Origin of the sequence: Candidatus Blastococcus massiliensis AP3 (assembly GCF_000582785.1) — a bacterium.
GTDB classification, from domain to species: Bacteria; Actinomycetota; Actinomycetes; order Mycobacteriales; family Geodermatophilaceae; genus Blastococcus; species Blastococcus massiliensis.
Map to the genome: position 1 here is coordinate 359,602 of NZ_HG931173.1, position 55,226 is coordinate 414,827.

Annotated in this window: 62 protein-coding genes and 1 other RNA gene; 24 read left to right on the forward strand and 39 right to left on the reverse strand. The window is 73.5% G+C overall.

Going from position 1 to position 55,226, the window contains the following annotated elements; all coding sequences use genetic code 11:
• From BN344_RS18770 to BN344_RS01740, 3 genes are all read left to right on the forward strand, one after another.
• Nucleotides 1-858: hypothetical protein (locus BN344_RS18770; protein ID WP_197022209.1), on the forward strand; the 858-nt coding region annotated here is incomplete at its 5' end.
• A 97-nt stretch (nt 859-955) separates the two neighbouring features.
• Nucleotides 956-1,930, forward strand: a complete 975-nt coding sequence (lipA, locus tag BN344_RS01735) for a lipoyl synthase (RefSeq protein WP_051515660.1) — start codon at nt 956-958, stop codon at nt 1,928-1,930.
• A gap of 81 nt (nt 1,931-2,011) precedes the next feature.
• Nucleotides 2,012-2,779, forward strand: a complete 768-nt coding sequence (locus tag BN344_RS01740; protein ID WP_051515417.1) for a DUF4191 domain-containing protein — start codon at nt 2,012-2,014, stop codon at nt 2,777-2,779.
• A 21-nt stretch (nt 2,780-2,800) separates the two neighbouring features.
• On the opposite strand, the gene BN344_RS01745 is transcribed toward BN344_RS01740, so the two are convergent.
• The 3 genes from BN344_RS01745 to BN344_RS01755 all read right to left on the reverse strand — a co-directional run bounded on the left by BN344_RS01745 (nt 2,801) and on the right by BN344_RS01755 (nt 5,444).
• Nucleotides 2,801-3,337 (reverse strand): GNAT family N-acetyltransferase, encoded by a 537-nt coding sequence (locus BN344_RS01745; protein ID WP_040337774.1) that lies wholly within the window; start codon nt 3,335-3,337, stop codon nt 2,801-2,803.
• Between the two features lie 98 nt (nt 3,338-3,435).
• Nucleotides 3,436-4,932, reverse strand: coding sequence for an HNH endonuclease signature motif containing protein (locus BN344_RS01750; RefSeq protein ID WP_051515419.1), 1,497 nt, complete (start codon nt 4,930-4,932; stop codon nt 3,436-3,438).
• 92 nt (nt 4,933-5,024) lie between these two features.
• The gene (locus BN344_RS01755; protein ID WP_040336781.1) at nt 5,025-5,444 is read right to left on the reverse strand and encodes an RDD family protein; all 420 of its coding nucleotides are present in this window, start codon (nt 5,442-5,444) and stop codon (nt 5,025-5,027) included.
• Nucleotides 5,445-5,607: 163 nt separating this feature from the next.
• On the opposite strand from BN344_RS01755, the gene glnA reads away from it, so the two are divergent.
• Entirely contained in the window at nt 5,608-7,044 is a 1,437-nt protein-coding gene (glnA, locus tag BN344_RS01760) for a type I glutamate--ammonia ligase (RefSeq protein WP_040336782.1), read from the forward strand.
• On the opposite strand, the gene BN344_RS01765 is transcribed toward glnA, so the two are convergent.
• The gene (locus BN344_RS01765; RefSeq protein ID WP_051515421.1) at nt 7,032-8,150 is read right to left on the reverse strand and encodes a site-specific integrase; all 1,119 of its coding nucleotides are present in this window, start codon (nt 8,148-8,150) and stop codon (nt 7,032-7,034) included. The genes glnA and BN344_RS01765 overlap by 13 nt on opposite strands.
• Entirely contained in the window at nt 8,150-8,740 is a 591-nt protein-coding gene (locus tag BN344_RS18775) for a hypothetical protein (RefSeq protein ID WP_051515423.1), read from the reverse strand. The genes BN344_RS01765 and BN344_RS18775 overlap by 1 nt, the downstream gene beginning before the upstream one ends.
• A 117-nt stretch (nt 8,741-8,857) precedes the next feature.
• Between BN344_RS18775 and BN344_RS01775 the strand changes: the two genes are divergently transcribed.
• The 10 genes from BN344_RS01775 (at nt 8,858) to BN344_RS01820 (ending at nt 13,983) form a co-directional block, all read left to right on the forward strand.
• Nucleotides 8,858-9,058, forward strand: coding sequence for a helix-turn-helix domain-containing protein (locus BN344_RS01775; protein WP_040336784.1), 201 nt, complete (start codon nt 8,858-8,860; stop codon nt 9,056-9,058).
• Nucleotides 9,059-9,062: 4 nt separating this feature from the next.
• Nucleotides 9,063-9,611: a hypothetical protein gene (locus BN344_RS18780; protein ID WP_051515424.1), complete on the forward strand. Its 549-nt coding sequence runs from the start codon at nt 9,063-9,065 to the stop codon at nt 9,609-9,611.
• Nucleotides 9,612-9,829: 218 nt separating this feature from the next.
• On the forward strand, nt 9,830-9,994 hold the full coding sequence (locus tag BN344_RS19775) for a hypothetical protein (protein WP_155858705.1): 165 nt from the start codon (nt 9,830-9,832) through the stop codon (nt 9,992-9,994).
• A complete protein-coding gene (locus BN344_RS01790; RefSeq protein WP_040336785.1) occupies nt 9,994-10,854 on the forward strand; it encodes a hypothetical protein in 861 nt (286 codons plus the stop codon). Before BN344_RS19775 ends, BN344_RS01790 begins: the two co-directional genes overlap by 1 nt.
• The gene (locus BN344_RS19325; RefSeq protein ID WP_155858706.1) at nt 10,854-11,387 is read left to right on the forward strand and encodes a phage terminase small subunit; all 534 of its coding nucleotides are present in this window, start codon (nt 10,854-10,856) and stop codon (nt 11,385-11,387) included. The genes BN344_RS01790 and BN344_RS19325 overlap by 1 nt, the downstream gene beginning before the upstream one ends.
• Nucleotides 11,384-11,704 (forward strand): hypothetical protein, encoded by a 321-nt coding sequence (locus BN344_RS01800; RefSeq protein WP_040336786.1) that lies wholly within the window; start codon nt 11,384-11,386, stop codon nt 11,702-11,704. The genes BN344_RS19325 and BN344_RS01800 overlap by 4 nt, the downstream gene beginning before the upstream one ends.
• Entirely contained in the window at nt 11,701-12,027 is a 327-nt protein-coding gene (locus BN344_RS01805; RefSeq protein WP_040336787.1) for a hypothetical protein, read from the forward strand. The genes BN344_RS01800 and BN344_RS01805 overlap by 4 nt, the downstream gene beginning before the upstream one ends.
• A complete protein-coding gene (locus BN344_RS18790; protein ID WP_051515429.1) occupies nt 12,024-12,563 on the forward strand; it encodes a hypothetical protein in 540 nt (179 codons plus the stop codon). Before BN344_RS01805 ends, BN344_RS18790 begins: the two co-directional genes overlap by 4 nt.
• Nucleotides 12,564-12,591: 28 nt before the next feature.
• The gene (locus tag BN344_RS18795) at nt 12,592-12,963 is read left to right on the forward strand and encodes a hypothetical protein (RefSeq protein ID WP_051515430.1); all 372 of its coding nucleotides are present in this window, start codon (nt 12,592-12,594) and stop codon (nt 12,961-12,963) included.
• Between the two features lie 171 nt (nt 12,964-13,134).
• Entirely contained in the window at nt 13,135-13,983 is an 849-nt protein-coding gene (locus BN344_RS01820; RefSeq protein WP_040336789.1) for a phage major capsid protein, read from the forward strand.
• A gap of 86 nt (nt 13,984-14,069) precedes the next feature.
• Here the strand turns inward: BN344_RS01820 and BN344_RS01825 are convergent, their stop codons facing one another.
• The 8 genes from BN344_RS01825 to BN344_RS01860 all read right to left on the reverse strand — a co-directional run bounded on the left by BN344_RS01825 (nt 14,070) and on the right by BN344_RS01860 (nt 21,681).
• Nucleotides 14,070-14,360, reverse strand: a complete 291-nt coding sequence (locus BN344_RS01825) for a hypothetical protein (RefSeq protein ID WP_051515432.1) — start codon at nt 14,358-14,360, stop codon at nt 14,070-14,072.
• Complete coding sequence (locus BN344_RS21135; RefSeq protein WP_197022210.1) at nt 14,357-15,208, reverse strand: tyrosine-type recombinase/integrase; 852 nt, start codon at nt 15,206-15,208, stop codon at nt 14,357-14,359. The genes BN344_RS01825 and BN344_RS21135 overlap by 4 nt, the downstream gene beginning before the upstream one ends.
• Nucleotides 15,209-15,519: 311 nt before the next feature.
• The gene (locus BN344_RS01835) at nt 15,520-15,888 is read right to left on the reverse strand and encodes a DUF6907 domain-containing protein (protein ID WP_040336790.1); all 369 of its coding nucleotides are present in this window, start codon (nt 15,886-15,888) and stop codon (nt 15,520-15,522) included.
• A gap of 366 nt (nt 15,889-16,254) precedes the next feature.
• The gene (locus tag BN344_RS01840; RefSeq protein WP_040336791.1) at nt 16,255-16,599 is read right to left on the reverse strand and encodes a hypothetical protein; all 345 of its coding nucleotides are present in this window, start codon (nt 16,597-16,599) and stop codon (nt 16,255-16,257) included.
• A gap of 51 nt (nt 16,600-16,650) precedes the next feature.
• Nucleotides 16,651-18,798 (reverse strand): iron ABC transporter permease, encoded by a 2,148-nt coding sequence (locus tag BN344_RS01845; protein ID WP_231486419.1) that lies wholly within the window; start codon nt 18,796-18,798, stop codon nt 16,651-16,653.
• A 7-nt stretch (nt 18,799-18,805) separates the two neighbouring features.
• Nucleotides 18,806-19,843, reverse strand: a complete 1,038-nt coding sequence (locus tag BN344_RS01850; RefSeq protein ID WP_051515434.1) for an ABC transporter substrate-binding protein — start codon at nt 19,841-19,843, stop codon at nt 18,806-18,808.
• A gap of 71 nt (nt 19,844-19,914) precedes the next feature.
• The gene (locus BN344_RS01855) at nt 19,915-20,760 is read right to left on the reverse strand and encodes an ABC transporter ATP-binding protein (protein ID WP_040336792.1); all 846 of its coding nucleotides are present in this window, start codon (nt 20,758-20,760) and stop codon (nt 19,915-19,917) included.
• A 75-nt stretch (nt 20,761-20,835) separates the two neighbouring features.
• A complete protein-coding gene (locus BN344_RS01860; RefSeq protein WP_040336793.1) occupies nt 20,836-21,681 on the reverse strand; it encodes an SDR family oxidoreductase in 846 nt (281 codons plus the stop codon).
• Nucleotides 21,682-21,744: 63 nt separating this feature from the next.
• Here BN344_RS01860 and BN344_RS01865 point away from each other — a divergent pair, with 63 nt between their 5' ends.
• Nucleotides 21,745-22,770: an iron-containing redox enzyme family protein gene (locus tag BN344_RS01865; protein WP_040336794.1), complete on the forward strand. Its 1,026-nt coding sequence runs from the start codon at nt 21,745-21,747 to the stop codon at nt 22,768-22,770.
• Between the two features lie 7 nt (nt 22,771-22,777).
• Here the strand turns inward: BN344_RS01865 and BN344_RS01870 are convergent, their stop codons facing one another.
• The 5 genes from BN344_RS01870 to BN344_RS01890 form a co-directional block, all read right to left on the reverse strand.
• On the reverse strand, nt 22,778-23,113 hold the full coding sequence (locus BN344_RS01870) for a CDGSH iron-sulfur domain-containing protein (protein ID WP_081788304.1): 336 nt from the start codon (nt 23,111-23,113) through the stop codon (nt 22,778-22,780).
• Nucleotides 23,114-23,184: 71 nt separating this feature from the next.
• Nucleotides 23,185-24,252: an AMIN-like domain-containing (lipo)protein gene (locus tag BN344_RS18800; protein ID WP_051515436.1), complete on the reverse strand. Its 1,068-nt coding sequence runs from the start codon at nt 24,250-24,252 to the stop codon at nt 23,185-23,187.
• A 123-nt stretch (nt 24,253-24,375) separates the two neighbouring features.
• On the reverse strand, nt 24,376-27,474 hold the full coding sequence (locus BN344_RS01880) for a bifunctional [glutamine synthetase] adenylyltransferase/[glutamine synthetase]-adenylyl-L-tyrosine phosphorylase (RefSeq protein ID WP_155858708.1): 3,099 nt from the start codon (nt 27,472-27,474) through the stop codon (nt 24,376-24,378).
• A 4-nt stretch (nt 27,475-27,478) separates the two neighbouring features.
• On the reverse strand, nt 27,479-28,222 hold the full coding sequence (locus tag BN344_RS01885) for a type 1 glutamine amidotransferase (protein WP_040336795.1): 744 nt from the start codon (nt 28,220-28,222) through the stop codon (nt 27,479-27,481).
• A 48-nt stretch (nt 28,223-28,270) separates the two neighbouring features.
• On the reverse strand, nt 28,271-30,070 hold the full coding sequence (locus BN344_RS01890) for a hypothetical protein (protein ID WP_040336796.1): 1,800 nt from the start codon (nt 30,068-30,070) through the stop codon (nt 28,271-28,273).
• Between the two features lie 95 nt (nt 30,071-30,165).
• Between BN344_RS01890 and BN344_RS01895 the strand changes: the two genes are divergently transcribed.
• Nucleotides 30,166-32,028, forward strand: a complete 1,863-nt coding sequence (locus tag BN344_RS01895) for a hypothetical protein (RefSeq protein WP_051515437.1) — start codon at nt 30,166-30,168, stop codon at nt 32,026-32,028.
• Nucleotides 32,029-32,040: 12 nt separating this feature from the next.
• On the opposite strand, the gene BN344_RS01900 is transcribed toward BN344_RS01895, so the two are convergent.
• Nucleotides 32,041-33,381, reverse strand: a complete 1,341-nt coding sequence (locus tag BN344_RS01900; protein WP_040337789.1) for a glutamine synthetase family protein — start codon at nt 33,379-33,381, stop codon at nt 32,041-32,043.
• A gap of 90 nt (nt 33,382-33,471) precedes the next feature.
• Nucleotides 33,472-33,879: a hypothetical protein gene (locus BN344_RS01905; RefSeq protein WP_051515439.1), complete on the reverse strand. Its 408-nt coding sequence runs from the start codon at nt 33,877-33,879 to the stop codon at nt 33,472-33,474.
• 134 nt (nt 33,880-34,013) lie between these two features.
• Between BN344_RS01905 and BN344_RS01910 the strand changes: the two genes are divergently transcribed.
• Both BN344_RS01910 and panB read left to right on the forward strand, forming a co-directional pair.
• Nucleotides 34,014-35,846, forward strand: coding sequence for an NAD+ synthase (locus tag BN344_RS01910; protein WP_231486420.1), 1,833 nt, complete (start codon nt 34,014-34,016; stop codon nt 35,844-35,846).
• Between the two features lie 31 nt (nt 35,847-35,877).
• Nucleotides 35,878-36,708, forward strand: coding sequence for a 3-methyl-2-oxobutanoate hydroxymethyltransferase (gene panB / locus BN344_RS01915; RefSeq protein WP_040336797.1), 831 nt, complete (start codon nt 35,878-35,880; stop codon nt 36,706-36,708).
• A gap of 12 nt (nt 36,709-36,720) precedes the next feature.
• Here panB and BN344_RS20950 read toward each other — a convergent pair whose 3' ends face one another.
• From BN344_RS20950 to BN344_RS01935, 3 genes are all read right to left on the reverse strand, one after another.
• Nucleotides 36,721-37,290 (reverse strand): DivIVA domain-containing protein, encoded by a 570-nt coding sequence (locus tag BN344_RS20950; protein WP_051515441.1) that lies wholly within the window; start codon nt 37,288-37,290, stop codon nt 36,721-36,723.
• The gene (gene npdG / locus BN344_RS01930; RefSeq protein ID WP_040336798.1) at nt 37,290-37,985 is read right to left on the reverse strand and encodes an NADPH-dependent F420 reductase; all 696 of its coding nucleotides are present in this window, start codon (nt 37,983-37,985) and stop codon (nt 37,290-37,292) included. The genes BN344_RS20950 and npdG overlap by 1 nt, the downstream gene beginning before the upstream one ends.
• Before the next feature lie 71 nt (nt 37,986-38,056).
• A complete protein-coding gene (locus tag BN344_RS01935) occupies nt 38,057-38,239 on the reverse strand; it encodes a hypothetical protein (RefSeq protein ID WP_040336799.1) in 183 nt (60 codons plus the stop codon).
• A gap of 121 nt (nt 38,240-38,360) precedes the next feature.
• On the opposite strand from BN344_RS01935, the gene BN344_RS01940 reads away from it, so the two are divergent.
• Nucleotides 38,361-39,491, forward strand: coding sequence for a GGDEF domain-containing protein (locus BN344_RS01940; protein WP_231486421.1), 1,131 nt, complete (start codon nt 38,361-38,363; stop codon nt 39,489-39,491).
• Nucleotides 39,492-39,542: 51 nt separating this feature from the next.
• A complete protein-coding gene (locus BN344_RS01945) occupies nt 39,543-40,841 on the forward strand; it encodes a M24 family metallopeptidase (RefSeq protein ID WP_040336800.1) in 1,299 nt (432 codons plus the stop codon).
• Between the two features lie 12 nt (nt 40,842-40,853).
• On the opposite strand, the gene BN344_RS01950 is transcribed toward BN344_RS01945, so the two are convergent.
• The 4 genes from BN344_RS01950 to BN344_RS01965 form a co-directional block, all read right to left on the reverse strand.
• Nucleotides 40,854-41,291, reverse strand: coding sequence for a ChaB family protein (locus tag BN344_RS01950; protein ID WP_040336801.1), 438 nt, complete (start codon nt 41,289-41,291; stop codon nt 40,854-40,856).
• Between the two features lie 124 nt (nt 41,292-41,415).
• Nucleotides 41,416-41,646, reverse strand: coding sequence for a hypothetical protein (locus tag BN344_RS01955; protein WP_040336802.1), 231 nt, complete (start codon nt 41,644-41,646; stop codon nt 41,416-41,418).
• Nucleotides 41,646-41,903: a DUF2795 domain-containing protein gene (locus BN344_RS01960; protein WP_040337795.1), complete on the reverse strand. Its 258-nt coding sequence runs from the start codon at nt 41,901-41,903 to the stop codon at nt 41,646-41,648. Before BN344_RS01960 ends, BN344_RS01955 begins: the two co-directional genes overlap by 1 nt.
• 29 nt (nt 41,904-41,932) lie before the next feature.
• Nucleotides 41,933-43,057, reverse strand: a complete 1,125-nt coding sequence (locus BN344_RS01965; protein WP_040336803.1) for a baeRF2 domain-containing protein — start codon at nt 43,055-43,057, stop codon at nt 41,933-41,935.
• Nucleotides 43,058-43,196: 139 nt separating this feature from the next.
• On the opposite strand from BN344_RS01965, the gene BN344_RS01970 reads away from it, so the two are divergent.
• The gene (locus tag BN344_RS01970; protein ID WP_040336804.1) at nt 43,197-43,532 is read left to right on the forward strand and encodes a hypothetical protein; all 336 of its coding nucleotides are present in this window, start codon (nt 43,197-43,199) and stop codon (nt 43,530-43,532) included.
• Between the two features lie 165 nt (nt 43,533-43,697).
• Here BN344_RS01970 and BN344_RS01975 read toward each other — a convergent pair whose 3' ends face one another.
• The 9 genes from BN344_RS01975 to BN344_RS02015 form a co-directional block, all read right to left on the reverse strand.
• Nucleotides 43,698-44,582: a type II secretion system F family protein gene (locus BN344_RS01975; RefSeq protein WP_040336805.1), complete on the reverse strand. Its 885-nt coding sequence runs from the start codon at nt 44,580-44,582 to the stop codon at nt 43,698-43,700.
• Entirely contained in the window at nt 44,582-45,520 is a 939-nt protein-coding gene (locus BN344_RS01980; RefSeq protein WP_040336806.1) for a type II secretion system F family protein, read from the reverse strand. Before BN344_RS01980 ends, BN344_RS01975 begins: the two co-directional genes overlap by 1 nt.
• Nucleotides 45,520-47,004, reverse strand: a complete 1,485-nt coding sequence (locus BN344_RS01985) for a CpaF family protein (protein WP_040336807.1) — start codon at nt 47,002-47,004, stop codon at nt 45,520-45,522. Before BN344_RS01985 ends, BN344_RS01980 begins: the two co-directional genes overlap by 1 nt.
• A complete protein-coding gene (locus BN344_RS01990; RefSeq protein WP_040336808.1) occupies nt 47,001-48,194 on the reverse strand; it encodes an AAA family ATPase in 1,194 nt (397 codons plus the stop codon). The genes BN344_RS01985 and BN344_RS01990 overlap by 4 nt, the downstream gene beginning before the upstream one ends.
• Nucleotide 48,195: 1 nt before the next feature.
• A complete protein-coding gene (locus BN344_RS01995; protein ID WP_155858709.1) occupies nt 48,196-48,852 on the reverse strand; it encodes an RcpC/CpaB family pilus assembly protein in 657 nt (218 codons plus the stop codon).
• Between the two features lie 5 nt (nt 48,853-48,857).
• A complete protein-coding gene (locus BN344_RS18810; protein WP_051515445.1) occupies nt 48,858-49,874 on the reverse strand; it encodes a pilus assembly protein TadG-related protein in 1,017 nt (338 codons plus the stop codon).
• Nucleotides 49,862-50,299, reverse strand: coding sequence for a TadE/TadG family type IV pilus assembly protein (locus BN344_RS02005; RefSeq protein ID WP_081788306.1), 438 nt, complete (start codon nt 50,297-50,299; stop codon nt 49,862-49,864). The genes BN344_RS18810 and BN344_RS02005 overlap by 13 nt, the downstream gene beginning before the upstream one ends.
• Before the next feature lie 141 nt (nt 50,300-50,440).
• Complete coding sequence (locus BN344_RS02010) at nt 50,441-50,671, reverse strand: Flp family type IVb pilin (RefSeq protein WP_040336809.1); 231 nt, start codon at nt 50,669-50,671, stop codon at nt 50,441-50,443.
• A 229-nt stretch (nt 50,672-50,900) separates the two neighbouring features.
• Entirely contained in the window at nt 50,901-51,569 is a 669-nt protein-coding gene (locus BN344_RS02015; protein WP_231486422.1) for a prepilin peptidase, read from the reverse strand.
• A gap of 215 nt (nt 51,570-51,784) precedes the next feature.
• On the opposite strand from BN344_RS02015, the gene BN344_RS19330 reads away from it, so the two are divergent.
• A complete protein-coding gene (locus tag BN344_RS19330; RefSeq protein WP_081788307.1) occupies nt 51,785-51,955 on the forward strand; it encodes a DUF1059 domain-containing protein in 171 nt (56 codons plus the stop codon).
• Here BN344_RS19330 and BN344_RS02020 read toward each other — a convergent pair.
• From BN344_RS02020 to BN344_RS02025, 3 genes are all read right to left on the reverse strand, one after another.
• Nucleotides 51,952-52,188, reverse strand: coding sequence for a hypothetical protein (locus BN344_RS02020; RefSeq protein WP_040336811.1), 237 nt, complete (start codon nt 52,186-52,188; stop codon nt 51,952-51,954). The genes BN344_RS19330 and BN344_RS02020 overlap by 4 nt on opposite strands.
• 135 nt (nt 52,189-52,323) lie before the next feature.
• Nucleotides 52,324-52,737: RNase P RNA component class A (gene rnpB, locus BN344_RS18990), an RNA gene on the reverse strand.
• A 29-nt stretch (nt 52,738-52,766) separates the two neighbouring features.
• On the reverse strand, nt 52,767-53,486 hold the full coding sequence (locus BN344_RS02025) for a PIG-L deacetylase family protein (protein ID WP_040336812.1): 720 nt from the start codon (nt 53,484-53,486) through the stop codon (nt 52,767-52,769).
• Nucleotides 53,487-53,513: 27 nt separating this feature from the next.
• Between BN344_RS02025 and BN344_RS02030 the strand changes: the two genes are divergently transcribed.
• Nucleotides 53,514-53,990, forward strand: a complete 477-nt coding sequence (locus tag BN344_RS02030; protein WP_040336813.1) for a nucleoside deaminase — start codon at nt 53,514-53,516, stop codon at nt 53,988-53,990.
• A gap of 28 nt (nt 53,991-54,018) precedes the next feature.
• Nucleotides 54,019-54,774 (forward strand): sulfite exporter TauE/SafE family protein, encoded by a 756-nt coding sequence (locus BN344_RS02035; protein ID WP_040336814.1) that lies wholly within the window; start codon nt 54,019-54,021, stop codon nt 54,772-54,774.
• The last annotated feature ends 452 nt before the right edge of the window (nt 54,775-55,226 follow it).

Here is a 55,226-nt window from a genome sequence, read left to right on the forward strand (position 1 = left end):
GTGGAGGCCGCCCGCGACGCGATCACCCCGCGGGTGGAGGCCGCTCGCGACGCCGCCGGGCCGAAGGTCGCCGCCGCGGTCCTCGCGGCGCAGACGGCGGCCACCAAGGCCGCCACCGACTTCGGGCCGCGCGTCGAGGTCGCCCGCGATGCGGCCCAGAAGGCGCTGAAGGACGACGTCGTCCCCCGGCTCGAGGCCGCCCAGGTGGCCGCACTGGCGTACGCCACCCCCAAGGTGGCCGCCGCCCGCGGCGCCGTCACCCCTGCACTGGAGAGCGCCCGCGGGACCCTGGCCGCCGGCGTCGACAGCGCGCTCAGCGAAATCGACGCCCGCCGGGCCGAGTTCGCCGCGACGGCGGAGAAGTCGACGCGCAAGGCCCGCAAGGGCGCGAAGAAGGCGCGCAAGACGGCCGTGAAGAAGCGGCGGGAGTTCGAGAAGGCCGCCGTCGCCACGGCCAAGGTCGTGAAGCGGAAGGCCGGCGTGGAGCCGGAGCCCCGCCGGTGGCCGTGGGTGTTCGCCGCGCTGGCCCTGGGTACTGCCGTGTTCGTCCTCGTGCGCCGCTCGAAGGACGACACCTGGACCCCGGCCCCCGCCGGTGACGGTCCGGTGCCCAGCTACCGAGAGGACCCCGTGCCCAGCTCCGACAGCACCTTCGGCAAGACCCCGTCCACCGCGGACACCACCGGGGACTCCGCCCCGGCCGAGTCCGACATGGGCGTGCGGGACGCGCAGCTCGCCGACGGCGACGGCCCCGACACCACGTCGGTCAACGGCAGCGACGCCCCTGAGCCCTTCACCTCGGGCAACGGTGGTTCGGATGCAGGCCCGACCGCCGGACCGGACGACCGACAGGTCTGAGCACCGGGTTCCGCCTCCGACGCCCCCGTCGCCTCGTGCGACGGGGGCGTCGGTCGTCCCAGGGGACGCGGTGCGTTCCGGGGGTACCGTGGAGATCATGAGCGACCCCGCCCTTCCGACGTCCTCCGCGGGATCGACGATCGAGCCGGCCGGCCGCAAGCTGCTCCGCCTCGAGGTCCGCAACAGCCAGGTGCCGATCGAGCGCAAGCCCGAGTGGATCAAGACCCGGCTGAAGACCGGCCCCGAGTACACGGAGCTGAAGTCGCTGGTGCGCCGCGAGGGCCTGCACACCGTCTGCGAAGAGGCCGGCTGCCCCAACATCTACGAGTGCTGGGAAGACCGCGAGGCCACCTTCCTCATCGGTGGCGACCAGTGCACGCGCCGCTGTGACTTCTGCCAGATCGACACCGGCAAGCCCGCCGACTTCGACGCCGACGAGCCGCGCCGGGTGGCCGAGAGCGTCGCCACGATGGGGCTGAGGTACGCGACGATCACCGGTGTCGCCCGCGACGACCTGCCCGACGGCGGCGCCTGGCTGTACGCCGAGACCGTGCGGCAGATCCACGCCCAGCTCCCCGGCTGCGGTGTCGAGCTGCTCATCCCCGACTTCAACGCCGACCCCGCCCAGCTGGCCGAGGTGTTCTCCTCCCGTCCCGAGGTGCTCGCGCACAACGTCGAGACGGTGCCGCGCATCTTCAAGCGCATCCGCCCGGGCTTCCGGTTCGACCGCTCGCTCGCCGTCATCACCGCTGCCCGCGAAGCAGGCCTGGTGACCAAGTCCAACCTGATCCTCGGGATGGGCGAGGAGCCCGAGGAGGTCGTGGAGACGATGCAGGCGCTCCACGACGCGGGTTGCGATCTGCTGACGATCACCCAGTACCTGCGGCCGTCGCCCCGGCACCACCCCGTGGTCCGGTGGGTCAAGCCCGAGGAGTTCGTGCAGTTCCAGCAGGACGCCGAGGAGATCGGCTTCCCCGGAGTGCTGGCCGGCCCCCTGGTGCGCAGCTCCTACCGTGCCGGCCGCCTCTACCAGCAGGCCATCGCAGCCCGCGGTCTCACGCCCACGATCTGAGCCCCGTCGATCCCGGCCCGCCGCAGGGGCCCGGCGGGAGCGTGCAGGGGCGGGGGGCGGTGGGTCCCTAGACTGGCTGCCATGGCACGCAGCAAGCCCACCTCCGGCTCCTCCCCCGCTTCCGGCTCGACGCCGAAGCTGGACAAGAAGGGCCGCCCCAAGGTCGGGCGGATGAAGAAGCTCGGCAACAACGCCCGCATGATCAAGCAGGCGTACACGCTGACGAGCAAGCACGACCCGAAGCTGCCGTGGATCCTGCTGATCACGTTCGTGCTGGTCGCGACCGCGGTCGAGCTCCTGGGCATCCTCTTCTCGATGCCTTTCCTGTTCATCCCGCTCGCGATCCTCTTCGGGCTGCTGGCCACCCTGATCGTCTTCGGGCGGCGCGCGCAGGGATCGGCCTACCGGCAGGTCGAGGGGCAGCCGGGTGCGGCCGCGTGGGTGCTCGAGGGTCTGCGGGGCGACTGGCGGGTCAGCGCCGGCGTGGCGGGGACGACGCAGCTCGACGCCGTGCACCGCGTGCTGGGCCGGCCCGGCGTCATCCTGGTGGCCGAGGGCGTCCCGTCGCGGGTGCGCGGCCTGCTGGCCCAGGAGAAGAAGAAGGTCGCCCGGGTCGTCGGCGACACCCCGATCTACGACATCCTCGTCGGTGACGACGAGGGCCAGGTGCCGCTGAACAAGCTCAGCACCCACGTCATGAAGCTGCCCCGCAACCTGACCGCCGCCGAGCTCAACGCCCTCGGCCGCAGGATGAGCGCGCTGGGCGGCCCGAAGATGCCGGTGCCCGGCGGTCCGCTCCCCGGCGGGCGGCAGATGAGCGTCAGCCAGCGCCAGGTCCGCCGTCGCTGACCGGAGTGCGACGGCCCGCTCTCACAGGCGGGCGAACGGCTCCGCGTAGCGGAAGGTCCCGGGGGCCGGTACCGGCCCGGTGAGCAGGCGGGCCTGGAAGTGCTCCCCCCATCGCGGGTCGGGCGCGGTGATGCCGAGGTCCGCGGAGGCCCGGAAGCCGAAGCGCCCGTAGTAGGCGGGATCCCCGAGCAGCGCGACGAGCGGCTCGTCGCAGGCCTCGGCCACCGCCAGCAGCGCATGCACCAGGACGGTGCCCACGCCCTGTCGTTGGACGGCGGGCAGGACGCCGAGCGGTCCCAGGCCCAGCGCCGGCGATCCGTGCGGCTCGATCCACCCCCGCGTGGCGATCACGTGACCGACGATCGCGTCGTCCGATACCGCCACCAGCGACAGGTGCGGCAGGAAGCCCGGGTCCTCACGGAGCTCGTCGACCAGCGGCGCCTCGACGACGTCCGCCGGCGCCCGTTTCCGCCCGGTCGCCGGATCGCGGGCGAACGCCGCCTGGTGCAGGGCGCGCACGGCACCGGAGTCGGCGGGGCGTTCTCGTCGGACGATCACCGGCCGAGTGTCGGCTCCCGCGCTGCTGCGGTCCACCGCATTGCGGCGACGTGCCGGAGCCGTCGGCCAGGGTCGAGCCCGGAGAAAGGTGGCGCCGGCTAGAACGGAGGTGGGTCGGCGTCGGTCTCGGCCGGCGGGGTGCCCGATGCCGGCGGCTCGGACGGTGACATCTCGTGCACAGGTCTCCGAAGGCCCGGTGGCCTGGTCGTCCGGCTGATGCCGCTCGGCGTCGTGACGTGCAGGGTGCCGTCGGGGTCCATGCGGACGTCCCAACCGCGGGCGAAGGTCTTCAGTCGGTGGTGCGAACGGCACAGGCAGCAGAGATTCGTGCAGGTCGTGGCGCCGTCGCAGGAGTGCGGGATGACGTGGTCGAGGTCGGTCCAGCCCACGCGCTGCCCGCAGTTGGGCATCCGGCAGGTGCGGTCGCGGGTGGTGACGAAGCGTTCCTGGCGTGCGGTGTGGGCGTAGGCCTCGGTGGCCGGCGGGGCGCTCAGGACCGGGCAGCCGCAGTCACCTTCGGGGTGCTGGGTGCAGCCGGTCTTCGCGAGGCGGAGCAGTTCGGCGACCGTGGTCGTCGCGAGCAGCCGCCCGTCGGTGTCGGTGAGCGCGAACGTCAGGCTGCCGTTCGGTGGGGGCTGCAGGCCCAGGGCGGCGATGCGCGCCAGCAGGGAACGGACGTGCGCGGCGGTGATCACCAGCCCGTTCACCGTCCCCGCGGCCGCGGTGCTGCCCTCGAGGGCGTCGAGCGAGGCGGTGATGGTCAGGTGCGCGGTGACGTCGGGCTGGCCGTGGCCGCCGGGGCGACGCAGCAGCAGGGAGAACAGCTCGGTGCGGATCCGGGCGACGGGCCGGTGATCGCCGTCGGCCTTGGCCATCCTGGCCAGGGTGTCGATGACGGCGTAGCCCTCGGTGGCCTCGTCGGCCGGTAGGTCCGCGCCCAGGGTGGCCATGCCGTCGGCGCCGGGCTGCAGGAACACGTCGGCGGACTGCTGCGCCTCCTCGCGTCGGGCCTCGGCGCCCGCGGCGTCCAGCTCCAGCAGCAGTTCGCGAGCCCGCTCCTTCAACGTGGTCACCGACAGGTCGACCGCCTCGGGCAACAGCCGACCCTCGATCACGGCGGCCAGGCCGGCGTCGACGGAGCCGAGCACGTCGGCCAGCGCGGCCGCCCGCGACTCGTCCAGCTCACCGCCCGACAGGGCGGCATAGGTGGCGGGCAGGTTCTCCCGCCACGCCAGCGCCCGCGCGTACCGGTGCGTGGCGGTGCCGCGGCCACGGTTGAGCACCATCGCCAACTCCCCGGCGAAGAACTCACTCACCCCACCCGGCTCGGGGGCCGCTCCCCACCCGGCGGTACGGGCACCCGGGCTGCCCGGTGGCGGGTCGTGCTCGTCGCAGCTCAGCTCGGCCATCCGCAGGATCAACGCCGCCTCGTACGCGGCGTCCATCGCCCGTCGGCGCTCCCGCCGCTGGAGCTCCGCGGCGACCTGCTTCCGGGACAGCAGTCCCACCGGCAGCCCCCGACCGCTCACCGGCTGGTCCAGCGACCAGTCGATCAGCACACCCTCCACGCGAGAGGAGCCGGAGATCCGAGGCACACCCCCACGCTAGGGCGGGGGTACGACAGTTTCGTGGCCCTGACCAGGGAGGTCGTCGTCAGGGCGACGTCATGGACGCGCGGGGAGGGCCCTCAGTCGCGGACGACGGCGGTGCCGGTCAGCCGGTCGTGCAGGCCGCGACCGTCGGCGTCGACCAGGAGGGCAGGCACGAGCAGGACGAGCAGCCCGGTGCGGACGACGGCCCGCCACACGGCCAGCCGCTCGCCCGGCCGCGGGTGGGCCAGTCGCAGGCCGAGCAACCGCATTCCCGGTGTCTGACCTGCGGCCACCAGCGACACCACGGTGACGATCGAGAACGACAGCAGGCTCCAGTTGCCGGGCAGGTCCGGAGCGGTGAAGAGCCCGGCAACCAGGGCCGAGGCGAACGCGTCGATCAGGAAGGCGCCGGCGCGGGTGCTGAACGCGGCCAGCGAGCCGGCGCCGTCGGCGGGCAGCCCCAGGGAGGCGCCGCGCGGGCGCTCCTGAGAGGGTTGCGGTACGTCCCTGACCATGACAGCAGCGTAGTGAGAGGACCTGCCGCCCCCGTCTGCCGAGGCCCGACGTGACGAGCGACACGTCCGGCGCGTTGTTACGACGCCGAAACAATCGGGACACGCCGGGGCAACTCCCCACTCGTAGCTTCCGTTCAGCCGTCCGCCCCACCCCGGAGGATCGATGTTCACCAGTCCCGACGAGGTCGCCGCCTACATCCGCGACAACGACGTCCAGTTCGTCGACGTGCGTTTCTGCGACCTGCCCGGCGTCATGCAGCACTTCACCATCCCGGCGTCGACGTTCGGCGAGGACACCTTCAGCGACGGTCTGGGCTTCGACGGCTCGTCCATCCGTGGGTTCCAGACCATCAACGAGTCGGACATGCTGCTGCTGCCCGACGCCAACAGCGCCTTCGTGGACCCGTTCCGCAAGCACAAGACGCTCAACATCAACTTCTTCATCCACGACCCGATCACGCGCGAGGCCTACAGCCGTGACCCGCGCAACGTCGCGAAGAAGGCCGAGGCGTACCTCGCCGCCAGCGGCATCGCCGACACCGCGTTCTTCGGCCCCGAGGCGGAGTTCTACGTCTTCGACTCGATCCGGCACGACACCGGCATCAACGAGGGCTACTACCACATCGACGCCGTCGAGGGCTCCTGGAACAGCGGCTCGCGGACCGGCGAGAACGGCGTCGGCCCGAACCTGGGATACAAGACCCGCCAGAAGGGCGGCTACTTCCCGGTCGAGCCGGTCGACCACCAGAGCGACCTGCGCGCCGACATGATGATGAACCTGACCCAGGTCGGCCTGGAGCTGGAGCGCGGCCACCACGAGGTGGGCACCGGCGGTCAGGCGGAGATCAACTACAAGTTCGACACGCTGCTGCGCTCGGCCGACAGCCTGATGCTCTTCAAGTACATCATCAAGAACACCGCGTGGGCCCACGGCAAGACCGCCACCTTCATGCCCAAGCCGCTGTTCGGCGACAACGGCTCGGGCATGCACTGTCACCAGAGCCTCTGGAAGGATGGGCAGCCGCTCTTCCACGCGGAGACCGGCTACGCGGGCCTGTCCGACATGGCCCGGCACTACATCGGCGGGCTGCTCAAGCACGCGCCGTCGCTGCTGGCCTTCACCAACCCGACGGTCAACAGCTACCACCGCCTGGTGCCCGGCTACGAGGCCCCGATCAACCTGGTCTACTCGGCCCGCAACCGGTCGGCGTGCACGCGCATCCCGATCTCGGGCGACAACCCGAAGGCCAAGCGCATCGAGTTCCGGGTGCCCGACCCGTCGGCCAACCCCTACCTCGCCTTCTCGGCGATGCTGATGGCCGGTCTGGACGGCGTGAAGAACAAGATCGAGCCGCCGGCGCCGATCGACAAGGACCTCTACGAGCTGCCGCCCGAGGAGGCCCTGGGCATCGACAAGGTGCCCGCGTCCCTGGACGCCGTCCTCGACCGGCTCGAGGTCGACCACGAGTACCTCATCGACGGCGGGGTCTTCACGCCCGACCTGATCGAGACGTGGATCGAGTACAAGCGCGAGAACGAGATCGACCCGATCCGTCTCCGCCCGCACCCGCACGAGTTCGCGATGTATTACGACATCTGAACCTCGCTCTCCCCTGACCTGCGGTTTCGTCCGCGGGCAGGTCCCGTAGTCCGCACAGAGTCCGCACGAGCCGCCAGAACCAGACCGACGGCGGCTCGTGCGGACTCGTCGCTGTCGGGCCACAGGTGGCCGTAGGTGTCCAGCGTCGTCTTCGCCGAGCCGTGCCGGAGTCGGTGCTGAACGACCTTCACGTCCAGGCCGCTGCCGATCAGCAGCGACGCCAGGTAGTGCCTCAGGTCGTGGAACCGGAACTCCTCGGGCAGGCCGGGCACCTTCGGCCGGGCGGCCCGCACGGCCCGCTCGATCGCCCAGGTGGACGTCTGGCGGCCGAGCCCGTCGGTGACGACGTACTCGCCGCCCCAGCGCTTGACCGCGGCGGCCAGCTCGAGCGCGAGCTCCTGTGGGATCGGCAGCGGGGTCTTCGACGTCTCGGTCTTGAGCTCCTCCCCCGCGCCCTGCACCGTCGGGTGCACCACGCCGCGCATGAAGTCGACGTCGACCAGGCGCAGCCCCACGGCCTCGGCGGTGCGTAGGCCCACGAACGCGCCGAGCAGGATCGCCGGGCGCAGATGCTCGGCGACGGCGTCGTGGAGCGCCCACACCTGCTTCGTGGTGGCCACGTAGGGCCGCTGCTTGCCCTTCCCCGGCGAGGTCCGGCGCGAGCACGGGTTCCGTGGGAGCAGCCCGTCGTGCACGGCGTCGCTCATGATCTGGGACAGCCGCGAGTGCAGCGCGTAGACGTAGCTGTCGGCCAGGCCGTCGGCCTTGAGCTTCGCCGTCCACGATCGCACCGCTGACGGCCGGACGTTCGCGAGCTGTTGCCGGCCGAACCCTGCCTTGATGTGCGCGATGTGCACCTCGGCCTGGCGCACCGTCCGCGGCCGCCGCGTCGCGTAGCCGGCCAACCAGGTGTCACACCAGTCGCTCACCGACGTCCGCGCGGTCTTCGGGTCCACGAAGGTGCCCGTGACCAGGGCGGTGGTCTGCTCGTCGAGCCAACGCTGAGCGTCGACCTTCCGCTTGAAGTGCCTGGCGTGCTCCTTGCCGTTCGCGTCGCGGAATCGCGGCCTGTACGTGCCGTCGGGCCGGCGGGCGATGCTCGCCATCAGTCCTCGCCCGCCCGCCCCGGCCGCGCCGGCCCCAACTTCCCCGCCTCTCGCGCCCGCTGTACCCACAGGGCCGCGGTGCGGTGAGCAATCTGAAAGCTTGAGGCAACGGCGAGCGTCGGTTTCCCTGTGCTCAGCCCCTCCCGGTAGACCCTCGCCACGTCGTCCAGGGATGGCCGGGTGCCGCTGCGCCTCCGCGCCCGCCTGGCGGCGATCGCCGCGCGTGCTGCGGCCTCGTCGTCTCCCAGGATCTCCCACACGCCGTCAGCCACCGGCTCGTAGCGCACGCCGACCGTCTCCGCTACCCGCTCCAGCACCGCGCTGACGTTGATCGCGCGGAAGTCAGCGGAGCGCAGGCCTCTCGTGCCCTCGGGTGCACGGAAGCACCACTGCACTAGTTCCGGCTGGCCCTCCCGGACTTCCACGAGTGCGCCGAACGACGGCGCGCCGCCCAGGCCCTCGAAGTCGACCTCGACCTTCATGGGCATCGCCGCGTCCGACCCGATGCCCTCGTGCTCGAGGGACATCTGCCGGATGGACACGTTGCCCGGCCACGGCCAGACCCGCGTGCCGCTGTGCTCTGCCGTCATGCTCGCAACCTCGCATCCAACCCACCTGCTTGCGTAGCAGACAACCTCGCACATGCCATGCAGGCTGTCAACAACTCGGAAGTTGTCCGGGCTTACACGAGAAGGAGATGACCACGGGTGAGCGAACTCCTGGACACGGACCAGGTAGCAGAGATGACCGGCCTGGCGGTGAACACCCTCCGGAGCTGGCGCTGGCAGGGCGTCGGACCGCGGTCGTTCAAGGTCGGTCGCTGGGTTCGGTACGAGCGCAGCGACGTCGTCGCGTGGCTGGCCGCACAGAAGGCGTCGACCTCCGCCGGCGGAGCGCCGGCGGCTTGAGTTGGTGTGGACCAAGTTGGGCGACGAGTTCAACGACGCCGCGGCAGACCTCTCCGACGCCGCGGCGCGCACCCACGTCGACGCGCTGCTGTGGTCGAACCGCCGGCTCCTCGACCTGCTCGTGCCGAAGCGCGACCTCCGACGCTTCGCCTTCTCCCCAGCCGTGGACGTCAGCGACGAGGACGGCGGCCAGGTCGTCGCCGAGCTCGTCGCGGCCGGCTGGTGGGAAGACCGGGGTGACGCCTGGTACATCGGCCTGCGCTGGCCTGAATGGCAGCTCGAGCGGGGCCAGGTCGAGGAACGCCGCGAGCGGGAGACAGCGAAGAAGCGGAGACAGCGAGCCCACGCCCGGGGTGACCACTCGCTGTGTTCGGCGCCTTGTTCTTCAGAGGTCCCCGTCCCGTCCCGGGTCCCGGGGGGTAGTCCCCGGGGGACAGTTCCCAGCATTGTCCCCCGGGGTGTCCCGGGGGGACAGCTCTGCCGCGAGCACATGCTCGGTCGCTCCCCTGACTCGTGCCCGGGCTGCGCCGCCGACCGGAAGGCGGCCGGATAGATGGCCGCCTACCGGGACCGCACTGGCGAGTTGCACGACGAAGAGCCCGCTGATCTACCCGAGCCTCACGACGCGCTGTGCCGCGGCGGCTGGCTTCCCATGACGACCGACGGTCGGGCCCGGCCCTGCCTCACCTGCCGTCCCCACCTACGCGGCCGCGCCGAGCGGCTGCGTTCCCAGCTGACAGGAGAACTGCCCTGAAGATCCAGATCCTCGGTGTGCGAGGCCGGCGCTCCAGCTCACCGTCCGTCGTCGCCACCGTCGACGACCACCTGGTCCAGTGGCGCCCCAGCGGCTGGCTCTGCGAGTGCGACGTCGACGACTGCCCCCACGTCGACGCGGTCGCCGAGCTGCTCGACCCTCGCGTGACCGGAGGGCACTGATGCCGTTCCGGTTCTTCTTCGCCTACACCGATCCCGAAGACACCCTCAGCAGCTGCGCTGTGGTGCCTCGGCAGGGGATCCTGCCCGACCGGTGGGCGCCGCTGCTCTCCCCCTGCCGCTTCACCACCTGGCCGGCCGGATGGGTGCGCTCCACCTGCGCCCAGTGTCCCGAGCCGCCTGGTGACCACTGCCGCTGCGGTCTGACCGTGATGACGAGAGGCGACCAGCTCGCCCGCTGGCTCCTGAGCGCCTACGGGCGGTACTTCATCCCACCCGCCGAGTACGGACGCCTGGCCGTCGCACGGATCTCGGTGCGAGGCCGGCTGGCGCCTCTCGACGACGCCTACCTCGAGCACGACCAGCGCCGAGCACGCAGCTTCACCGGCTGGGACGGCGACCTCGTGTCCACGCCAGATGAGTGGCGAGCCGAGCACGCCAAGGTCGTGGAGCTCTGGCTGCCCGCGGCCGCCGCGAGGTTCGAGCCGGTGCTCAAGAAGACGTACTCAGTTCCGGTGCACGTGAGCGCGCTGTCGGGTCACTCCTGGCTGCGAGAAACCTTCCCGGAGCCACGCCACATGGCGCTGATGGACGTCCTGGAGGCAGCGGACAAGCACCAGCACCAGCGTCGCGCCGCTGGTGCGGGCGCTGGTGATCCGGCTCTCGCGTTGGCGCAGTCGATCGCTACTCGGACGCGCCAGCTCCTCACAGAGCTCAGCGAGGGTGGGGGCGGGGACCCCTCCCCCGCCCCCGCTCGCCGTGTGACCGCCGGTTCTGCGGAAAATGCCCCGCGGGACTCTGGAGAACTCGCCCAACCGGCCGCGCCGCGTGCCGGGCGACGACCCCGCAGGGGTGGTCACTGATGGCCGGCCGCGGCTTCCCACCCAAGGACCCTCGCCTCCTGTCACGCCCCCGAGACAGCCGCCGGCGCGGCGAGGTTCAGGAGGTCGCCGCACCACCGGCCCGGCAACCCACCCTGCCGCGAGACATCGACTGGCATCCGCGCACACGCGCCTGGTGGCGGGACTGGAAGCGCTGGCCGCTGGCCGACTCCTTCACCGCCGGCGACTGGTCCTTCCTGCTCGACACCGCGCTCATGCACCACCGCATGTGGGCCAAGGGCGAGATGAAGTGGGCCTCCGAGATCCGCCTCCGCGTCGCCAAGTACGGGGCCACGCCCGAGGACCGCCAACGCCTTCGAGTCCAGTTCACCGATCCAGCGGCCCAGGACCCGCCCAACCAGCGCGGCGCCCGCGGCCGCGCCCGCACGCCGTCTCACCTCGCGGCCGTGCCCGACGACCCAGCAACTCGACCACCCGACCCCCGCTTGGTCCTGTACGCGACACAGCAGCCCGCCGAGCGGCCACCACACACCGAAGGAGACCCCCCAGCGTGATCACCATCCCCGACAGCGTCACCGACCCCGAGGCGCCCGACGGCGCCTGCCCCGTGCGCAACTGCGGGCAGCCGCCCGAGGATCCTCGCCGCCAGTGGTGTGAACTGCACGAGCTCGCGGGCCGGCTGCTCGCGATGGGTCGGGCCACGACGTGGCAGGACGCGCTCCAGCTCGCCGGCGGCTCTCCTCAGCACGTCCGTTTCGAGAGCGGCGTGCGCCTCCTCGAGGACGCCGACGGCCGCCCCGCCGGCGTCAGCGGGCGCACCGCCACGGCGACGATGACCTACCGACTCGACCCGAACAGGCCGCTCACTTGAGCACCCCCGCCTGCCCCGAGTGCGGCCGCGAACAGCTGGAAGACCACCCCGCGGGCCTGCTGTTCCAGCACTCCCAGGCCTGCACCCTGCTCGCGGCCGAAGACGCGCGCCGCGTCGCGGATGTCGACCAGGCCAGCCGCGTTGGCTGGCCCTTCACGCGCCCGGCCACCGCGGTCGAGCGCCAGCTCCTCACCGCGTCCGGGCGGAGCCTCCCCGCCGACGACGCCGAAGCCTTCGTGATCGTCGACTACGCGCTCGCCAACGCCGTCCGCCGCCGCACCTTCCCCACCGCCGAACCCATCACCCCCCAGGAGACACCGTGACCAACTCCGCTTCCCCGGAGACACCCGACCCCGACGACGCCACCTCGGCGCCGGCCGGCGACGAGCCCGCGGCCGCCGAGAGCGCCGAACCGGCCTCACCCACACCCGACCATCTCCCGACGGAGGACACCGACCCTCCCTCCGAGCCAGGCGACGGCAACGCTGAAGCAGCCCGGTACCGGAGAAGGCTCCGCGACGTCGAGAACGAGCGCGACGGGCTCGCCGCCCGCGTGGAGAGCTTCCGCCGCGCGGACGCCGAGCGAGCCGCCAGCCAGCTGCTCGCCAACCCCTCCGACCTCTGGCTGTTCGCTCAGCCGGCCGACGTCCTCGACGACGCGGGCGACGTCGACGAGACGCGGGTGCGCGAGCTGGCCACCGCGGTCGTCAGCGAGCGCCCCGGCCTCGGCATACCCCGAGTCCAGATCGTCGACATGGGACAGGGTCGACGCGTCGCCCCAACCTCGGGAGGCGGCTGGGCCAGCGTGCTGAAGGACTCACAGGGCACCGGGCGACGCAGCCGCACCGGCCGGATCTGAGCCGACCGTGCAGCCTGACGATGCCACCGTGGACCAGTCCTCCGAGCCCGCTCACGACGCCGCCGGCGCTGAGGCGGCCCGATACCGACGGCAGCTGCGAGACGCCGAGCTCGAGCGCGACGGGCTCGCCGCCCGTGTGGACGGCTTCCGGCGCTCGGCCGCCGAACGGGCCGCGGCCCGCGTGCTACGGGCTCCCGCCGACCTCTGGCTCTTCCACGACCCCGCCGACGTCCTCAACGAGCATGGCGACGTCGACGAGGACCTGGTGGAGGACCTGGCCCGTCGACTCACCGACAGCCGTCCGGGCCTCCGCCGGCCAGTGCCGCGTCACGGTGCCGGCGGACACCGCGCCGAGCAGGTCACCGGCTGGGACGGCGTGCTCAAGGGCTCGGGAACCTGACACGGGCCGCGCCGATGCGGAACTGTCGGTCGGTTCCGCTACCGTTCGAGGTGCTGCATCGGCGCGTGCCAGGTCGCTCCCCGCTGCAGCACGACGCCCCAGGAGGGCACCCCGGGTCGGACAGGCGCCCCCGGATGAGACCAGAGTCCTTCTTCCCTCCTGGAGAGCCCCGTGGCACAGACCACCACCACCGCGTCCGCGATCGTTCCCACCGAGACCGGCGAACTCATCGTCCAGCCGGTCATCGAGCAGTCCGTGGCCATGCAGGTAGCCACCGTCCGCCGGACGACGACCAAGACCCTCCGCATCCCGGTCGTCACCGCCGACCCCACCGCCAGGTGGGTGGCCGAGGGCGACGAGATCACCCCCTCGGACCCCACGCTCGACGAGATCGAGGTCACCGCGTCCAAGGTCGCCGGCCTGACCATCATCAGCCGGGAGCTCGCCGACGACTCCTCGCCCGAGGCCGCCGAAGTCGTCGGCGAAGGACTGGCCCGCGACATCGCCCGCAAGGTCGACCAGGCCTTCTTCGGCAACCTGCCGTCACCGGCCCCGGCCGGGCTCGGCTCCCTCCCGACGACCGCCGGCAACGTGCAGACCGTCGACGCCGGCGCCGACTGGACCAACCTCGACCCCTTCGCCGAGGCCCTGTCCAAGGCCGAACAGGTCGGCGCGGTCATCACCGCATGGGTCACCACGCCCGCCGTCGCCCTGAAGCTGGCCACCCTGAAGGAGGGCACCGGCTCCAACAAGCCGCTGCTGGGCAACGACCCCGGCGCCCCCACCCGCCGGCAGATCCTCGGCCTGCCGGTCTTCGTCAGCCCCGACGTCGCCGCCGACACCGTGTGGGGCATCCCCGAGGACCGCGCGGTGATCTGCGTCCGGGAGGACGCCGAGGTCGAGTCCGACCGCTCGGTGTTCTTCACGAGCGACCGCGTCGCGGTCAAGGCCACGATGCGGGTCGGTTTCGGCTTCGCCCACCGCGCCGCCCTCGTCAAGATCAGCGTCACGCCGGGCTGACGCCCCGGCGCCAGCTCGAGCACCTCTGGCCCCCGCCGGTTCCCAGGTGAACCGGCGGGGGCCAGAGTTCTTCTCGGTCTCTGGGATCAGCCGGGCGGGTGCGGCCGGCGCAGTCGAGACTCCAGCCGATCGGACTTGTCGGGATCCCCGAACAGGTTGAGCAGGCAGTGGGTGAAGTCACCGGCCCACAGCTCTCGGCCCATCCGGTGCTCCAGGCATCCGATGCAGAGCAGGCCGGTTCCGTCGCCCCCGTTCGGCCCGTACTCGCGCCAGATGTGGTCGTGAACCATGTAGTCCTCGGCGCCGGTGTCGTCGCCGCAGTCACTGCACGGGCCGCGGCTCAGCCGCCGCGACGCGCGCCGGGCAGCTCTGTTCACGCGCCTCCACCCCCGTCCGGGCTCGTCAACATCGCGGCGGCCATCACAGCGTTCCGCCGGGCGCTGCCCGGCACCGCGGTGTAGATCATCGTCGTGTTGACGTTGGCGTGGCCCAGGAGCTCCTGGACGGCCCGGTAGTCGCGCTCGGCGGCGTAGGCAGTGCTCGCGAACCGGTGCCGAAGGGTGTGCGGAGTCCAGTGGTCGGACAGCCGCTCGCGCATGAGCTTGCCCAGGTGCGCCGGCGTCAGGTGTCCTCCGCGGCCGTTGGGGAACAGCCATCCCCGCGAACGAGAAGACAGCCTCGCGCCCAGATCGTCCGGCAGGGGAACGTCTCGCTCCACGCCGCCCTTGCCCGTCACCCGGAGCCACCACCCGTCCGGGCGCTGCACCAGGTCCTCGGTGCGCACCCGGGCGATCTCCGATCGGCGCAGACCGGCGACAGCGCCCAGCTCGATCGCATCGGCCTGCCGAACGTCGGCGCCGTCGAGCGCTGACACGATCACCGCGTCAGGGGCGGGACGGGGTAGCGCCCGCGGGTGGCGCACGGCTGGCAGTTCCGCTGACGGGTCGACCGCGATGCGCGCGGTAGCCACTCCCCAGCGGTAGAAGGCCCGCAGGCTCTGCCTGGCCACACGCAGGGCTGCCGACCCGACGCCGAGCGATCCCATCCAGGTGGTGAGGTCGTCCAGCTCGAGCTCCCACGGCCCCCACTGAGGATGGGCGCAGGCGAGCCGGCGGAGTACGTACGTCCGCTGCCGGATCGTCTGCTGACTCTGGCCGGACGCCGACAGCCAGCTGGCCCACGCGTTGAGCTCTGCAGACCAGATTGCCGCGGCGGGTTGGTGCACCAGAGAGGCGTGGCGCGCGGGGGTGGGGGGTTGGTCGGTCCAGCCTTTCGTCACAGCGAACTCGTAGAACAGCCGGAGGGTCCGCATCCACGTCCCCCGGGTCTGTCGCGACCATGCCTGCTGCTCGGCGTAAGCCTGCAGGCGCTCACCCGTCACGTCCCAGGGCGATCCAGCGAAAGCGTGGGCCGCCCGACGGACCGAGCGCAAGCGGTCCCGGATCGTCCCCTCCGCGAAGCCGTCCGCCCGCAGTCGGGCCTCCCAGCACTCGATCGGCTGTCTCCACTGTTCAGGGAGCGACCTGGCGGTCATCGTCATGCCGCACCCCGCTCTTGCGCGAGCTGGTCCGCCAGGTCCGCGGCCGCGAGCAGCAGGCCGGCGAAGGTTCGAGCCTCCTGAGCGGTGAGCCCGGCTACAGGTTTGCCGTCCTGGAACTCGTCGACCCCTGCGGCCACCATCGGCGCGCCCAGCTGACGGGCACCGTCCCGGATGCGTTCCTCGGCGAACAGGTAGGCCCAGACGGGTGCATCGGCCGCCGGCGTCACCGTCGTCTCGTGGAAGCGGATCGGGAGGCCGGTGGCTGTCTCGATGTCCCACTCGTCCAGGTGGCAGCCGAGTTGGTAGTCGCACCAGGGCGGGCAGGGATGGGCGTCGGTGGCGTCGGGGTCAGTAGCGTTGCTCATGGGTCTCTCGTCCTTCTAGCCAGGGTGAGGGATCAAGGCCTCGTCTCGGTGTCCGCACACCGGGCGGGGCCGTCTTCATCTTGCTGGTCGGGTGCCGACGACTGCTCGTCCCACGGTTGAGCGCAGTCCGCAGAAAGTCCGCAGAACGTCCGCAGATCGGCACAACTCACCAACGGTCAGTTGGGGAGAAATCGCAGGTCAAGGCCGGTTGCGCACATCTCGGCACAACTGACCAACGGTGCGGCACGAGTTCGCGATGTACTACGACATCTGATCGCGGACATCTGATCGCGGACATCTGATCTCGCCTGCTGACACCGCGGCCCCCGACCTGCTCGCCAGGTCGGGGGCCGCGGTGCGTCCGGGCTAGGTGCGGTGCAGCAGGAAGTCCGCGGCCGTCCACGCGCCCAGGATCGCCAGTGCGAGGAGGCCGAGGAGGACGAGAGCGCACCCGGTCAGCGCCGCGCGATCGGCCCAGCTCGTCGGCGGCGCCTCGGCGTCGTCGGACCCGGGCGGCGGGGGCAGGGGCCGGCTCAGCCACTCCGCCGCGTGCTCCTGCGTGCAGAAGCCGACGTACCAGTCCCCCCATTCACCGTCCGGCCGCCTTCCGGAGACCTCCAGGGTCAGTGCGGTGCCGCCCTCGCTCGGCGACGGGGTCGCGCGGCCACACAGGTCGCACGTCCACTGCTCGTCGGCGCTGTTCTCGGGCACGGCGAGCCACCCTAGGTGGGACGGCGAACTGCCTCATCCGGATTTCTGCGGTCAGGCGCGGGAGCGGGACAGCAGGTAGACGAAGTAGGGCGCCCCGATGAGTGCGACGGCGAGGCCGGCCGGCAGCTCCGCGGGGGCGAGCACCGTGCGGCCGACGACGTCGGCGACGCCGAGCAGGGTGGCACCCACCAGCAGCGACACCGGGACCGAGCGGGCATGCCGCCCACCCACCAGCGCCCGTGCGAGATGCGGGGCGACCAGACCGACGAAGCCGACGACGCCGACCGCGATGACGCTGGCGGCGGCCAGCAGCGCGGCGACGGTGAGGACCAGGAGCCGCACCCGCTCGAGCCCCACCCCCACCAGGCGCGGGGTGTCCTCGTCGAGGGCCAGCAGGTCCAGCTCACGGCGCACGACGACGGCGAGCGGCACCGCCACCAGCAGCAGGACGGCGACCGGCAGGACCTGGCTCCACGAGCGCCCGTAGGTGGTGCCGGACAGGAAGGTGAAGATCCGGGGCGTGTCGAAGGGGTTGGCCCGCAGCAGCAGGTAGGTCGTCACGGCCATCGAGCCGTACCAGAAGCCGATGCCGATGAGGACGAGCCGGTCGGTGTCCAGGCCGCCGCGCCAGGCCAGGCCGTAGACCACGGCGAAGGCGAGCAGCGACCCGGCGGCGGCCGCGAGCAGGGTGGCGGTGCCGCCGGCCCCGGCGCCGCCGGCGACGACGACCGCGCCGAGGCCCGCCCCACCGGTGATGCCCAGGAGACCGGGCTCGGCCAGCGGGTTGCGGCAGGTCGCCTGGACCAGCGAACCCGACAGCGCCAGGGCGGCACCGGCGAGCAGCGCCGCCGCCACCCTCGGCGCCCGTTCGTCGAGCGCGAACCGGAGGAACGGCGAGCCCTCGCCGGCGAGCCACAGGGCGACGTCGCCCGTGCGCAGCCAGGTGTTGCCGGCCAGCAGCCCGAGGACGGCCACACCCGCGACCGCCGAGGCGCACAGCGCGAGCACGATCCAGAACCGGCGGGCGGTGCGCGCCATGGCGCCGGTGCCCGGGGGCTGCCGGGTCGGCCCCGAGTCGCGGCCGCGGCGGGCCAGGAACACCAGCAGCGCCGCGCCGAGCAGGGTCGTCGTGATGCCGGTCGGGATGGAGATGGCGCGGTCGGCACCGATCGCCGCGCGCATGACCGCGTCGGCCAGGACGACGACGAGCGCCCCCACCAGCCCGGCAGCCGGGATCAGCACGACGTGCCGCTGCAGGGCGGGGACCGCGCGGGACACCAACCGGGCGAGCACCGGCGCCGCGAGACCGACGAACCCGATGGGACCGGCCAGGGTGACCGCCGCGGCGGTGAGCAGCACGGCCAGGACCGTGCCGATCAGGCGCGTCGAGCGCACCGGCACGCCGAGGACGCCGGCGGTGTCGTCGCCCAGCCCCAGCAGGTCGAGGCGGCGGGCCAGGAGCAGGGCACCTCCCGTGGCGACGAGCACCACCGGGGTGGCGCGCTGGAACGCCTCCAGCCCGAGCTGGCTGAGCGATCCGCCGCCCCAGGCGAACAGGCCCGTCGTCTCCTGCGCGAACAGGATGAGCAGCGCGGCCGTGGCCGCCTGCAGGGCCAGCGCCACCGCCGTCCCGGCCAGGATGAGTCGGGTGGTCGACGTGCCCGAGCCGCCGGCCAAGCCCAGCACCAGCAGGGCGGCGAGCAGCCCGCCGGCGGTGGCGACCGCCCCGGAGGCGGCCAGTGGCACCGCCAGGCCGAACGCGGCCACCGCGCTGACGGCGAAGTGCGCGCCGGCCGTCACCGCGAGGGTGTCGGGCGAGGCGAGCGCGTTGCGCGCCAGCGACTGGAACAGAGCACCGGCGACGCCGAGCGCGAAACCCACCGCGAGGCCGGCGGCCAGGCGCGGGATCCGCGAGCCCACGAGGACGTCGCGGGTACCGGCGTCGATGTCCTCCCGGCCGGTCAGCAGCCCGACCAGGTCGCCGAACCCGACGGCGGAGGTGCCCTGGGTCAGGTGCCAGCCGGCCGCCGCGGCCACCGCGGTCAACAGCACCACGAGGGCCACGGCCGCCCCGGCGAGCCGCGCCGTCCCCGCGGGGGTCCGCGGGTCCTCCGGACCGGGCCGCGGAACCTCGACGTCGGCGCCCGCCGCCCCCGGGTGGACCCCGGGGGCGGCGGGCAGGTGGTCGGACCGGCTCACGGGAAGGTCAGTCCGTCAGCAGCTCGACGAAGGCCTCCAGCGCCTGCTCCGCGGAGCGCGGACCGCCGAAGGTCCAGATGCCGGCGGGGAACTCGTAGACCCGTCCCTCGGCGACGGCCGGGATGGAACTCCACGCCGGGTTGCCCTCCAGCAGGGGCGCGAGCTGGTACTCCTCGATCTCGGTGCCCGTGTAGAAGAAGGCGGCGTCGCCGACTGCTCGCATGCCCTCGATGTCGGTCGAGCCCAGGCCGTACGCCTCGTCCACCGGTCCGGTCCAGGCGTTCGTGAGGCCGAGCTCCTCACCCAGCTCGCCGAACAGCGAGCCCTGGCCGAACGGGCGGAACGCGACGTTGCCGCCCTGGGCGTACCCGTCGAAGTAGACGAACTCGGTGACCCCGACGTCGCTGTCGGCCACCGCCTGCCGCGACTCCTCCAGCGTCGTCCCGAACTCGTCGAGGACCTCCTCGGCGCGGGCCTCGCGCCCGGTCACCTCGGCGATGAGGGTGAACGTGTCGCGCATGTTCCGGATGGGGTCGCTCGCATCCGCGCCCACGGTGGCCAGCACCGGGACGTCGTACTCGTCGAGCTGGGTGAGCACCGGGTCGTCCTCCCCCGTGGCCTCGACGATCACCAGATCCGGCCGGGCGGCGAACAGTGCGTCGAGGTTGGCCTCACCGCGGGTGCCGACGTCGTCGACGCCCTCGGGGAGCTCCTCCGCGGTGTTCCACTGCCCGTAGCCCTCGACGTCGGCGACGGCGACCGGGGTCAGGCACAGCGAGAGCACCATCTCCGTCTGCTGCCACTCGAGCACGGCGACCCGCTCGGCGGGGGCGTCGAGCTCGACGGTGCGGCCCAGGTCGTCGGTGACGCTGACCGGACCGTCCGAGGTCTCGACGCCGTCGCAGCCCTCGGCCGACGGGCTCCCGGCGGCCCCGCCTGAGGCGGCCGGCTCGGGGTCGCTGGTCCCGCAGGCGGTCAGCGCCATCGAGGTCACGACCGCGGCGAGCGTGGTGCGGGTCAGCAGGGGGCGGGCACTTCTGGACATGCTGGTTCTCCTGGAGTGAGGCGGGTCGTGCAGGGGGCGGTGGTGGAGGGGGGTTGGTGCGGCGGCGGCGCTCAGGCGGTCGCCGCGAATGGACGACGGCGCCGCTCGTGGTGGCGCGCGCGCGGCTCGATGCGGAGCAGCCCGGTGTCGGGGTCGTCATGGACCGCGATCGGGAGCTCGTAGACCTCGGACAGGTGCTCGGCCGTGAGCACCGCGGCCGGCTCCCCCACGGCGGCGACCCGGCCGCGGTGCAGCAGGACGACGGTGTCGGCGACCGTCGCGGCGTGGTTCAGGTCGTGCAGCACGATCCCGAGCGCCGTCCCGTGGTCCGCGGCGAGCTGGTGGACCAGGTCGAGGATCTCGACCTGGTAGCGCAGGTCGAGATGGTTGGTGGGCTCGTCGAGGAGCAGCACACCGGTGTCCTGGGCGAGGCAGGTCGCCAGCCAGACCCGCTGCAGCTCTCCGCCGGAGAGCTGGTCGACGGGGCGGTCCGCCATGGCCTCGACACCGGTGAGGCCCATGGCCGAGGCGATCGCGGCGCGGTCGGCGTCGTCCAGCGCGGCGAAGCGCCGCCGGTGCGGATGCCGGCCGAAGGCCACGACGTCGCGGACGGCGAGCCCGGAGGGGTGCGGCCGGGACTGGGAGAGCAGGGTGACCCGGCGGGCGAACTCCCGGGCCGAGAGCGGCGCGGCGTCCTCCAGCCGGCCGGCGTCGGCTCCCCCGCCGACGCTGATCCGGCCGGACTCGACGGCGTGCAGCCGGGCCAGCGAGCGCAGCACGGTGGACTTCCCGCTGCCGTTCGGGCCGATGAGTGCGGTGACCTCTCCGGGAGCCATCCGGACCGAGACGCCGTGCACCACGGTCGTCCCGGAGTAGCCCAGCACGAGGTCGTCACCGCGGAGACCGGTCGCCGTCATGCAGGTGAGGCTAACCTAACCTCTGACGCCGCAACCACCCCCCCTACCGCGGCGGCTCGCCGCTGACCTGCACGGTCACTCGACGCGGGCCTCGACGACCCGGCGCGCCGTCCGCCGGATCCAGTCGATCCGGCGGGAGAGGGTCAGGTCCAGGAGCCGGTTCACGGGGCTCACCTCACCCAGTCGCGCCGCCCCCGCCCACCGCGGGACGGCGACCGTCCGGGACCACGGGGTGGTCAGGCACCCGCCGATCGCCGCGGCCACCCGCTCCGGGGCGACGCCGCGGGAGAGCCGGCCGCGAGCGTCGGCGTCCGACACCGGCGCGTGACCGTGCCCGCGGGCCAGCCACTCGGTCTCCACGAAGAACGGGTTGACCGTGTGGACCCGGACCCCGCGGGCGGTGACCTCGCGGCGCAGGCCCTTCACGAAGCCGTCGAGACCGGCCTTCGTCGCGGAGTAGACGGTGAGCGGCGGCACCTGCGTCCAGGCGGCCACCGAGGACACCGCGACGACGTCCCCCCTCCCCCGCTCCCGGGCCGCGGTGAGCAGGTGCGGCAGCGCCAGCCTGGCCACCTCGACGGCGCCGGTGAGATTCAGCGCGACGATCCCGGCCACGACGTCGTCCGGCATGTCCTCGACCAGCCCCGCCCAGCCGAGGCCGGCGTTGAGGACGACGCCGTCGAGGCGGCCGTGCGCGGCCAGCGTCGTGTCGACGAGGCGGGCGCGGTCGCCGGCGTCGGCCATGTCGGCGGCGAGTCCGGTGACCCCCGGCAGCCCGTCGAGGGCCTCGGCCAGCCGGTCGCCGTCCCGGGCGCAGGTGACCACGCGGGCGCCCCCGGCAACCAGCCGCTCGACGGTCGCGCGGCCGATCCCGGCGCTACCGCCTGTGACGACGACGACGCGATTGCTCAGATCGGGCATGTGCCTGTCCTACCCCCGGGGGACACCGCATGCCCCCAGGCATCGAAATCGCGGACCGTGGGCATGGGCGCTGACATGCACCTGCCCTCTGCCCGCGGCCCGCTCAGCGAGTCGCTCACCGCCGATCTCGCCACCCGCTCGACCCTCTCGTCCCGGACGCTGGAGCGCGCCGCCCGCCTCGCCGACGCCCCGACCGCTCCGCTCACCGACGAGGACCTGCAGCTGTCCCTGGCGATCTGCTACGAGCTGCACTACCGCGGGTTCGACGCGGTCGACGAGGAGTGGGAGTGGAACCCGGAGCTGATCCGGCTGCGGGGCGGCCTCGAGCGGCTGCACCTGTCCGCGCTGCGCGGTCTGGTCGGGCCGGTCCCGGTGACCGACGAGCCGATCGACCGGCAGCTGACCGCCGCCATCGCCGAGGACGATGGCCCGTCGCTGTCCCGGTACATGTCCCGGCACGGCACGCTCGAGCAGTGGCGGGAGTACCTGACCCTGCGGTCGGTGTACCACCTCAAGGAGGGCGACCCGCACACCTTCGCCATCCCCCGGCTCTCCGGCCGGGCCAAGGCGGCCATGGTCGAGATCCAGGCCGACGAGTACGGCGGAGGCTCGGCCGCGCGGATGCACAGCGAGCTGTTCGCGGGGCTGATGCGCGACCTCGACCTGGACTCCACGTACGGCGCCCTCTGGGACGACGCCCCGGCGGCGGCGTTCGCCAACGTGAACACGATGTCGCTGTTCGGCCTGCACCGCCGCTGGCGGGGCGCCGCCCTCGGTCACCTGGCGACGGTGGAGATGACCTCCTCCGAACCGAGCCGCCGCTACTCGGCCGGGCTGCGCCGGCTGGGCTTCGACGAGTCGACGACGGTGTTCTACGACGAGCACGTGGAGGCCGATGCCGTCCACGAGCAGATCGCCTCGGTGGACATGTGCGGCGCGCTCGTCACGGAGGACCCCGAGCTCGCCGCCGACGTCCTCTTCGGGGCACGCAGCGCGCTGGCCATGGACGGAATCGCGGCGCGGCACCTGCTGGGCGCCTGGGAGGCCGGCCGGTCGGCGTTGCGCCGGGAGCCGTCGCTGGCCGCCTGACCCCCGGTCAGGGTTGCGACTGCTCCTCGCGGAGCTGCGCTGCCGGGCGAGGTCGGCTCGGCGCGCTGGCCGCGGTGAACCCGGCCTTCTTGTGGGTGCCGTCGCAGAAGGGCTTGATGCCGGACTTCCCGCACCGGCACAGGGCGATCGTGGTCCGGCCTGGGTCGATCTCGGCGCCGTCCTGGTCGACCAGACGGAAGTCGCCGCGGACGATCAACGGCCCGTCGCGGTAGGGCGTGATCGTCGCGCCGCCGGCGGGACCGGCGTCGGCGTCGGGCTGTTCGGACGGGGCAGGCTGTTCTGACGGGGAGGGCTGTTCTGACGGGGAGGGCGTCGGCTGCACGCACCCACACTGCCCTGCGCCCCGGGCGGGCACACCCGCTGCCGGATCGGTCACCCGCCGGGGCGACCCGCTCAGCCGGTGATCTCGATGGTCCCCATCATCCGGTCGAGCATCCGCACGTTCCGCGCGTAGTCGAACTGAGGCAGCCCGACGGTGTCGACCACCAGGGTGCGCGGCCCGTCGTCCGTGGGCTCGAGCTGGACGACGTAGCTCGTGATGCGGATGCCCGGCGGGTACAGCCCCTCCCCGAGGGTCACCTGCTGGATGCGGACCGCCCGGCGCCCGTCGATCGTCGTCTCCTGCCGGCTGTCCGGCGCGGCTCCGGTCGACGCGACCAGATCGAACGGCATCGTCTGCACCGAGGCGGTGACCGAGCCGATCCGCGCGTCGGTGGCGGGTGGCACGCGGAAGGACTCGGGTGCGAACCGCGTGCACGCGGGCACGGTCTCGCCGACGTTGACCGACCAGCCCTCGGGATAGGAGATGGCGAAGCCGGCGGGGCTCTCGCACCGCAGGGACAGCGGCGTGGAGGACGTCGGCGGCTCGTCGAGCAGATCGACCACGATCCGCTGCGGGTCGGTCAGCAGCCCCACCGCGAACTGCCGCTGCTCCGCCAGGCCGGCGAAGAAGGCGTACCGCCCCTCGAAGAGGTTGTCGGAGACCAGGGCCTCGAGGACGGCACCCCCATCGGGTTCCTGGCTGTCGGGACCCGACCACGGCCGCACACCGGAGGGCGCGTCGCCGGGCATCGCCAGGTTCGTGAGCGTGATCCCCAGGACCGCGTGACCGGGCACCTCCACCGGCTCGCCCGAGCCCTGGGACCGGGGTGCGCCGGTGTATCCGACCTGCCAGCCCGCCCGCCCCTCGCCGGCGAGCTCGAACACGATCCGGTCGAACCCCTCGTGGGCACCGAGCCGGACGTCGGTGAGGACCACCGGCGGGCCGTCGGCGTCGGCCTGGGACTCCACGACGTCGCCGGTGGCGATCGGCCGGGCGGGCCGGTCCTCCGCCGGATCGGCCGTCGCGGAGGAGGTCGCCGTGGCCGCTCCGGTGTCGCGAGGCTGCCCGGGCGGGTCCCCGGAGGTGCCGCAGGCGGTCAGCGCGAGCACCGCGCACGCACCGGCCGCGAGCAGACGCATCGCCGACCCACCTGCCTCTCCCGTCGGGATCTCCTCCCTGCAGACTTTCCAGCACGGGCCCGGCCGAACGTGCGCGGTCGACACGTCACCGAATCGACATGTCCACCGGGCGGCGGCTCGCGGTCAGCCGCCCGGCTGCTGGCCGTAGAAGGCCTGCTCCACGACCGTCCGTGCGTGCCGGGTGGTCCGCTGGTAGTCGTCCAGGAACTGCCCGGGGTCGGTGTCGGGCCCGTACCCGCAGGCCCGCGCGACCCCGTCGAGCTCCGGGCCCGGGCGGGGAAGCTGGTCGCTGGGCCGCCCCCGGACGAGGAAGATCGCGTTCCGGGCGCGGGTGGCCAACTCCCACGCCGCCCGCAGCGCGTCGGCCTGATCCGCGGGCAGCAGACCGTTGTCGCCCAGCGCCGCCAGCCCCTCGACCGTGGACAGGACCCGCAGCGCCGGCAGCTCGCCGGCGTGCTGGAGCTGGAGCAGCTGCACCGTCCACTCCACGTCGGCGAGACCGCCGCGGCCGAGCTTGGTGTGGGTGGCCGGGTCGGCGCCGCGCGGCAGCCGTTCGCGTTCCACCCGTGCCTTGATGCGGCGGATCTCGGCCACCTGCTCCTGGCCGAGCCCGCCCTCCGGGTAGCGCAGCGGATCGATCAGGGCGACGAACTCCGCCGCGACCTCCTCGTCGCCGGCGACCGGGGCCGCCCGCAGCAGGGCCTGCACCTCCCAGACCGACACCCAGCGCGCGTAGTACTCGCGGAACGCCGACACGCTCCGCACCAGCGCGCCCTGCCGGCCCTCGGGTCGCAGGTCCGCGTCGATCTCGAAGGCCGGGTCGGGCCCGGCCTCCCCCAGCAGACGGCGCAGCGTGTGCGCGACGGCGTTCGCGGCGGCGGTCGCCCTGCCCTCGTCGGCGCCCGCCCGTGGCCGGTGCACGAACAGGACGTCGGCGTCGGAGCCGTAGCCCATCTCGCCCCCACCGAGCCGGCCCATGCCGATCACCGCCAGGTCCGCGGGGAGATCGGCGGCCGTCGTCCCCGTCTCCTGGGCGTGCGCCCGGACGGCGGCGTCCAGGCCGGCCCGCAGCGTCGCGACGGCGACGTCGGTGAGGGCCCGGCCCACGCGGAGGGCGTCGAGGCGGCCCAGCAGGTCCGCGCAGGCGATGCGGAGGAGCTCCTGGCGGCGCAGCCCGCGCAGCACCCGGATGCCCTCCTGGGGGTCCGGCGCGCGCCCGGCCGCCTGCCGCCACGCCTTGGTGAGCACGGTGACGTCGCGGGGTTCGAGCTCGGCGTCGGCGGCGAGGACCCGCAGCGCCTCGGGGGTCCGGGTCAGCAGCCCGGCGACGTACTGGCTGGAGCCGAGCAGCCGGGCCAGGCGCTCGGCCACCTGTCCCTCGTCCCGGAGCAGGCGCAGGAACCACTGGTTGCCACCCAGCGCCTCGCTGACCTGCCGGTAGGCCAGCAGCCCCGCGTCGGGGTTGGGGCACGCGGCGAAGGTCTGGAGCAGGACCGGCAGCAGGTACTTCTGCATCGAGGCCGACCGCGAGACCCCACCGGTCAGCGCGGCGAGATGCCGCAGCGCCGCCTCGGGGTCACCGAAGCCCAGGGCGCGCAGCCAGTCCCCCGCCGCCTTCGAGCCCAGCTGCAGGTGCTCGCCGGGCACGCGGGCCACCGCGGACAGCAGCGGCCGGTAGAAGAGCTTCTCGTGCAACCGGCGCACCTCGCGGGTGTGCAGGTTGAGCTCCGCCTGCAGCACGTCGACCGCCCCGCCGCGGGCGTCCGGCTTGTACCCGAGCGATCGCGCCAGCCAGCGCAGCTGCTGCTCGTCGGTGGGCAGCAGGTGGGTGCGCCGGAGCCGGAGCAGCTGGAGCCGGTGCTCGACGGTGCGCAGGAAGCGGTAGGACGCGATGAGCGTGGCGGCGTCGTCACGGCCGACGTACCCGCCGGCGGACAGGGCCATGAGCGCGGGCAGCGTGCCGCCCACGCGGAGCGAGGCGTCGGCCCGTCCGTGCACGAGCTGCAGCAGCTGGACGGCGAACTCGACGTCGCGCAGGCCACCCGGGCCGAGCTTGAGCTCGCGGTCGGCCTGGGTCGGCGGGATGTGCGCCTCCACCCGGCGGCGCATGGCCTGCACCTCCGCGACGAAGCCGGGCCGGTCGCCGGCCCGCCACACCAGCGGCCAGAGCGCGTCCACGTAGGCGCGGCCGAGGTCGGGGTCGCCCGCGACCGGGCGCATCTTGAGCAGCGCCTGGAACTCCCAGGTGCTGGCCCACTGCTCGTAGTAGGCCTGGTGCCCGGCCACGGTGCGGACCAGCACCCCGGCCTTGCCCTCCGGGCGCAGGGCGGCGTCGACCTCCCACGCGGCCTGGCGGCAGATCCGCATGAGCGCGGCGGCCACGCGGGTGGCGCTGCCCAGCGCGGCGCTCTCGGAGTCCGAGGGGTCGACCGGCTCGCCGACGAAGACGACGTCGACGTCGCTGACGTAGTTCAGCTCCCGGCCGCCGGTCTTGCCGAGCGCGATCACGGACAACCGGCAGGCTGCCGCGTCGTCGGGCTGCTCGGCGACGGCGAGCGCCAGCCCCGCGGTGAGCACGGCGGCGGCGATGTCGGCCAGTTCCGCGGCCGCGTCCTCGGCGGCCAGGCCGTCCCCGAGGTCCCGGCCGGCGAGGGAGAGGATGGCCCGCCGGTAGGCCAGCCGGAGCCCGGCGACCCGTTCCGGCGAGGCGTCCGCGGCCCCCTTGCCCAGCCGGACCCCCCACGGCGGGTCGTCCGGGTCGGCGCCGACGGCGACCAGCATCTGCCGCTCGAGCGCCTGGGGCGTGGGCCGGGTGTGCCCGACCCCGTCGGCGTCGAGCACCGTCCAGTCACCGGGGTTGGCGGCGAGGTGGTCGGCCAGCCCCGAGCTGGCACCCAGCACCGCGAGCAGCCGGCCGCGGAGGACGCCCGACCCCCGCAGCCGGGCGAGCAGCGAGGCGGCGGAGCCCCCGGTCGTGTCGGCCTCGTCGAGCGCCTCGATCAGCCGGTGCAGCGAGCGCACGGCGAGATCGGGGTCGCCGGCCCTGGCCAGCGCGGCGACCACCGGCCCGGCCTCGGGATCGGCCGGCTCGTTGCGGTCGAGGTCCCACAGCCCGATGTCGGGGTGGGACAGCAGGCGCGCGGCGCGCTCGCCGTCCTCGAAGCCGAAGCGGACCAGCCGCACGACGGCACGCCGCGGGATCTCGGGCTCGGGTGTGGTCACCGGGTCACGCCGCCGGCCCGGCGTGCGCCCGCACCAGGTCGGCGAACCGGGCCGCGAAGGGGGCCCACGTCTCCGCGAGGTCGTCGTGGACGGCGTCCGCGCGGGCGCACAGCGTCGCGACGTCGAGCCCGGAGGCGGCCACACCCACCGCGTCGCGGTCCGCCCATCCGCGCACCATCTCCGGCGTCGTCTCGACGTGGAACTGGACGCCGTAGACGTGCGTGCCGACCCGGAAGGCCTGGTTCGCGTAGGCGGGGTTGCTGGCCAGCAGTGTCGCGCCCGGCGGCAGCGCAGCGATCTCGTCGTGGTGCCACTGCACGACGTCGGGGGCGAGCGGGAGCGGACCGAAGACCGGGTCGGCGTAGGCGGCGTCCCGCTTGGCGACCAGGGTGGCGCCCACCTCCGGCCCCTCGACACCGGACCGCACCGCACCACCGCCCACCTGGGCCAGCAACTGGGCGCCGAGGCAGACGGCGAGCGTGGGGTGGTCGGTGGCGATCGCCTCGCGCAGCAGGGAGCGCACCCCGACCAGCTCGGGGCTCCTTGCGTCGTCGTCGGTCGCCGACTGCGGGCCGCCGAGCACGACCAGGCCGTCGTGGCCACCGAGGTCCGCCGGCAGCGTGTCCCCACGGCGGAGGTGCCGCTCGTCCAGGACCAGACCGGCGTCGGTCAGCCACTCCCCCAGCCGCGCGGGCGGGTCGCTCTCGCTCGGGACGACGACGAGCAGGCGGCCACCGACGGATGTCACGCCGCCGAGGCTAGTGCGCGCTCCGCGCCCGACGGCTCCAGGCCGGTGTCACGGCCCGTCCTGCGGCCACGGGGTGCCGACGACGACGTCGAGGACGCACAGCCGGGACGACGCGGGGCCGGCGGTCCGGACCTCGACCTCCCCCTCCTGACCGGTCACCACGAAGAACGCCTGCCCCGCACCCGGCGGCAGGGCGAGCTCCCGCTCGTCGCCGCCCACCGACAGGACCAGCGTGACCGGGCTCCCGGCCAGGTACCCCAGGCGGACGACCTCGGGCGCCTCGGCCGGGCCGGACAGCTCGCCCAGCGACCGGCCGGCCGCGCCCACCGACCAGCCGCAGCCCGGCGCGGGGCCGGCCCGCTGGAGACGGGGTGCCAGCACGGTCACGGGCCGGAGCTCGGCCGACCCGTCGAACATGAAGAGTTCGGTCCCGGGCCGGTCGAAGCTGCGCTCCTGGCCCAGCGTGCGGAGCATGCCGTCCAGACGCGGGCGGCCGAAGATGTTGACGTTCCACGGCGGCTGGCTGCTGACCACGGGCACGCCCGGGTCGGCGTCCATCGCGGCCAGCACGCCGTGGACGTAGTCACGGGACCCCCGGTGCTGCAGCTCGCCGGCGACGAGGGTGGTGGTGACCAGGCCGCTGGCGGCCAGGAGGCCGCTCGCCGCCAGGGCGGGGCGCAGCGAGCCACCTCCGTACGGGAGCCTCCGCGCGGTGGTGGCGCGCTCGACCAGCGGCCCGGTGAAGGCGGCGCAGCACCCGATCGCGATCACCGGCAGCGCGTCGCTGATGTAGCGCGGATCCCGCGTCACCAGGTCCAGCAGCTGCCCGCGGCCGATCAGCACGAGCGCGACGTCCGCGGCGAGGTACCCGGCCACCAGCGCCCACCCGTTCAGCGCCCGCCTCCCCCGCAGCCACAGGCTGCCGGCGACCACGCCGAGGGCCAGCAGGGCGACGACCACACCGGTCGCGGCCCCGACGCCGGGGAGGCGGGTCTCCTCCGCCCCGGCCGCCGTCCAGGGGCCGCCGAAGACGCCGGGCAGCACCATCCCGGCCACCGTCTCGCCGGTCCACGAGAGCGCGGCGCCCGCGTCCAGGTCCAGCGACGCGGTCGAGTCCACCACGACGACGTACAGCGGGAGGTAGGCGAGCACGAGCAGTCCGTGCCCGAGCAGGTACCGCCGGCTGCGCGCCAGGGACCGGAGCCGGCGGCCGAGCGGGTGCCCCGCCCCCTCGACGAGGAGCAGCACGCCCAGCAGGACCGGGAGGATCAGCAGCGCCTTCTCGTAGAAGAGCAACCCCAGTGCATGGCCGCCGACGGAGATCGCCGCCCAGCGCCAGGAGTGCCGCCGGATCGCGCGGACCAGCCCGAGCAGGGCCAGGAGCATCCCGATCTGCACCGGCAGGGCCTCGAGCCCCGACGCCGTCCAGGTCGCGACCGCGAGACCCAGGGGCGTGAACAGGTAGCCGGCGAGGGGCAGCAGGATCCACGGCGACCGGCCGAACAGTTCGCGCAGGACCGCCAGCAGCAGGCAGGACGCGACCACCTGCAGCCCGAGCAGCCAGAGCGCCGCAGGGAGGAACGACAGGCCGGCGTTCCGGCCGATCAGCCAGTAGACGACGTTCGCGCCGATCTCCAGGTGGCCGTTGTGGTCACGGATCAGGAACTCGCGGGACAGCCCCAGGCGGCGCGCGAGGTCCAGGTGGACGAAGTCGTCCTGCCAGTAGTACGAGCGGACCACGATCAGCGCCCGGACGACCGTCTGCCCGGCCACCAGCAGCATCCCGGCGAGCAGCACCGGGTCGCGGCGGAACCGGGTCCACGCCTCCGTGCGGGCTTCCGGGGTCACCGGAGCATCTTCGCCCCCAGCGTCCCGGTCTGTCGGAGGATGGATCCGGTCCGCCGCGTGCCTAGACTCCCGCGACCGCACCGATGAGGAGAGCCGTGAACCACGCATCGGACGCGGCCGTCCACGGCGGAGCCGACGCGCCCGCCGGCCGCGCTCCCGACCGCGAGGCCGAGGGGCTCCCGACGCGGCCGGGACTCCGCGCCTACGTGCTGGTCACCGCATGGCTGCTCATCGGCGCCCACCTGGTGCTGCGCGCGTGGACGCTCGGCGAGCGCCACTTCTACGCCGACGACCTCATGTACGGCGGCGAGGCCATCGCGACGCCGCTGCTCTCGGCCGAGTACCTCGTGGAGAACCGCCACGGCCACGTCATGCCGGCGGCCGTGGTGCTGCACGGCGTCCTGTACCGGCTCTTCCCGCTGGAGTGGGGGCCGTTCGCGGTGACGCTCCTGGTGCTCTCCGCGGCCGCCGCCCTCGCGGTGCTGCGCCTGCTGCGGGTGCTGCTGGACGACCGGCCGGCGCTGCTCGCCCCGCTGGCGGTGTTCCTCTTCTGCCCGCTGACCCTCGGGCCGGTCACCTGGTGGTCGGCGGCGATCAACTCGCTGCCGCTGCAGATCGGGATGGCCTGGGTGGTCGCGGACGCCGTCCTGCTGGCGCGCACCCGCCGGCGACGGCACGCGGTCTCGGGGACGGTGGCGTTCGTCGTCACGCTGCTGTTCTTCGAGCGCGCGGTGTTCGTCCCGTTCCTGGCGTTCGCGCTGGTCGCGCTGCTGCTGCACCTCCACGGCGCCCGTGGGCCCGTGCGGAGCGCCTGGCTGCGGGCGTGGGAGCTGTGGGCAGGACTGCTGGTCGCCGTCGCCGCGTGGGCGGTCGTCTTCCTCGTCGCGGTGCCCGCCGAGTCCGTCGGCACCGCGACGGCCGGGCAGGTCGCCGACCTCACCCGCATCTCGGCCACGGCCCTGGCTCCCGCTCTGCTCGGCGGCCCGTGGCGCTGGGTCGACGTGTCCGGCCCGCCCCTGTCCGACGCCCCGTCGTGGGCGGTCCCCGCGAGCGTCGCCGTCCTCGTGGCCCTGGTCGCCTGGTCGACCCTCCTCCGGCGGGGCGGCGGCTGGCTGTGGGTCGTGGCCGCCGGCTACGTCCTCGCCGGCGCGGTGGTGGTCGGCATCGGCCGCGGAGCGACCGAGTTCGCCCACGTCCTCCCGCTGACCTACCGGTACTTCGCGGCCGAGGCGGTGCTGGCCGCCGTCGTCGTCGCCTTCCTGTTCCTCCTGCCGGCCCGCCGGGCGGGCGACCGGCGGCCGGCGGCCGGCGCACGCGCGGGTGTCGTCACCCTCCTCGTCCTGGCCTTCGTCGCGAGCTCGGTCCTCTCCACGGTGACCTACCGGCGCGCCTGGGCCACCGAACCGACCGGCGACTACCTCACCGCGGCCCGGGCGTCGCTGGCCGGTGCCGGCGACGAGCCACTGCTGGACTTCGACGTGCCCGACACCGTGCTGTGGGACTTCTGGTCACCCTGGAACCAGGCGTCCCTGCTCTTCGCGGGCCTGGAGGACCGGCCGCGTTTCGCCGCCGCCACCCACGACCTGCGGCTGCTCGACGAGGCCGGGAACCTGCGGCCGGCCGCGGTCGTGCCCGTCGCGCGCGTCGCCGACGGGCCGCTGCCCGGCTGCGGGTGGTCCGTCGCCGGAGACGGGCGCACCCCCGTGGCCCTCGCCGGCCCGGTGCCGGCCCGGGAGTGGACCGCGGAGCTGAGCTACACCGCCGACATCGACGGGACGGTCACCGTCTCCCTGGACTCCGGGAAGCCGGTGCACGTGCCGGTCAGGGCGGGCAGCCACACGGTGCACGTCCGCCTTGAAGGCGGGGGGCAGACGCTGCACACGACGGCGCAGACCCCCGGGCTGGGGCTGTGCATCGGCGCCGGCGCCCTGGGCGACGTCGTCCCCCAGGGCGGGTGACCGACGCCGGGGTCAGAGCCCGGGCAGGTAGCGCTGCAGCTCGAACGGCGTGACGTTCTGCCGGTAGGAGTTGAACTCCTCCCACTTGTTGCGGAGGAAGAACTCGAAGACGTGCTCCCCGAGCGTCTCGGCGACCAGCTCGCTGCCCTGCATGGCGGTCAGCGCCTCGCCCAGGGAGACGGGCAGGTCCTCGTAGCCGGCCGCGCGGCGCTCGGTGTCGGTGAGCGACCACACGTCGTCCTCGGCCTCCGGCGGGAGCTCGTAGCCCTTCTCGATGCCCCGGAGTCCGGCGGCGAGCAGGACGGCGAAGGTCAGGTAGGGGTTGCAGGCCGAGTCCGGCGAGCGCACCTCGACGCGGGCCGACTGTGCCTTGCTGGGCTTGTACTCCGGGATGCGCACGAGGGCCGACCGGTTCGCCCGGCCCCAGGTGGCCGCGGTGGGGGCCTCCGTGCCGGCCAGCAGCCGCCGGAAGGAGTTCACCGTCTGGTTGGTGACGGCGGTGTACTCGCGGGCGTGGGTGAGCAGCCCGGCGATGAACTGCTTCCCGGTCGTGGACAGCCGCATCGGGTCGGCGGCGTCGTAGAAGGCGTTGCGGTCGCCCTCGAACAGCGACACGTGGGTGTGCATGGCCGAACCGGCGAGCTCCGTGAACGGCTTCGGCATGAAGGTGGCGTACACGCCCTGGGCCAGCGCGACCTCACGGACGACGTGCCGCAGGGTCATGATGTTGTCGGCCATCGAGAGGGCGTCGGCGTAGCGCAGGTCGATCTCCTGCTGCCCGGGGGCCACCTCGTGGTGGCTGAACTCCACCGAGATGCCCATCGCCTCGAGCGCGAAGACCGCCTCCCGGCGGAAGTCGTGCGCCACGTTGTGGGTGGAGAGGTCGAAGTAGCCGCCGTTGTCGGCCGGCTCCGGCGGGGCACCGTTGGCCGGCAGGTCCTTCAGCAGGAAGAACTCGATCTCCGGGTGGGTGTAGAAGGTGAACCCCATGTCCGCGGCCTTGGCCAGGGTCCGTCGCAGCACGTGCCGCGGGTCTGCCCAGGACGGCGAGCCGTCCGGGAGGGTGATGTCGCAGAACATCCGCGCGGTGTCACTGGGCCGCCCGTCGCGTCCGGGCATGACCTGGAAGGTGCCGGGGTCGGGCTTGGCGAGCATGTCCGACTCGTAGACCCGCGCGAAGCCCTCGATCGCGGAGCCGTCGAAGCCGATGCCCTCCGCGAAGGCGGCCTCGATCTCGGCCGGGGCCACGGCGACGGCCTTCAGGTACCCCGACACGTCGGTGAACCAGAGCCGCACGAACCGGATGTCGCGCTCTTCCAGGGTGCGCAGGACGAACTCCTGCTGTCGGTCCATGTTCGCCATGATCGCGTCCGATCGTTTCCGGGATGTGTCGCCGCCGTCGTTCCGCCTGCAGCCTGCCCCTTCCGGATGAACCGCACACGGCTAACGACCGGAACGTCGCCTCGTGTCGGGGTCGCCGTCCCGGGCCCGTTGCGCGGCGAGCGCGAGCGCGGCCTCCAGCGCCAGGAAGGCGCCCGTCGGCCAGGGCCGGAGCCGGCGGGCGAGGACTGCACCCCCCAGACGGGCCAGCGCCATGCCGGCACTGGCGTCCCGGACGGCGGAGAGCACGCCGTCGCGATACCTCGGTGACCTCCCGGCGGCACGGAGGACGGCGACGGTGAACGCCAGCGGGATGCCGGCGTAGACGGCGCGCACCTCCGTCCGGGCCTCCGGCGTGACGGCCGCACCGCCGAAGACGGCGGGGACCGCGGCGGGCCGCACCGCCGCACCCACGCCGATCGCGGCGTAGATCCCCGCCACGAACAGCTCCGGACCGGTCCGCTCGGTCATGCCGCGGAGGCTAGCGCCCGCGTGCTCCCCGGGGCACCCTCGCCGGTCCGGCCTCACGCGGCACACCGGCGAGTGATCTTGTAGACAGCTGCCCCGTCTGGCCCCCTCCCCCGCCGGGCCGACAGACTGATCACGTGACCGATCAGCAGCCGGTGCAGATGCGGGTGGCGATGGCCCAGGTCGACACGAGGGTGGGCGACCTCGAGGGCAACGCCGACCTCGTGGTGCGGTGGACGGCGAAGGCCGCCGGGGAGAGCGCGCACCTCGTGGTCTTCCCGGAGATGACCCTGACCGGCTATCCCGCGGAGGACCTCGTGCTGCGCGAGTCCTTCGCCCGCGCCAGCGAGCGCGCCGTGGTCGACCTCGCCGCGAGTCTGGCCGACCAGGGGCTCGGCGGGATCGCCGTCGTCGTCGGGTACCTGGCGCACACGCAAGGCGCAGGGCCCGCGCCGGTCGACGAGCCTCCGACGGACGACGACCGGCCGGGCGACGCCAACCCGCGCCGGGGCGCGCCGCGGAACGCCGCCGCCCTCCTGTACGGCGGCGAGGTCGTGGCGCGGTACTACAAGCGGCACCTGCCCAACTACGGCGTCTTCGACGAGGCGCGCTACTTCGTCCCGGGCACGGAGCTACCGGTCGTCCGGCTGCATGGGATCGACGTCGCGCTGACGGTGTGCGAGGACCTCTGGGTCGAGGGCGGGCCGTGCGGGGTCGCCGGGCAGGCCGGTGTGGACCTCGTCGTCTCCCCCAACGCCTCGCCGTACGAGCGGGCCAAGGACGACCTGCGGCTGCCGCTGGTCCGCCGCCGCGCGGCCGAGGCGCGGGCGACGATCGTCTACTGCAACCAGGTGGGCGGCCAGGACGAGCTGGTCTTCGACGGCGACTCGATGGCCGTCGCGGCGGACGGGACCCTGCTGGCCCGCTCCCCGCAGTTCGTCGAGCACCTGGGCACCGTCGACCTGGACCTCGATCCCTCGTCGGTTCCCGATCGGCGGGACGGCCGGATCGGGTCCATGACCGTCACCCGGCACGTCGTCTCGCACGCGCCGCTGCCGGCATTCGAGCGGCGGGCCGCGACCGTCGCGGAGCCGCTGAGCGACTGCGAGGAGGTCTGGCGCGCGCTCGTGCTCGGCCTGCGCGACTTCATCGACAAGAACGGCATGCCCTCGGTGGTGCTCGGCATGTCCGGCGGCATCGACTCCGCGCTGGTGGCGGCGATCGCCGTCGACGCCCTCGGCGCCGACCGGGTGCACGGCGTCGGGCTGCCCTCGAAGTGGTCCAGCGACCACTCGCTGGCCGACGCCGAGGACTCGGCGAAGCGCCTCGGCATGCACTACTCCGTCGTGCCGATCGCGCCGATGGTCGACGCGTACGAGGCGTCGGTGGAGCTCTCCGGCGTCGCCGCGGAGAACCTGCAGGCGCGGGTGCGCGGCACGCTGCTCATGGGGCTGTCGAACCAGCACGGGCACCTGCTGCTGGCCACGTCGAACAAGAGCGAGGTGGCCGTCGGCTACTCCACGCTCTACGGCGACGCGGCCGGGGGTTTCGCGCCGATCAAGGACGTCCCGAAGACGCTGGTCTGGGACCTGGCCCGCTGGCGCAACGCACACGCCCGCGACCGCGGGGAGACCGAGCCCGTTCCGCAGAACTCGATCGACAAGCCGCCGTCGGCCGAGCTGGCCCCCGGTCAGCAGGACAGCGACTCGCTGCCGTCCTACGACGTCCTCGACGCCGTGATCGCCGACTACGTCGACCGCGACCTCGGCATGGCCGAACTGCTCGACCGGGGGCACGACCCCGGGGTGGTGGCCCGGGTCCTCCGGCTGGTGGACGCCGCGGAGTTCAAGCGCCGGCAGTCCGCACCCGGTACCAAGATCAGTCTCAAGGCGTTCGGCCGCGACCGGCGGCTGCCGATCACCAACCGGTGGCGGGAGACCCTGCCCACCGTCCGAGAAGGAGCATCGTGAACGAGCTCGCGAGTTCAGCAGGGGGCAGAGCGTGACCGAATCGGTGCTGTACGGCGGGACGTCGACGGCGCGGGTGCGCATACACCACCTGCAGCAGGCCAAGGAGCGGGGCGAGAAGTGGGCGATGCTCACCGCCTACGACACGTTCAGCGCGGCCATCTTCGAGGAGGCCGGCATCCCCGTCATGCTCGTCGGCGACTCCTCGGGCAACGTCGTCCTCGGGCACAGCAGCACGGTGCCGGTGACCGTCGACGACCTGCTCCTCATGACCAAGGCCGTCACCCGCAGCACCAAGCGGTCGCTGATCGTCGCGGACCTGCCCTTCGGCTCGTACGAGTCCGGCCCGCAGCAGGCGTTCGACACCGCTGTCCGCATGATGAAGGAGGGCGGCGCGCAGGCGGTCAAGCTCGAGGGCGGGCTCCGGGTGGCTCCGCAGATCAAGCTGCTGCACGACTCCGGCATCCCGGTCATGGCGCACATCGGTTTCACGCCGCAGAGCGAGCACGCCCTCGGCGGCTTCCGGGTGCAGGGACGTGGCGCAGGGGCCGAGCAGCTGCTCACCGACGCGCGCGCCGTGCAGGAGGCGGGCGCGTTCGCCGTCGTCATGGAGATGGTGCCCGCGGCGATCGCGGCTCAGGTGACCAAGGAGCTGGTCATCCCCACGATCGGCATCGGCGCCGGCCCGGACTGCGACGCCCAGGTGCTCGTCTGGCCCGACATGGCCGGGATGACCAGCGGCCGGGTGCCGAGGTTCGTCAAGAAGTACGCCGACCTGCGGTCCGAGCTGCTGCGGGCGGCCCAGGAGTACGCCGACGAGGTGCGGGGCGGGACCTTCCCCGGCCCCGAGCACTCCTTCGAGTAAGCCCGCGTGCGGTCAGCGGGTCGGTGCTCGCAGGGTGGCCTGGATCCGGTCGAGCAGTGCGTCGACCTGGTCCTCGTCGTAGCCACGCTGTGCGAACGCCGGCTTGCGGAAGATGACGTCGCGGACCTCCTCCGCCGTCAGCTCCGGCGTGCGCCCGAGCGAGCGCGCGGTCAGCGCCTCGGTCGCGCGAACCAGGAAGGCGTCCACCTCGCCCGGGGCGTACCCGCGCCTGCCCATGGGCGGCCGGCCCAGCTCGACCGCCCGCAACTCGTCCGCGGTGATGGCGGCGCCCTGGCGCCAGGAACCAGGGGCATCCCGGAGCGTCCGCTCGACCTGCTCGAGCAGCGCGTCGACCTCGTCCTCGTCATAGCCGCGCCCCTTGCCGAGGCCCGGCTTGCGGAAGACCGCCCGGTGCACGTCGTCCGCGGTCATGCCGGGCGCCCGCCCGCCCGCGAGGGCATCCAGCGCGTCGGCGGCCCGCGCGAGGAAGGCGTCCACCTCGGTGGGCTCGTAGCCCTTCTTCCCCCAGCCCGGGCGCCCCGGTCGCGCCGCTCGCACGGCGGCGCCCGTCAGGCCCGCCATCAGACGTCGGTGACGCGGATGCCGGCGTGCACCTTGTACCGGCGGTTCACCGACACCAGGTTCACCGTCAGCGCCTCGACCTGGCGGGCGTTGCGCAGCCGGCCGGCGTAGATCCCGCGCATGCCCGGCAGCCGCCCGGCCAGCGCCTGCACGGTGTCCATCGACGCGCGGTCGTCGCCGACCACCATCACGTCGCCGTCGATCGTGGGCTTGGAGAGGTCCTCGAGCAGCCGCGCCGACAGGTGGTGGAAGGCGCCCACGACGTGCGAGTCGGGCAGCAGCGCGGCGGCCTGCTGGGCCACGCTGCCCTCCTCGACGTCGAGGACGTAGGCGCCGAGCTCGTCGAAGCCCATGGGGACGACGCAGTCGACGACGATCTTCCCCGCCAGCGGGGCGACCAGCTCGCGCAGCGTGTCGGCGTGCCCGGCGTAGGGGACGGCGACGATCACCAGGTCGGCGGCGCCGGCGACGTCGGCGTTCGATCCGCCCTGGACCGACACCTCCGCGCCCGCCGCGGCAGTGCCGGCGCGGGTCGCGACCTCCGCGGCCACCTCGGCGGCACGCTGCGCGTCGCGGGACCCCAGGAGGATCCGCTGCCCGGCGGCCGCGAGGCGGACGGCCAGTCCCCGGCCCTGCGGTCCGGTGCCACCCAGCACTCCGACGACGAGTTCCTCCACCGCACGACCCTCGGTCACGTCAGCCCCCTCCGCGGTGCCGGACGGCCCGGCCTCCGGTCCCGATCATGCAGGGGACCGGAGGACGACCGTCAGTCGCCCTCCCACTCGCGGTCCTCCTCGGTCAACTGCTCCTCGCGCTCGGCCACCGTCGCCAGCGCGCGCTCGGCCTCCTCGCGGGTGGCGTACGGGCCGAGCCGGTGGCGTTCGGCGCAGCCGTCCCGCGGCTCGACGGCGTTGTGCTTCAGGCAGTAGAACCACGACCCTTCGGCCATGCCAGCTCCTCTCGGTGGGGGCTCCGGTCCGCGCAGCGTACGCCCGCACCGAGCGACGGCTCCGCCACGGACCGTGCGACGGAAAGCCCCGAAATGCGGAACGGTGCTGCATCCTGCTGCCGTGACCGGCCGGCCCCCGCACACCGCTGCGCCCGGTGAGAGCCCTGCCGAGCCGGCCGCGGCCACCGGTGCGGACAGCCGGGTGGCGGCGCTGTCCCTCGCGGCGCTCCTGGTCATCGGGGCGCTGATGGGCTCGGCCAACCTGCTCGTCGACGGCGTGCTGCGGGACGGCCCGGCACCCTGGGCGTACGGCACGACCATGCTGGCGCTGCTCCTCCTGGGCGCCGATCTGGCGTCGCGGCGGCGGATCGGTCGCCTCCAGACCGTCGCCCTCGTCCTGCTCGGTGACCTGACCTACCTCGTCGTCGTCCTCTGCATCGCGGACCCCCTGCGCTACGCCACTCCCCTGATGCTGCTGTTCCCGAGCCTGGCCGCCGCCTGGTTCCTCGACCTGCGGCCGCTGTGCGTGCACCTGTTCGTGACCACCGCCGTGTGCGTGGCCGCGCTCTGGCCGAGCTACGACAGCACGCTCGGGCTGCTCGTCCAGGCCGGCGTGAGCGCCTGCACGCTCAACGCCGCGGCGGTGGGGGTCTTCGTCCTGCGCCGACGCGTGCAGCGGCTCCTGGCCGCCACCCAGGCCCTCAGCCGCCGGGACCCGCTCACCGGGCTGCACAACCGCCGCTATCTCGACGAGCAGGCACCACGGCTGTGGCGGCAGGCGCGGCGCGAGGGCACCTCCGTGAGCGCGCTGGTGCTCGACCTGGACCACTTCAAGCAGCTCAACGACGAGTTCGGGCACGCCGTCGGCGACTCCGTGCTGGGCGCCGTGGCCGGAGCGCTGTCGGCGACGGTCCGGCCGGCCGACCTCCTGGCGCGGACGGGCGGTGAGGAACTGGTCGTCCTCGGCGCGGTCGGCGACGTCGCGGAGGCGCGGCGGCTGGCCGAGCGGCTCCGCACGGCGGTGTCCGCGGTCCGCAGCCCGGACGGGCATGCGGTCACCGCCTCGGTCGGGGTGGCCGTGGCCCGTCCGGCCGACGGCGAAGATCCGGTCGCGCGGCTGTGGCGGCTGGTCGACCGGGCCGACATCGCGATGTACGAGGCGAAGCGCGGCGGACGCGACCGCGTGGCCGAGGCGGTGTCCGACCTCCCCCGCGCCCTCGGCGTCCGGGTGCAGGAGTCCGCGCGGACCTAGCGACCACGCCGTCGACCGGTGGACCGGGCGGTTGTCTGTTTCGCTAGGGGCATGTCGCTCGTCCTGCCCGATCCCACGCGGCGGGTACCCCTGCCCCTGCGCGAGCAGGCCGACGTGCGCGACCGCTGGCTGACGCAGCGACTGCTCGACCTGTTGCCCGGCCTGATGGACCGCGCCGGCATCGACCTGTGGATCGTCGCCGGGCGCGAGTACAACGAGGACCCCGTGCTCGGGACGCTGCTGCCGGCGACCTGGCTGTCGGGCCGGCGGCGGACGATCCTGCTCCTGCACCGCAGCGACGACGGCGTGATGCCGGTCGCGGTGTCCCGGTACCCGATCGGCCAGTTCCTGCCGGCCGCCGTGCTCGCGGACTCCGGAGCCGGCGGTGACTGGGGCGTGGTGCGCCGGTTCGTCGAGCAGGCCGACCCCGCGCGCATCGGCATCGACGTCTCGGCCGACTTCGCCCTGGCCGACGGCCTGTCGCACACCGAGCACCGCCTCCTGGTCGAGGCGCTGGGTCCCTACGCCGACCGCCTGGTGCCGGCCGAGCGGCTGGCGGTCGGGTGGCTGGAGACCCGGCTGCCCGAGGAGATCGCCGCGCTGCACGCGCTCAACCGGCTCGCGCACGAGGTCATCGAGGAGGCCTTCTCCGGCGCCGTCGTCGTGCCCGGCACGACCACCGCGCTCGACGTCGCCTGGTGGTTGCGCCAGCGACTGCACGACCTCGGGGTCGAGCCGTGGTTCCAGCCCTCGGTCACGCTGCAGCGCGCCGGGGTACCGCTGGTCGAGCAGAGCGGGGCGCTCCTGCCCGGGGTCCCCTACGACGCCGTCGTCGAACCCGGCGACCTGCTGCACTGCGACGTGGGGCTGACCAGCCTGGGCCTGCGCACCGACACCCAGCGCAACGCCTACGTGCTGCGGCCGGATGAGGACGCCGCTCCCGAGGGCCTGCGCGCACTGCTCGCCGTGGGCAACCGGATGCAGGACCTCACCACCGCCGCCCTCGAGGTGGGGCGCACGGGCAACGAGGTGCTCGCCGCGGCCCGCGAGGCCGCCGCGCGCGAGGGCATCGACGCCGACGTGTACTCCCATCCGGTCGGCGTGCACGGTCACGGGGCCGGGCCGGCGATCGGGCAGTGGGACGCGCAGACCGGGGTTCCCGGTCCGGGCGACTACCCGGTGCATCCCGACACCGTCTACGCGCTGGAGCTGGCCGTGCGGCGGCCGGTGCCCGAGTGGGGCGGGCAGTGCGCCCGCATGGGTCTGGAGCAGGGCATCGCGCTGACGGCGGCGGGCGTGCAGTACCTCGACGGCCGGCAGACCGAGCTCCTCCTGGTCCCGGCCGGCTGACCGTCGGAACGGCTACTTCTTCGACTTCTTGCGGGCGTCCGCGGTCTTCTTGTCGCTGGCCTTCTGGATCGCGTCGACCAGTTCCTTCTTCTTCATCGTCGACCGCCCCGAGATGTCCAGCTTCTTGGCCAGCTTGCGCAGGTGCTCCTTGGTGGCGTTGGCGTCGACGCCGCCCTTGGTCTTCCGGTTCGTGCCGCGGCCGCCCTTGGCCTGCTCGTCGGAGGGGCCCTTCTTGCCGCCCTCCTTGGGCGCCCAGTGGTCGCCGACCTTCTCGAAGGAGTGCTTGACCGCGGCCCACGCGACCTGGTTGGCGCGGCGTTCGTCGCCGTACTCGTCGGCGGCGGAGTCGTGCGCCTTGGCGAACGTGCGCTGGGCCTTCTTCGGCGACCGCTGGAGCGTGCTGGGCAGCTCCGACTTCTTGGCGTCGCCCTTCTTCGTGGTCTTCGGCATGACCTCTCCTCCTCGCGTGCTGGCTCCGCCCCTACCCGGTGCGCGCCGCATGATCACCTGGGCGGTCACCCGATCGGTGGGGCGAGCGACGGGACGAAGATGCCCGTCCCGTCGCACCCTGGCGTCAGGGCATGTCGGCCGTGTCGGACGACTGCCGGTGCCCGCCCTGGGCGTCGTCCGCGTCGGGATGGAGCGTCCGCTCCTCCGACTCGGCGAGGATGATCTCGGCGGCGACCTCTTCCATGCCGCTGCCCCGCATCTCCTCCTCCTCGGGCAGGAGCTCGGCGCGCGTCTCGATGTTGCCCTCGGTGACGTTGGCGAGGGCCTCGGGGCTCGGCTTCTTCTGGGTCGTCATCAGAACCGCTGCTGCTCGGTGCCGATGCCCAGCGCCTCGGCGACCTCCTGGACGTTGCCGAACTGCTGGCCGGCGGGGAGCCGGCGCAGGTCGGCCAGGACGCCGTCTGCGTCGGCGGTCTCCTGGGCCTTCGCGATCAGCTGGTCGCGGTCGGCCGGCCAGATCTCCTTGCCGAGGACCTCGGCGATCGCGGCCCGGCGCTCGATGCCGCCCTCCGAGGTGCCGGGTGAGGTGGCGGGCTGGTGGGGGTCGGTCACGGGGTGCTCCTTCGTCGTGGGGTGCGGGCTCATCGGCCTGCGTCGGTCGAGTCGTCGGTGTAGCGCAGGATCGCGGCCACCGGCGCCCCGCCGAGTGCCGAGCGGGGCGCGATCACCACCGCGGCCGCGCTGGCGACGGCAGCCTCGACGAGCGCCCGGTCGGCGGGGACGACCTGGCCGTGGATGCCGAGGGCGTCCATGTCCTGCTGCTTCACGCCGAGCTCCAGTGGCGAGCCACCGACCAGCAGGGTGTCGTCCTCCTGCTCGTCGGCGAGGACGAGCGTCTCGACCTGCCCCTTCCTCAGTGCCTCGACGACGTGTTCGGTGCCGGTGACCGACAGCCCGTGGGCGCTCGCTCCCTGCACCTTCTCCACGGCCTCGGCGACGTCGCGGGCCTCGTGCTCGGCGACCAGCTCGGCCGCGCGCCGGTCCACCGGCTCGCGGTCGGCTCCGGCCGCCCGGCCACCCTCCTCCATGGAGACGACCAGGTCCGACCAGCCGGCGGCCGCCGTGTCCGACAGGATCTGCCGGGCCCGGACGTCACCGGCGAGCAGGACGAACCGGAGGGGCAGGCGGCGCGCGAGGGAGCCCACCTCGTCGGCGACCCGGCCGAGGTTCTCCTCCCACTGGTTCTCCGCGGTGTGCATGTAGGTGTTGTGCGCCCAGCCGCCGACCTTGACCTTCCGCATGTGGAAGGTGTCGCCCTCCACCTGCTTCTCGTCGACCTCGCCGGATGCTCCGACGACCGAGACGTCGGCACCCACCCGGTCGGCCACGACCACGGCGTGCGGCACCCGTCCGGCGAGCCGCCGCAGCACCGGGAGGAGGTCCGGCTGCGGCGACCACACCGCCAGCGCCTGACCCGGCGCGTCGGCGAGGACCTCGTCCAGCACCACGGAGCCGTCGGCGGACACCACCACCGCCCGGCCGCGCAGCGTTCCGGCCGCACCGCCGTCGTTGCCCTCCAGCAGCCGGGCGCGCACCGCCTCGACGACGGCCTCCGGGGCGCCCTGCTCGGTGAGCTGCTCGGCGATCGCCCGGACGCGGAGCTCGAGCTCGGCGTCGGCGTTCTCGGTCGTGTGCGTCACGTCGGCGCACACGGTGGCGTAGGGCCCGGAGGCGGCGAAGACCGGCTGCAGGAAGGACACGTCCATGACGTCGGGGCAACTCCTCGATCGAACGGCTGACGCGGCGCCCGTGACCGGGCCGCGGCGTCGGGTCTGAGCCGCCTACCCACCGACCCGGGGCTCACACCCCGTGTCGGATCCGGGAGGCCCGGGTAGGCGGGTCGGCATGACCGAGCACGACCAGTTGCCGATTCCCGACCACGACCAGCTGCCGGTGGGAGGGCTGACCTCGCGGATCCGGACCCTGGACGCGCAGGGCCTGCAGACGCTGCTCACCTACGAGCGCGGGCACGCCAACCGCGTCCAGGTGGTGCAGATGATGGAGCACCGCCTGAAGGGGCTGGAGGAGGGCGGGCAGCCATCCGGAGGCGATCCGGCCGCGGCCGCCGCCGACGACCCGACGCACGCGTCGGCCGGCTCGAAGGTCTCCGAGGCGACCACCGGGCCGCCGGTGAACCCGCCGTCCCAGGGCGACCCGACCAACCCCGCCCAGCCGCGGTAGCAGGAACGGGGCAATCCTGTCGTGCCGAGTGGGGGCCGAAGGCCTCCGCGCAGGCGCGACGAAGCGGCTCATCTCAGGTCGGGGACGGCTCGTGGTGGCGGTGTCGTCCGGAGGACGACGATGTGATCGCCGCGGTGTCGTCCGGAGGACGACCGAGTCACACCGTCACAGCACTCGCATGAGCTCCATGACGGCCGGTCCGACGACGACGATCATCAGCGCCGGGAGGATGCAGGCCATCAGCGGGAAGACCACCTTGACGGGGATCTCCATGGCCTTCTTCTCGGCCCGCTGCCGGCGCTTGTCCCGCAGGTCCTCGGCCTGGGCGCGCAGCACGTCGGCCACCGCGATGCCGTAGGAGTCCGCCTGGTTGACCGCGGCGACGAAGCGGCGCAGGTCCTCCACGTCGGTGCGCTGGGCCAGCGCGGCGTACGCCTCGCGCCGGGGGCGACCCACGGTGATGTCGTGCAGCGTGCGGGACAGCTCCTCGGCCAGCGGCCCCTTGCCGTTGGCGGCGGCCCGGGTCAGGGCGGCGTCGAAACCGAGGCCGGCCTCCACCGCGATGGTCATCTGGTCGAGGGTGTCGGGCAGCGCGTTGCGGATCGCGTCCTGGCGCTCCGTGCCCCGGCCGTAGACGACGAGGTCGGGCACGAAGTAGCCGCCGACGGCGAGGCCGGCCGCCACCAGCAGGGTGAACGGCCCCGGCGTCGCCGCGAAGGTCAGCAGGCCGATGACCGCGCCGGTTGCACCCACGATCAGCTTGGCCCACAGCGCACGGCTCATCCCACGGCCGCCGGCGAACCCGGCCAGCCCGATGAGCCGGCGCATGCGTGCGGCCGCGCGATCCGGCGTCAGCACGCGGAGCAGCGCGTCGAGCCCGGTGCCCCGGGACTCCAGCGAACCGACCTCCAGCACCCGGGCACCGAGGCCCCAGGTGAGGTTGCGCCGCGCGATGGCCAGGGTGCGGCCCGACGTCGCGAAGGCCTGGTTCACGAGGTAGGCGGCGGGCGCCACCACGAGCAGCACGCCCAGCAGCACGGTCGCAGGCATCAGAACCTCACCTTCACGGTCGAGCGCAGCCACAGGCCGCCGACGGTCATCAGGCTCGCGGCCAGGAGCAGCAGCAGCTGGCCCGATCCGGTGCCGGTCAGGGGGGCCGTGTAAGCGGGCGAGACGATGCTGAGCAGGACGAACACCGCCACCGGCAGGACCATGAGGACGACGCCGGACAGCCGGCCCTCGGCGGAGAGGGACTCCGCGTGCCGCCGGATCTGGTTGCGCTCCCGAATGGTGGTGCTCACGCCGTCGAGCACCTCCGCCAGGTTGCCGCCCACCTCGCGGTGGATGGCGATGGCCTGGACCACCCAGGCGAAGTCCTCGCTCCCGGTGCGGTCGGCGACCTCCTGCAGCGCGACGTTGATGTCACGCCCGACGCGGGTCTCGTTCACCACGCGGGTGAACTCCTCCGACGTCGGCGCCTGGGCGTCGTGGGAGACCGCGTCGACGGCTCGCAGCACGCTGTGGCCGGCCCGGAGGCTGCTGGCCAGCAGGTGCAGCGTGTCGTCGAGCTGGTCGACGAACGCGGCCTGGCGCCGATGGCGGTACCGGTCGACGACGACCTTCGCCACCAGGGGCGCAAGCAGCGCGAACAGGACCGCGAGCAGCGGACCGCCCAGCACCACGCCGACCATGGCGGCGACGACCGCGCCGGCGGCCGTGAGGACGACGACCTCGGCCGGCCGGCGGGTGATGCCGGCGCGCTCGAGCGCCTCCTCCAGCAGGTGCTGGCGGCCCGCCCGCTTGAGCAGCCGGTCAGCCACCGCGGTCGCGTCCTGCAGCGCTCCGGCCAGACGCGAGGAGGCCGGGGCGGCGCTCGGGTCCAGCCGGTGCAGCGACACCCGTGCCCGACCGGCTCCGGCGACCAGCGCGATCGCGATGATCAGGCCGGCTCCGAGGCACAGCAGGCCGACGAGCTCGAGGCCGCCCATCAGCCGGCCCCTCGCACGCGCGGCCGCTCCGCCGACGCACCGAAGACGCGGGGCGAGAGGGAGATGCCCAGATCGGCGAACTTCTCCGCGAAGCGCGGCCGCACACCGGTGGGCACGGCCTTGCCCAGGAACCGGCCGTTGAGGTCGGTGCCGGCCGAGTAGTCGAAGAGGAAGGCGTCCTGCAGGGTGACGGTGTCGCCCTCGAGACCCTGGACCTCGGTCACGTGGGTGACCCGACGGGTGCCGTCCCGCAGCCGGCTGATCTGCACGATGACGTCCACGGCGGAGGCCACCTGCTCGCGGACGGCGCGCAGCGGCAGGTCCATGCCGGCCATGAGCACGAGCGTCTCGAGCCGGGACACCGCGTCGCGCGGGGAGTTGGCGTGCACCGTCGACAGCGAGCCGTCGTGGCCGGTGTTCATCGCCTGGAGCATGTCCAGGCTCTCCCCGCCGCGGACCTCACCGACGACGATGCGGTCCGGCCGCATGCGCAGCGAGTTGCGGACCAGCTCGCGGATGCCGACGGCACCCTTGCCCTCGATGTTCGCCGGCCGCGACTCCAGCCGGACGACGTGGTCCTGCTGCAGCTGCAGCTCGACGGCGTCCTCGATGGTGATGATCCGCTCGTTCGCCGGGATGAACGACGACAGCACGTTGAGCAGCGTGGTCTTACCGGTACCGGTACCACCGGAGACGACGATGTTCAGCCGGGCTTCCACGCAGGCGCGCAGCAGCTCGGCCATCTCCGGCGACATGGTGCCGAAGGCGACCAGGTCGCTGACCTGGAACGGCTTGCGGGAGAACTTCCGGATGGTCAGCGACGACCCACCGAACGCCAGCGGCGGGATGATCGCGTTGACGCGGGAGCCGTCGGCGAGCCGGGCGTCCACCAGCGGCGAGGACTCGTCGATGCGGCGTCCCACGCGGGAGACGATGCGCTCGATGACCCGGCGCAGGTGGTCCTCCGAGGCGAAGGCCACCGTCGACCGGGTGAGCTTGCCCGCCCGCTCGACGTAGACCATGTCCGGCCCGTTGACCATGATCTCGCTGACCGTCGGGTCGTCGAGCAGCGGCTGCAGGGGGCCGTGGCCCAGCACCTCGTCGGTGACGTCGGCGCTCAGCCGCTGACGGTCCTCGGCGGTCAGCGGGGTCTGCTCGTTGGCGAGCACCCGCTGCAGCTCGGCACGCACCAGGGCGTGCAGCTGCTCCTCGGGCATGTCCGGGTCGTTGAGCTTGGTGCCCAGCCGGTCGAACAGCGCCAGCGTGGCCCGCTCGCGGAGGCGGTTGAGCCCCTCCCCCGGCGAGTTGACCTCGGTCGCGATGGACCGGCCGGCGTCGCCGTCGCCCCGCTGCTTCGGGACCGATCCCACCCGCGCAGCCAGGCTCTTGGCCTCCTCGGCCGCCGCCTCGCGGGCGAGCCGGACCGGGTCGGCGCCCAGTGCCTGCTCCCCGCGCGCCTCGGCCAGGCGCTCGTTGAGACTCATCGGGAACCCACCCGGAACGGCAGCCGGCCGAGCAGGCCGGCCGGGCGCTCGTCGGCGTCGGGCAGGAAGCGGGCCAGCAGCTCGCGCAGACCCCGGCTGACGGCGTCGCGGTTGCTGTCCTGCAGCAGCGGGACGCCGGTGTTCGTGGACAGCGAGACCGTCGAGTTGCGCGGCAGCACGATGTCCAGGGGCTCGCCGACCGCCTTCTCGACGTCGGCCAGCGACAGCCCGTTGGCGGGGTCGGTCATGTTGAGCAGCAGGTGCAGCTCCTCGGGCACCAGGCCCAGCTCGCGCAGGACGTCGAGTTCCTTGCGCAGACCACGCACGCCGGGCACGTCCCCACTGCTCATCAGCACCAGGTCGGTGGCCCGCTCGAGGGCCACCAGCGTGTGGTCGGACAGGCCCGGGGCGGTGTCCACGATGACGTGCCGGAACTCGTGGCTCAGCGTGTCCAGCAGCCGGGCGACCTGCTCGGCGGAGACCGCGTCACCGGAGGCCGGCGAGTCGCTGCCGGCCACGACGTAGAGACCCGTCGGGTGCCGGCTGAGGAAGGTCTTCAGCACCAGCGGGTCGGTGCTGGCCGCCCCGTGCACGGTGTCCGGCAGGGTGTAGTCCGGCACGAGGGCGAGGGCGCTCGCCACGTCGCCGAACTGCATGTCCAGGTCGACCAGCACGGTCGACCCCATCCCGGACTGCGCGAGCCCGACGGCCAGGTTCGTCGAGACGGTGGTCTTGCCGACCCCGCCCTTCGGCGACGCGACCACGATCAGGCGGTGGTCGGGCTGCCGCGTGGTCTCCTGGATGGTGGCCTGCAGCCGGGTCTGGGCACGCTCGTCGGCACGCTCCAGGACGGCGGTGACCTCCGACAGCTCCGCGTCGGGAGTGAGGACGTCACGGACGCCGGCACGCATGGCGGTGACCCAGAGGTCGGCGTCGGCGTCGGCGACGATGACGACGCTGGTCGCCGGCCGGGCGAGGTCGACGGCCTCGGCGAGCTCCAGCGCCCGCCCGAGGGCCACGTCCGGCCCGAGGACGACGACGTTGGGGAAGCCGGCCTCCTCGACCCGCGCCAGCAGCCCGCCGTGGACGTCGAGGTGCTCCACGGTGAGGTGGACGAGGTCGCCGTCGGTGGCCCGGGCGAACTGCTGCTCGAGCGCGGTGTCCGCGCCGATGATCAGGACCTTGGTCACGTCAGTCTCCCGGGGTGGTGTTGGGGGCGTCGTCCAGCGACAGCCACACGGCGTTGTCGTACATGCCGGCGATGACCGTGGCAGCCTGCTCGGCGGTGAGCGCAACGGTCACGGTGACCATGGAGCCCAGCGCGGCGGAGCCGTCGACCTCGTTCACGCGGATCACCTCGACGTCGCCGTACACGCGCTCGCTGGCGGTTCCGGCGTCGGTCGCCCGGGTGAGGTAGACGGCGACGCGGTCGCCCTCCTCCAGGTGGCCGCCTGTTGCCCGCTGCGCCTCGAGGGTGAGGCTGACCTGCTCCCGACCGTCGCCGACGGGCTTCGCGGCGGCGGCGTCCGGAGCGAATCGCTGCTGAGTGAGTCGGTCACCCGGCAGCATGCCGGTCGAGGTCGGGGTGTCCCCCAGCTCTGCGAGGTCGGTGAGCGGCTTCTCGTCCCTTCCCATCAGCCGCTTCGGCACCTCAGCGAGCGAGACCTTGGCCTCGAGCTGGTTGGCGGGGGTGCCCCTGGGTATCGCGGCGTCGGCGACGAGGACCTGCACGGTCTCCTCGCTGGCGCGGGCCCGCTCGTCGGCGCCGCCGACGTAGCTGATCAGCAGCACCGCGCCGACCGCGGCCAGCACGAAGGCCGCGACAGCGGCGAGGATTCGACGTTGCATGGCAATCACCGTTCCGTGAGGAAGACGGATCGGGCACCCAGGTCGGGAGCCGATGTGGGACGGGGTGCGTCGGAGAGTTCGACGTGAGTGGTGAAGTGGCCGTCGATGCCGAGGCCCTTGGGGCTCGCCTCGGTGCCGGTGAAGAGCCGGATCAGGAACTCGATGACGGCCCAGAACTTCTCCCGCGGGGTCATCTGCGACCACGGCTTGTCGCCGCCGAGGTCGTAGCCGGAGACGTGGAAGGCGGCGAAGCCGTACACGCGGTCGACCCCGCCCACCGCCTCGATCACCGGCAGCAGGACCGTCTTGCCGGCGAGGCCGAACAGGTGGTCGGCCTTGCCCTCGCAGGCATTGGGCATGCGGGTGGCGCCGGCGCTGGACCGGGTCACCTGAGCGCCGACCTGGGTGGTGGTCCGGCAGACCGAGCCCGAGTCCGTGTTCAGCCAGACGAACCGCAGCGTGGTCTGACCGTCGCCCGTGCAGCCGGAGTTGCTGGCCTCCATGTTCACGGCGGGCCGCGTCCGGTGCTTGTCGTACTCGCACCGCGCGATCGCCAGGGGCAGCTGCGCCGTCGCCCGGCTCATCCCGCTCCAGGCCGCCGTCGACGTGGCGGCGACCGTGGAGGAGTCGTGGCCGAGGACCGGCGCGAACCAGTGATTCTGCCGCGCAGTCGCCGTCACCGTGACCGTCTGGCCGAAGGGGTCGGCGGGGGCGACGGCGACGGTCGAGGTCGGCGTCGTGGCGCCCACCTGACCGGCATTGCGGACGACCAGCGAGCTCGCCGTCGCGGCCGTGTCGCCGCCGCAGGTGGACGGGTTCCAGGCGCAGTCCGTGGCGATCGCCAGTGCGGCGGCGTCGGCTCCGTTGCGCAGCTGCTGCTGCTCGGAGCGCAGGGCGGAGACGTCGATGGCGATGGCCGCGCAGCCCAGGAGCGGGACGAGCATGAGGGCGACCATCACGCCCACCGCACCGCGCTCGTCGCGGGCGCGTGCGCGCCAGCCGCGGAAGGTCAGGCGCCGCATCGCATGGCCGCCTTGCCGGTGAGTTCGACGCCGGCGCCGCCGAAGAGGCCGGCGACGAAGGTCTTGCGATGACGGACCGTCACGGTGACCGTGGTGCGGCTGCCGGGCGCGACGGCCGCGCAGGACGCCGGCGACACCGAGATCTGCGAGTCACCCAGGGTCAGCCCGTTGGCGGCGGCCCGGACGGCGTCACGCGCCTGGGCCGGGGTGTCTCCGAGCGCCATCGACCGGGCACCCTCGCGGGCTGCGGCGGAGAGCGACGCCTGGTCGTGGAAGGCCTTGCTGAACTCGACGATGCCGAGCAGCAGGAGGAGGAGCACCGGCGCGATGAGCGCGAACTCGACCGCGGCGGCACCGCGCTCGCCGAGCAGGCGTGCGGCGACCCGGCGGCGGCCGGGCACATGCGTGCGGATGGGGCTGGACATCGCGCGGGCTCCTTCCTGCGTGCGAGAGGGGTGCTCGAGGGGCGCTGCGTCGCCCGGGGACAGGGGGCGGCGCGGGGGCGTGGGGCGGCGCGGTCACTGCGGAGCGACCGCGCCGCCGGCCACGACCCGGGGCGACTCGGTTCAGCTGGCGCCGGTGCCGGTGCCCCCGCCGCCGCCCAGCGAGATGCCGTTGAAGAGGGCGGTGATCTTGCCGCCGAAGATCGTCATCGCGCCGGCGATGACAGCGGCGACGGCCGCGACGATCAGCGCGTACTCCACCGCGGTGGCGCCCTTCTCGTCGTTCTTGATCGCCTCGAGGCGGTCCTGGGCCAGGTAGCCCAGCAGCTGCAGAGCGATGAACGGGTTGATCACGGTGATCTCCTAGGAGGTCCGCCGTCGACTGATCGGGCCGTGGTGACCGGGGTCGCGGCTCCATCAAGATCGGGCTCCGGGAGCCAAAGCGGCAGGGGTTCGGGGGACGCCGTCACCCTGAGGAGGGACCTCCGAGCAGGGGGTATCAAGGTCGCCGGACGTGACCGGCTAGCCCGATCGGGCGTCCCCCGGACGCTCGATCCGGTGACCCACAGTCACGGCAGAGGGATCAGAACAGCGGGTCGAGGCCGATCCATTCACCGCTCAGGACGGCGGCCACCAGGGCCCCGGCGAGCAGCGCCGGACCGAACGGCAGCTCGGTGGAGCGCCCCGCGCGCCGCACGGCCAGCAGGGCCAGCCCGAGCACGGCCTGGAGCAGGAATCCGACCAGGAATCCGAGCAGCACGACCGGCCAGCCCAGCCATCCCAGGACCAGTCCGAGGAGGGCGGCGAGCTTGACATCACCCATCCCCAACCCGCTCGGGGAGATCAGCGCCAGCACCAGCCCGACCCCGAAGGAGACCGCGCCGGCGAGTGCCGCGCGCAGCAGATCGGGCCAGGCGTCGTCGACCGCCGCGGCGACGGTCAACAGCACGAGGACCGCGAGCGTGGCCGGGAGGAGGACACGGTTGGGGAGCAGCTTCGCCCGCAGGTCGATCACGGCGAGCACCAGGCCCGCGCTGACGAAGACCAGCCACGCGGGCAGCTGCGCGGTGAGGCCGAAGCGCAGCAGGACCACCGCGAACAGCGCCGCGCCGAGCACTTCCAGCCAGGGGCCCGGAACCGCCCGCTGGGCGCTGCCGCGCTCTCGCTCCGCCCACGGATGGGCACCGGCCAGCTGGTTGGCCACCGCGCCGGCGCCCAGGCCGAGCCCCGTGAGGGCGACGAGCGCGATCACGGAGCGCACGGGAGGGAAGACGGCGGCACGGCGGCCACCCTGGCACAGCGCCGTCCTGCGACCGGGGAGGTGGCGGGCAAGCGCCCGACCCGACGCCTCCTCGCCGCGTTGCCGTGCAGGTGTCACATGCGCGCTCGGACCCCTGGTCCGGCGGAGCGAGGTGCGCCAGGCTGACAGGCACGGGGATCCCACCCAGTTCTGCTGCGGGAGGCACCGTGAAGGAACTCAAGTGCCGCGACGCCGGATTCGACTGCGACGCCGTCGTCCGCGGCGACACGATGGACGAAGTGATGGCTCAGGCGCGCCCGCATGCCGAAGAGGTCCACGGACTCGAGGTCACCCCGGAACGGGCTGCCCAGATCCGGGGCCTCGTCCGCGACGTCTAGACCGGCGAGGCCTCCGTCGTCCGCGTCACGACGAGCTCGCCCACCTCGAGCCGGCCCACCCGCAGATCGCGGATGTCGGCGCGGCCGATGGCCAGCCGCCCCACGGCCAGCGCACCGACCGCCGCAGCTCCGACGGCGAGCGCACCCACCGCGAAGGCCCCGGTCGACGCGGCGCCGAGTGCCACCGCGCGGACGGCCACGGCCCGGACCGCCACCGGTCGCGCGACGACCACCGGCCGGTCCCTCCTGCTGACGTGCCCCGATCGAGCCTGGTGTCCCATGGCGATCCCCTTCCGTCCGGGACGGACGACCAGGATCCCGCCCCGGTGCCTCGCAGGGAAGACGGTCGGTCGCGGAGCGGAGGACGACGGACGAGTCGGCCTGTACGCCGGGTTCTGTCCACGGGTGCCTTGCGGCCTCCCGATGGGCGGTCATCCATCTAGGCCTGCCGTTGCCGGCAGGCTCGAGCGGTCTACCCGCAGGCTCGGGCGGGCCGCCCTCGAACGCCTGCGCAGGACGGCGGCGAACCGTCGTCCCTCTTGACCTTGCTCCGGGTGGGGTTTACCGAGCCACACCGGTCACCCGGTGTGCGGTGGTCTCTTACACCGCCGTTTCACCCTTACCAGCCGCTCTGCCGAAGCAGCACCGCTGGCGGTCTGTTCTCTGTGGCACTGTCCCGCGGGTCACCCCGGGTCGCTGTTAACGACCACCCTGCCCTGTGGAGCCCGGACGTTCCTCGGCGACGGGGTCTCCCCCGCCGACGCGACCGCCCAGCCGACTCGTCCGTCGTGCCGGCCAGTCTAGGCGCACGTCAGCCCCAGTAGAGCCGGAAGCCCACGCGGCGCCGTCCGTCCTCGGTCAGGGTGGACATGTCCACGATCTGCCGGGCCTGGTCCTCGACGGACTCGTCGGAGAGCAGCTCCAGGTACCGCCGGTGCTCGACCAGGGACGCCACGGCCTGCTCGACCTGGTCGGCGACATCCACCTCGTGCGGTGGGTCGAGCAGCTCCCCCACCGCGATGTACTGCACGCCGCTCCACCGCTCCTCGGGCAGATCCGGGAAGATCCACTCGTTCCCCGCGTCCGCCACGGCGTCCAGCACGCTCTGGCCGAGCGCCTGGTGGTCGGCGGAGTTCAGGTAGGCCGGCGAGACGCCCGGCGGCGTCCACGTCGGCCCGAAGTACCCGGTGACGACGAGCTCCGGCCGGTGCCGCCGGATCGCCCCGGCCAGGTCGCGCCTCAGGTCCGGCCCGGGCACGAGGACGCCGTCCCGGTGGTCGAGGAACTCCACCTCGCTCACGCCGACGACGGCGGCCGAGCGGCGCTCCTCCTCTTCGCGGATCGGCCCCGCTTCCTCCGGCGGGACACCGGCCATGCCGGCCTCACCGCGGGTGGCCAGCAGGTAGTGCACCTCCTTGCCGGCCGCCGTCCACACCGCGACGGCCGCCGCGATGCCGTACTCGATGTCGTCGGGATGGGCGGCGACGACGAGGGCGCGCTGCCAGTCGTCGGGCAGGGGCTTGGGTGGCATGGCCCGAGTCTGGCGCAGGATGGGGACATGGTCGACGACGCCGATCGCGCGCACCTGCGCCGATGCCTGGAACTGGCCCGGGCCGCACTGGACGCCGGCGACGAGCCGTTCGGCTCCGTGCTCGTGGACGCCCGGGGGCAGGTGCGCTTCGAGGACCACAACCGCGTGGCCGGCGGGGACGCCACCCGGCACCCGGAGTTCGAGATCGCCCGGTGGGCGGCAGCGCACCTGACCGCCGAGGAGCGGGCGGCCGCCACCGTCTACACCTCCGGGGAGCACTGCCCGATGTGCTCGGCCGCGCACGCCTGGGTCGGGCTCGGTCGCATCGTCTACGCGAGCTCCGCGGCGCAGACCAGCCGGTGGTACGCCGAGTTCGGTGCTCCCCCCGCCCCCGTCCGGCCGCTGCCGATCACCGAGGTGGCCCCCGGCCTCGTCGTCGACGGCCCCGTGGCCGGGCTCTACGACGAGGTGCGCGAGCTGCACCGGCGGTTCCTGGCGAGGTGACCGAGGGCGGGCCGTAGGCTCGCCGCTCGTGTCCGCCCTCGATCTGCTCGTCGCGGCGGCGGTCGCGATGATCGCCGGCGGCATCAACTCCATCGCCGGCGGCGGCTCGCTGATCCTCTTCCCCACCCTCGTGGCGCTCGGGCTGGGCACCGTCGAGGCGAACGTGACCAACTCGGTCGCGCAGTGGCCCGGCTACCTCGGCGGAGTGGCCGGCTTCCGCCCCGAGTACCGCGGCCAGCGGTCGCGGATCGTGCGCCTCGGGCTGGTCGCCGTCCTGGGCGGCACCGTCGGCAGCGTCCTCCTGCTGACCACACCGACCGAGGCCTTCGACGTCGTCGTCCCCGTGCTGGTGCTGCTGGCGAGCTCGCTGCTCGCCCTCCAGCCGCTGGTCACCGCGCGGCTGCGCCGGCAGGACGACGACGCCGCCGCCGGGGACCCCGTGTGGCTGTACGTCGCGCTGTTCCTGGCCACGGTCTACGGCGGGTACTTCGGCGGTGCCCTCGGGGTGATCCTCGTCGGCGTCCTCGGCCTGGCCCTGCACCGGCTGAAGCTCGCCAACGCGCTCAAGTCGGCGCTGTCCGCGGTCACCGCCTCGGTCACCGTGGTCGTGTTCGGACTCTTCGGCGACGTGCACTGGGGCGTGGTGGCGGTGGCGGCACCGGCCGGCCTGCTCGGCGGCTTCGTCGGCGCCCGCATCGCCACCCGCATCCCGACGGCCCCGTTGCGGGCGTTCATCGTCTGCTTCGGCGTCGCGGTCTCGGTCTACCTGTTCCTGCGCATCTGATCCCCCACCGCACTGCCCCGGAGGGGTGAGCCGCCCGGGCTGGCGTTCATCGGCTCCCGGCACCGGCCGATATGTCCCCCATGCCTGCTCCTCCGCGCATCCGGCTGCTGCCGGGAGCTCCGCGGTGGCTGCTCGCCCTCTTCCTGCTCGTGACCCTGCCGTACCTGGGACTGGCGATCACCCGGCTGATCACCCCGGACGCGGTCGGGGGCCTCAGCGCGCGCCTCGACGTCCCCCTGATCGTCGCGATGCACCTGCTGCTTCTCGCCCTGCTGACCTGGAGGGCCCGGGCCGTGGCGTCCGAGCGGCCGCTGTGGAACCGGCTGGCCCTCGGTGCGGCCGTGTTCGTCACCGCGATCGCTGTCTCGCTCGTGCTCGCGCTCATCCCGGCCAGCGAGTCGGTGGCGCTGGCTCCGCTGTACTGGTCAGGCGTCGCGGCCTTCCCGTTCTGG

What these genes read in the sequence shown, in the direction of transcription:
- glnA (WP_040336782.1), top strand. Translation starts at nt 5,608, where the DNA reads ATGTTCACCAGTCCCGACGAGGTCGCCGCCTACATCCGCGACAACGAC.
- lipA (WP_051515660.1), top strand. Translation starts at nt 956, where the DNA reads ATGAGCGACCCCGCCCTTCCGACGTCCTCCGCGGGATCGACGATCGAG.
- BN344_RS01860 (WP_040336793.1), bottom strand. Translation starts at nt 21,681, where the DNA reads ATGCCCGATCTGAGCAATCGCGTCGTCGTCGTCACAGGCGGTAGCGCC.
- BN344_RS01945 (WP_040336800.1), top strand. Translation starts at nt 39,543, where the DNA reads ATGTCGCTCGTCCTGCCCGATCCCACGCGGCGGGTACCCCTGCCCCTG.
- BN344_RS01965 (WP_040336803.1), bottom strand. Translation starts at nt 43,057, where the DNA reads ATGGACGTGTCCTTCCTGCAGCCGGTCTTCGCCGCCTCCGGGCCCTAC.
- BN344_RS18800 (WP_051515436.1), bottom strand. Translation starts at nt 24,252, where the DNA reads ATGCGTCTGCTCGCGGCCGGTGCGTGCGCGGTGCTCGCGCTGACCGCC.
- BN344_RS20950 (WP_051515441.1), bottom strand. Translation starts at nt 37,290, where the DNA reads ATGGCGGGCCTGACGGGCGCCGCCGTGCGAGCGGCGCGACCGGGGCGC.
- BN344_RS01955 (WP_040336802.1), bottom strand. Translation starts at nt 41,646, where the DNA reads ATGACGACCCAGAAGAAGCCGAGCCCCGAGGCCCTCGCCAACGTCACC.
- BN344_RS01970 (WP_040336804.1), top strand. Translation starts at nt 43,197, where the DNA reads ATGACCGAGCACGACCAGTTGCCGATTCCCGACCACGACCAGCTGCCG.
- BN344_RS01765 (WP_051515421.1), bottom strand. Translation starts at nt 8,150, where the DNA reads ATGGCGAGCATCGCCCGCCGGCCCGACGGCACGTACAGGCCGCGATTC.
- BN344_RS01755 (WP_040336781.1), bottom strand. Translation starts at nt 5,444, where the DNA reads ATGGTCAGGGACGTACCGCAACCCTCTCAGGAGCGCCCGCGCGGCGCC.
- BN344_RS02025 (WP_040336812.1), bottom strand. Translation starts at nt 53,486, where the DNA reads ATGCCACCCAAGCCCCTGCCCGACGACTGGCAGCGCGCCCTCGTCGTC.
- BN344_RS01790 (WP_040336785.1), top strand. Translation starts at nt 9,994, where the DNA reads ATGCCGTTCCGGTTCTTCTTCGCCTACACCGATCCCGAAGACACCCTC.
- BN344_RS01950 (WP_040336801.1), bottom strand. Translation starts at nt 41,291, where the DNA reads ATGCCGAAGACCACGAAGAAGGGCGACGCCAAGAAGTCGGAGCTGCCC.
- BN344_RS19325 (WP_155858706.1), top strand. Translation starts at nt 10,854, where the DNA reads ATGGCCGGCCGCGGCTTCCCACCCAAGGACCCTCGCCTCCTGTCACGC.
- BN344_RS02030 (WP_040336813.1), top strand. Translation starts at nt 53,514, where the DNA reads ATGGTCGACGACGCCGATCGCGCGCACCTGCGCCGATGCCTGGAACTG.
- BN344_RS01855 (WP_040336792.1), bottom strand. Translation starts at nt 20,760, where the DNA reads ATGACGGCGACCGGTCTCCGCGGTGACGACCTCGTGCTGGGCTACTCC.
- BN344_RS01935 (WP_040336799.1), bottom strand. Translation starts at nt 38,239, where the DNA reads ATGGCCGAAGGGTCGTGGTTCTACTGCCTGAAGCACAACGCCGTCGAG.
- BN344_RS01835 (WP_040336790.1), bottom strand. Translation starts at nt 15,888, where the DNA reads ATGAGCAACGCTACTGACCCCGACGCCACCGACGCCCATCCCTGCCCG.
- BN344_RS01850 (WP_051515434.1), bottom strand. Translation starts at nt 19,843, where the DNA reads ATGTCCAGAAGTGCCCGCCCCCTGCTGACCCGCACCACGCTCGCCGCG.
- BN344_RS18775 (WP_051515423.1), bottom strand. Translation starts at nt 8,740, where the DNA reads ATGACGGCAGAGCACAGCGGCACGCGGGTCTGGCCGTGGCCGGGCAAC.
- BN344_RS01740 (WP_051515417.1), top strand. Translation starts at nt 2,012, where the DNA reads ATGGCACGCAGCAAGCCCACCTCCGGCTCCTCCCCCGCTTCCGGCTCG.
- BN344_RS01865 (WP_040336794.1), top strand. Translation starts at nt 21,745, where the DNA reads ATGGGCGCTGACATGCACCTGCCCTCTGCCCGCGGCCCGCTCAGCGAG.
- BN344_RS01980 (WP_040336806.1), bottom strand. Translation starts at nt 45,520, where the DNA reads ATGGGCGGCCTCGAGCTCGTCGGCCTGCTGTGCCTCGGAGCCGGCCTG.
- BN344_RS01995 (WP_155858709.1), bottom strand. Translation starts at nt 48,852, where the DNA reads ATGCAACGTCGAATCCTCGCCGCTGTCGCGGCCTTCGTGCTGGCCGCG.
- BN344_RS01985 (WP_040336807.1), bottom strand. Translation starts at nt 47,004, where the DNA reads ATGAGTCTCAACGAGCGCCTGGCCGAGGCGCGCGGGGAGCAGGCACTG.
- BN344_RS02005 (WP_081788306.1), bottom strand. Translation starts at nt 50,299, where the DNA reads ATGTCCAGCCCCATCCGCACGCATGTGCCCGGCCGCCGCCGGGTCGCC.
- BN344_RS01905 (WP_051515439.1), bottom strand. Translation starts at nt 33,879, where the DNA reads ATGACCGAGCGGACCGGTCCGGAGCTGTTCGTGGCGGGGATCTACGCC.
- BN344_RS01975 (WP_040336805.1), bottom strand. Translation starts at nt 44,582, where the DNA reads ATGCCTGCGACCGTGCTGCTGGGCGTGCTGCTCGTGGTGGCGCCCGCC.
- BN344_RS18810 (WP_051515445.1), bottom strand. Translation starts at nt 49,874, where the DNA reads ATGCGGCGCCTGACCTTCCGCGGCTGGCGCGCACGCGCCCGCGACGAG.
- BN344_RS01900 (WP_040337789.1), bottom strand. Translation starts at nt 33,381, where the DNA reads ATGGACCGACAGCAGGAGTTCGTCCTGCGCACCCTGGAAGAGCGCGAC.